Source organism: Dactylosporangium sp. NPDC000521, from assembly GCF_042898305.1.
In the GTDB taxonomy this organism is placed as follows: domain Bacteria; phylum Actinomycetota; class Actinomycetes; order Mycobacteriales; family Micromonosporaceae; genus Dactylosporangium.
This window is the reverse complement of the sequence record NZ_JBIAYW010000002.1, coordinates 698,562-755,638: the sequence shown is the minus strand read 5'-3', so window position 1 is coordinate 755,638 and position 57,077 is coordinate 698,562. Positions and strand designations below refer to the sequence as shown.

Annotated in this window: 47 protein-coding genes (1 of these 47 only partly in view); 23 read left to right on the top strand and 24 right to left on the bottom strand. The window is 72.0% G+C overall.

Translation table 11 applies throughout. The features are described 5' to 3' along the window. Positions 1–731 carry the 5' portion of an NAD(P)-dependent oxidoreductase gene (locus ACFY3L_RS09170; protein ID WP_389320527.1) on the bottom strand. 115 nt of this gene lie to the left of the window's left edge, so only the first 731 of its 846 coding nucleotides appear in the window; its start codon is at positions 729–731; its stop codon lies off the left edge, out of view. Between the two features lie 31 nt (positions 732–762). Between ACFY3L_RS09170 and ACFY3L_RS09165 the strand changes: the two genes are divergently transcribed. Beyond that, complete coding sequence (locus ACFY3L_RS09165; protein WP_389321157.1) at positions 763–1,764, top strand: LysR family transcriptional regulator; 1,002 nt, start codon at positions 763–765, stop codon at positions 1,762–1,764. A 213-nt stretch (positions 1,765–1,977) separates the two neighbouring features. On the opposite strand, the gene ACFY3L_RS09160 is transcribed toward ACFY3L_RS09165, so the two are convergent. From ACFY3L_RS09160 to ACFY3L_RS09150, 3 genes are all read right to left on the bottom strand, one after another. Next, positions 1,978–4,833: a vitamin B12-dependent ribonucleotide reductase gene (locus ACFY3L_RS09160; protein WP_389321154.1), complete on the bottom strand. Its 2,856-nt coding sequence runs from the start codon at positions 4,831–4,833 to the stop codon at positions 1,978–1,980. Positions 4,834–4,897: 64 nt separating this feature from the next. Next, positions 4,898–5,458: a transcriptional regulator NrdR gene (nrdR, locus tag ACFY3L_RS09155; protein ID WP_389320524.1), complete on the bottom strand. Its 561-nt coding sequence runs from the start codon at positions 5,456–5,458 to the stop codon at positions 4,898–4,900. A 266-nt stretch (positions 5,459–5,724) separates the two neighbouring features. Then, positions 5,725–6,033, bottom strand: a complete 309-nt coding sequence (locus tag ACFY3L_RS09150) for a LysM peptidoglycan-binding domain-containing protein (protein WP_389320521.1) — start codon at positions 6,031–6,033, stop codon at positions 5,725–5,727. 403 nt (positions 6,034–6,436) lie between these two features. Here ACFY3L_RS09150 and lexA point away from each other — a divergent pair, with 403 nt between their 5' ends. Further along, a complete protein-coding gene (gene lexA / locus ACFY3L_RS09145; protein ID WP_389321151.1) occupies positions 6,437–7,117 on the top strand; it encodes a transcriptional repressor LexA in 681 nt (226 codons plus the stop codon). Between the two features lie 418 nt (positions 7,118–7,535). On the opposite strand, the gene ACFY3L_RS09140 is transcribed toward lexA, so the two are convergent. Continuing rightward, the gene (locus tag ACFY3L_RS09140; protein WP_389320519.1) at positions 7,536–8,744 is read right to left on the bottom strand and encodes a DUF349 domain-containing protein; all 1,209 of its coding nucleotides are present in this window, start codon (positions 8,742–8,744) and stop codon (positions 7,536–7,538) included. A 233-nt stretch (positions 8,745–8,977) separates the two neighbouring features. On the opposite strand from ACFY3L_RS09140, the gene ACFY3L_RS09135 reads away from it, so the two are divergent. From ACFY3L_RS09135 to dapF, 3 genes are read left to right on the top strand one after another with little or no spacing between them, the layout of a single operon-like run. Next, positions 8,978–9,616: a class III extradiol dioxygenase subunit B-like domain-containing protein gene (locus tag ACFY3L_RS09135; RefSeq protein ID WP_389321148.1), complete on the top strand. Its 639-nt coding sequence runs from the start codon at positions 8,978–8,980 to the stop codon at positions 9,614–9,616. Continuing rightward, the gene (gene miaA, locus ACFY3L_RS09130) at positions 9,607–10,518 is read left to right on the top strand and encodes a tRNA (adenosine(37)-N6)-dimethylallyltransferase MiaA (protein WP_389321147.1); all 912 of its coding nucleotides are present in this window, start codon (positions 9,607–9,609) and stop codon (positions 10,516–10,518) included. The genes ACFY3L_RS09135 and miaA overlap by 10 nt, the downstream gene beginning before the upstream one ends. A gap of 4 nt (positions 10,519–10,522) precedes the next feature. Beyond that, positions 10,523–11,374, top strand: coding sequence for a diaminopimelate epimerase (gene dapF, locus ACFY3L_RS09125; RefSeq protein ID WP_389320516.1), 852 nt, complete (start codon positions 10,523–10,525; stop codon positions 11,372–11,374). A 220-nt stretch (positions 11,375–11,594) separates the two neighbouring features. On the opposite strand, the gene ACFY3L_RS09120 is transcribed toward dapF, so the two are convergent. Then, positions 11,595–13,064 (bottom strand): NAD-dependent malic enzyme, encoded by a 1,470-nt coding sequence (locus ACFY3L_RS09120; protein ID WP_389320513.1) that lies wholly within the window; start codon positions 13,062–13,064, stop codon positions 11,595–11,597. Positions 13,065–13,177: 113 nt separating this feature from the next. Between ACFY3L_RS09120 and hflX the strand changes: the two genes are divergently transcribed. Beyond that, a complete protein-coding gene (hflX, locus tag ACFY3L_RS09115) occupies positions 13,178–14,578 on the top strand; it encodes a GTPase HflX (protein ID WP_389320510.1) in 1,401 nt (466 codons plus the stop codon). Positions 14,579–14,697: 119 nt separating this feature from the next. Continuing rightward, positions 14,698–16,350, top strand: a complete 1,653-nt coding sequence (locus ACFY3L_RS09110; RefSeq protein ID WP_389320508.1) for a hypothetical protein — start codon at positions 14,698–14,700, stop codon at positions 16,348–16,350. A 694-nt stretch (positions 16,351–17,044) separates the two neighbouring features. On the opposite strand, the gene miaB is transcribed toward ACFY3L_RS09110, so the two are convergent. After that, the gene (gene miaB / locus ACFY3L_RS09105; RefSeq protein WP_389320505.1) at positions 17,045–18,517 is read right to left on the bottom strand and encodes a tRNA (N6-isopentenyl adenosine(37)-C2)-methylthiotransferase MiaB; all 1,473 of its coding nucleotides are present in this window, start codon (positions 18,515–18,517) and stop codon (positions 17,045–17,047) included. A gap of 13 nt (positions 18,518–18,530) precedes the next feature. Further along, entirely contained in the window at positions 18,531–19,313 is a 783-nt protein-coding gene (gene surE, locus ACFY3L_RS09100) for a 5'/3'-nucleotidase SurE (protein ID WP_389320502.1), read from the bottom strand. Positions 19,314–19,431: 118 nt separating this feature from the next. On the opposite strand from surE, the gene ACFY3L_RS09095 reads away from it, so the two are divergent. The 5 genes from ACFY3L_RS09095 to ACFY3L_RS09075 all read left to right on the top strand — a co-directional run bounded on the left by ACFY3L_RS09095 (position 19,432) and on the right by ACFY3L_RS09075 (position 25,960). Next, on the top strand, positions 19,432–20,178 hold the full coding sequence (locus ACFY3L_RS09095) for an amino acid ABC transporter ATP-binding protein (protein WP_389320500.1): 747 nt from the start codon (positions 19,432–19,434) through the stop codon (positions 20,176–20,178). 28 nt (positions 20,179–20,206) lie between these two features. Then, positions 20,207–21,166, top strand: a complete 960-nt coding sequence (locus ACFY3L_RS09090) for a glutamate ABC transporter substrate-binding protein (protein ID WP_389320497.1) — start codon at positions 20,207–20,209, stop codon at positions 21,164–21,166. A 123-nt stretch (positions 21,167–21,289) separates the two neighbouring features. Beyond that, on the top strand, positions 21,290–21,946 hold the full coding sequence (locus ACFY3L_RS09085; RefSeq protein WP_389320495.1) for an amino acid ABC transporter permease: 657 nt from the start codon (positions 21,290–21,292) through the stop codon (positions 21,944–21,946). Beyond that, positions 21,943–22,806, top strand: a complete 864-nt coding sequence (locus ACFY3L_RS09080) for an amino acid ABC transporter permease (protein WP_389320492.1) — start codon at positions 21,943–21,945, stop codon at positions 22,804–22,806. Before ACFY3L_RS09085 ends, ACFY3L_RS09080 begins: the two co-directional genes overlap by 4 nt. 52 nt (positions 22,807–22,858) lie before the next feature. Next, complete coding sequence (locus tag ACFY3L_RS09075) at positions 22,859–25,960, top strand: ABC transporter substrate-binding protein (RefSeq protein WP_389320489.1); 3,102 nt, start codon at positions 22,859–22,861, stop codon at positions 25,958–25,960. Positions 25,961–26,297: 337 nt separating this feature from the next. Here the strand turns inward: ACFY3L_RS09075 and rny are convergent, their stop codons facing one another. Then, a complete protein-coding gene (gene rny / locus ACFY3L_RS09070) occupies positions 26,298–28,082 on the bottom strand; it encodes a ribonuclease Y (protein WP_389320486.1) in 1,785 nt (594 codons plus the stop codon). Positions 28,083–29,755: 1,673 nt separating this feature from the next. Further along, positions 29,756–30,421, bottom strand: a complete 666-nt coding sequence (locus tag ACFY3L_RS09065) for a regulatory protein RecX (RefSeq protein WP_389321145.1) — start codon at positions 30,419–30,421, stop codon at positions 29,756–29,758. 442 nt (positions 30,422–30,863) lie between these two features. Between ACFY3L_RS09065 and ACFY3L_RS09060 the strand changes: the two genes are divergently transcribed. After that, positions 30,864–31,085 carry a hypothetical protein gene (locus ACFY3L_RS09060; protein WP_389320483.1) on the top strand — a complete coding sequence of 74 codons (222 nt, stop codon included), beginning with the start codon at positions 30,864–30,866 and terminating at the stop codon, positions 31,083–31,085. 241 nt (positions 31,086–31,326) lie between these two features. Here the strand turns inward: ACFY3L_RS09060 and recA are convergent, their stop codons facing one another. The 5 genes from recA to dhaM form a co-directional block, all read right to left on the bottom strand. Then, the gene (gene recA, locus ACFY3L_RS09055) at positions 31,327–32,376 is read right to left on the bottom strand and encodes a recombinase RecA (RefSeq protein ID WP_389320480.1); all 1,050 of its coding nucleotides are present in this window, start codon (positions 32,374–32,376) and stop codon (positions 31,327–31,329) included. Between the two features lie 147 nt (positions 32,377–32,523). Then, positions 32,524–32,724 carry a DUF3046 domain-containing protein gene (locus ACFY3L_RS09050; RefSeq protein WP_389320477.1) on the bottom strand — a complete coding sequence of 67 codons (201 nt, stop codon included), beginning with the start codon at positions 32,722–32,724 and terminating at the stop codon, positions 32,524–32,526. Positions 32,725–32,734: 10 nt separating this feature from the next. Beyond that, positions 32,735–33,955 carry an MFS transporter gene (locus ACFY3L_RS09045; RefSeq protein WP_389321143.1) on the bottom strand — a complete coding sequence of 407 codons (1,221 nt, stop codon included), beginning with the start codon at positions 33,953–33,955 and terminating at the stop codon, positions 32,735–32,737. Positions 33,956–34,020: 65 nt separating this feature from the next. Then, on the bottom strand, positions 34,021–34,281 hold the full coding sequence (locus ACFY3L_RS09040; protein WP_389320474.1) for an HPr family phosphocarrier protein: 261 nt from the start codon (positions 34,279–34,281) through the stop codon (positions 34,021–34,023). Beyond that, the gene (gene dhaM / locus ACFY3L_RS09035; protein WP_389320471.1) at positions 34,265–34,714 is read right to left on the bottom strand and encodes a dihydroxyacetone kinase phosphoryl donor subunit DhaM; all 450 of its coding nucleotides are present in this window, start codon (positions 34,712–34,714) and stop codon (positions 34,265–34,267) included. Before dhaM ends, ACFY3L_RS09040 begins: the two co-directional genes overlap by 17 nt. Between dhaM and dhaK the strand changes: the two genes are divergently transcribed. Both dhaK and dhaL read left to right on the top strand, forming a co-directional pair. Next, the gene (gene dhaK / locus ACFY3L_RS09030; RefSeq protein ID WP_389320468.1) at positions 34,701–35,690 is read left to right on the top strand and encodes a dihydroxyacetone kinase subunit DhaK; all 990 of its coding nucleotides are present in this window, start codon (positions 34,701–34,703) and stop codon (positions 35,688–35,690) included. The genes dhaM and dhaK overlap by 14 nt on opposite strands. A gap of 1 nt (position 35,691) precedes the next feature. Then, positions 35,692–36,330 (top strand): dihydroxyacetone kinase subunit DhaL, encoded by a 639-nt coding sequence (dhaL, locus tag ACFY3L_RS09025; protein ID WP_389320465.1) that lies wholly within the window; start codon positions 35,692–35,694, stop codon positions 36,328–36,330. On the opposite strand, the gene ACFY3L_RS09020 is transcribed toward dhaL, so the two are convergent. From ACFY3L_RS09020 to ACFY3L_RS09005, 4 genes are all read right to left on the bottom strand, one after another. Continuing rightward, positions 36,327–37,469: an acyl-CoA dehydrogenase family protein gene (locus ACFY3L_RS09020; RefSeq protein ID WP_389320462.1), complete on the bottom strand. Its 1,143-nt coding sequence runs from the start codon at positions 37,467–37,469 to the stop codon at positions 36,327–36,329. The two genes, dhaL and ACFY3L_RS09020, sit on opposite strands and share 4 nt — an antisense overlap. Before the next feature lie 70 nt (positions 37,470–37,539). Further along, positions 37,540–38,355 carry a hypothetical protein gene (locus ACFY3L_RS09015; protein ID WP_389320459.1) on the bottom strand — a complete coding sequence of 272 codons (816 nt, stop codon included), beginning with the start codon at positions 38,353–38,355 and terminating at the stop codon, positions 37,540–37,542. A gap of 350 nt (positions 38,356–38,705) precedes the next feature. Further along, positions 38,706–39,494 carry a hypothetical protein gene (locus tag ACFY3L_RS09010; RefSeq protein WP_389320456.1) on the bottom strand — a complete coding sequence of 263 codons (789 nt, stop codon included), beginning with the start codon at positions 39,492–39,494 and terminating at the stop codon, positions 38,706–38,708. 145 nt (positions 39,495–39,639) lie between these two features. After that, entirely contained in the window at positions 39,640–40,962 is a 1,323-nt protein-coding gene (locus tag ACFY3L_RS09005) for an aminotransferase class I/II-fold pyridoxal phosphate-dependent enzyme (protein WP_389320454.1), read from the bottom strand. A 32-nt stretch (positions 40,963–40,994) separates the two neighbouring features. Between ACFY3L_RS09005 and ACFY3L_RS09000 the strand changes: the two genes are divergently transcribed. Beyond that, positions 40,995–42,230 carry a bifunctional pyridoxamine 5'-phosphate oxidase family protein/GNAT family N-acetyltransferase gene (locus ACFY3L_RS09000; protein WP_389320451.1) on the top strand — a complete coding sequence of 412 codons (1,236 nt, stop codon included), beginning with the start codon at positions 40,995–40,997 and terminating at the stop codon, positions 42,228–42,230. Further along, positions 42,230–42,868 (top strand): leucine efflux protein LeuE, encoded by a 639-nt coding sequence (gene leuE, locus ACFY3L_RS08995; RefSeq protein WP_389320448.1) that lies wholly within the window; start codon positions 42,230–42,232, stop codon positions 42,866–42,868. Before ACFY3L_RS09000 ends, leuE begins: the two co-directional genes overlap by 1 nt. An 82-nt stretch (positions 42,869–42,950) precedes the next feature. Here the strand turns inward: leuE and ACFY3L_RS08990 are convergent, their stop codons facing one another. Beyond that, positions 42,951–43,343: a hypothetical protein gene (locus tag ACFY3L_RS08990; protein WP_389320446.1), complete on the bottom strand. Its 393-nt coding sequence runs from the start codon at positions 43,341–43,343 to the stop codon at positions 42,951–42,953. 130 nt (positions 43,344–43,473) lie between these two features. On the opposite strand from ACFY3L_RS08990, the gene ACFY3L_RS08985 reads away from it, so the two are divergent. Both ACFY3L_RS08985 and ACFY3L_RS08980 read left to right on the top strand, forming a co-directional pair. Next, positions 43,474–48,654: a DEAD/DEAH box helicase gene (locus ACFY3L_RS08985; protein ID WP_389320443.1), complete on the top strand. Its 5,181-nt coding sequence runs from the start codon at positions 43,474–43,476 to the stop codon at positions 48,652–48,654. A gap of 256 nt (positions 48,655–48,910) precedes the next feature. Further along, a complete protein-coding gene (locus ACFY3L_RS08980; protein ID WP_389320440.1) occupies positions 48,911–49,381 on the top strand; it encodes an oxidoreductase in 471 nt (156 codons plus the stop codon). Positions 49,382–49,400: 19 nt separating this feature from the next. Here the strand turns inward: ACFY3L_RS08980 and ACFY3L_RS08975 are convergent, their stop codons facing one another. The 4 genes from ACFY3L_RS08975 to ACFY3L_RS08960 all read right to left on the bottom strand — a co-directional run bounded on the left by ACFY3L_RS08975 (position 49,401) and on the right by ACFY3L_RS08960 (position 53,504). Beyond that, positions 49,401–50,498, bottom strand: coding sequence for a GNAT family N-acetyltransferase (locus tag ACFY3L_RS08975; RefSeq protein ID WP_389320437.1), 1,098 nt, complete (start codon positions 50,496–50,498; stop codon positions 49,401–49,403). Beyond that, a complete protein-coding gene (locus ACFY3L_RS08970; RefSeq protein ID WP_389320434.1) occupies positions 50,486–51,691 on the bottom strand; it encodes a glycoside hydrolase family 5 protein in 1,206 nt (401 codons plus the stop codon). Before ACFY3L_RS08970 ends, ACFY3L_RS08975 begins: the two co-directional genes overlap by 13 nt. 89 nt (positions 51,692–51,780) lie before the next feature. Beyond that, positions 51,781–52,623 (bottom strand): SAM-dependent methyltransferase, encoded by an 843-nt coding sequence (locus ACFY3L_RS08965; RefSeq protein WP_389320431.1) that lies wholly within the window; start codon positions 52,621–52,623, stop codon positions 51,781–51,783. 107 nt (positions 52,624–52,730) lie between these two features. Next, the gene (locus ACFY3L_RS08960; RefSeq protein WP_389320428.1) at positions 52,731–53,504 is read right to left on the bottom strand and encodes an S-adenosyl-l-methionine hydroxide adenosyltransferase family protein; all 774 of its coding nucleotides are present in this window, start codon (positions 53,502–53,504) and stop codon (positions 52,731–52,733) included. An 18-nt stretch (positions 53,505–53,522) separates the two neighbouring features. On the opposite strand from ACFY3L_RS08960, the gene ACFY3L_RS08955 reads away from it, so the two are divergent. From ACFY3L_RS08955 to ACFY3L_RS08940, 4 genes are all read left to right on the top strand, one after another. Further along, a complete protein-coding gene (locus ACFY3L_RS08955) occupies positions 53,523–54,458 on the top strand; it encodes an LLM class F420-dependent oxidoreductase (RefSeq protein ID WP_389320425.1) in 936 nt (311 codons plus the stop codon). A gap of 9 nt (positions 54,459–54,467) precedes the next feature. Continuing rightward, on the top strand, positions 54,468–55,280 hold the full coding sequence (locus ACFY3L_RS08950; RefSeq protein ID WP_389320423.1) for a DNA-formamidopyrimidine glycosylase family protein: 813 nt from the start codon (positions 54,468–54,470) through the stop codon (positions 55,278–55,280). A gap of 28 nt (positions 55,281–55,308) precedes the next feature. Continuing rightward, positions 55,309–55,866: a carbohydrate-binding protein gene (locus ACFY3L_RS08945; RefSeq protein ID WP_389320420.1), complete on the top strand. Its 558-nt coding sequence runs from the start codon at positions 55,309–55,311 to the stop codon at positions 55,864–55,866. Positions 55,867–55,942: 76 nt separating this feature from the next. Further along, positions 55,943–56,731: a hypothetical protein gene (locus ACFY3L_RS08940; RefSeq protein WP_389320417.1), complete on the top strand. Its 789-nt coding sequence runs from the start codon at positions 55,943–55,945 to the stop codon at positions 56,729–56,731. Positions 56,732–57,077: the final 346 nt, after the last annotated feature.

The following is a 57,077-nucleotide window of genomic DNA, read 5'->3' as shown; positions in this document are numbered from 1 at the left end:
AGGGCGAGATCCTTGGCCGCCAGCCGGACCGGGAAGCTGGCCTTGGAGCCGGCACTGCCGGACAGTCGCGCGACGGCGTTGCCCAGCGGGCCGGCCGCCAGCGCGTCCAGGGCGTCGTCGCGGGGCACCCCCAGGTCGTCGGCGACCTGCAGCACCTCGGCCAGCGCGGCCAGCGCCGTCACGAGCGCGGTGTTGAGCACCACCTTCATCGCCGCGCCGCGGCCGGACGGGCCGCACCGGCGGACGTCCCCGAGCGTGGCCAGCACGGGTGCGACCCGGTCGACGGCGGCAGTCGTGCCGGCGGCGAAAATCCTCAACGTGCCACCCTCGGCGGCGCCGGTGCTGCCGGCCACGGGGGCGTCGACCAGGTCCACCCCGGCGGGCAGGGCGGCGGCGAGGTCGCGGACGGCGTCCGGGCCGATCGTGGACATCTCGACCAGCGTCGCCCCGGGCGGCAGCTCGGCGCCGGCGACGACCGACATGACGGCCGGGCCGTCGGTGAGCATCGTGATGACGATGCCGGCGTCCCGGACGGCCTCCCGCGCGGACGCGGCGACGGCGACGCCTTCGACGGGCCGCGGCGTGCGGCTCCACGCCGTGACGGGGAACCCGTGCGCGGCCAGCCGGCGGGCGATCGGCGCCCCCATGTTCCCCAGCCCGAGCACAGCGATCTTCTGCATGCGTCCGACCGTATTGCCACACGACCGATGCGACCAACGAATGTCTGGCATCGCCGCCATGCGATGTGAGAATGTCTTGAGCGTGCAGATGGAGATGCTGGAGGTCTTCCGGGAGGTCGCCCGGCAGCGCTCGATCACCGCCGCCGCCGCGTCACTGCGCTACACGCAGTCGGCGGTGTCCCGGCAGATCGCGGCCCTGGAGGTGGAGCTCGGGGCGCGCCTGTTCGACCGGCTGCCGCGCGGGGTCGCGCTCACCGAGGAGGGCCGCTGCCTGCTGGAGCACGCGACCGCAGTCCTCGACCGGCTCGCGCTGGCCCGGCGCGAGGTCACCGCCGTGCACGCGGGCACCGCCGGCCGGCTGCGGGTGGGCGCGTTCGCGACCGCCGACGCCGCGCTGGTCCCGCGCGCCCTGGCCCGCTTCCGCGCCGGCCACCCGGAGGTCCGGCTGTCGCTCATCGAGGGCGTCACCGGCCGCCTCCTGGCCGCGCTGCTCGCCGGCGACGCCGATGTGGCCCTGGTGACGACGAGCGCCGACCGCCCGTTCGACGACCCGCGCTTCACCACCCACCACATCCTGGACGAACCCGTCCTCCTCGCGGTGCCCCGGCACCACCCGTTGGCGTCAGCGGCGTCTGTACCGCCCATGCCCGGACCGACATCAGCGGCGCCGGACCCGCCATTGCCGGCGTCAGCGGCGCCGGTGCCGCCTTTGTCCGGGCCGACGTCAGCGGTGCCGGTGTCGCTGGCGGCGCTGGCGGACGAGGCGTGGATCGCGGGCTCGGCCGCCCCGGAGGAGACCCTGCTCGGCCCGAGCGTGCGGCTCGGCTTCCGCCCAAGGATCGACTTCGTCGCCGGCGAGTGGACCGCCAAGCTCGGCTTCGTCGCCGCCGGCCTCGGCGTGACCCTCGTGCCCGCCCTGGCCGCCCGCGCTGCCCCCGCCGACGTCCGCCTGCTCCCCCTCGACCCCGCCGAGGTCCCACCCCGCACCGTCCTGGCCGCCACCCTCGCCGGCCGCACCACGCCCGCGACGGTCACCGACTTCCTGACCGTCGTCCGGGAGCTGAGCGCAGCCTCGCTCCCATAGACCATCAGTACATCGGGCTCACTGACTGGGGCACGGTCACAGGCCCTGTAGACGGCGTGGGTGAGACCGGCCAGTCGCACGTGCGGGGCAGCACCGGCCACCGCGAGGCGCCGCGTCCTGGGCAACGGAAAGTCCCCCGGACAGTCGCGTCCGGGGGACTCTCCTCTCAGATCTCAGGTGCCCCTGGAGGGGACACCCCGAGCATGGTCAGTCTCAGCTGCAGCCGCTGGTGGAGCCGCAGCCCTCGCACACGTAGCAGCTGCCGGCGGGGCGCATCTTCGTGCCGCAGGTGAAGCACAGCGGCGCGTCGGCGGCCTTGCCCTGGACCAGTTCGAGCAGTTCGGTCGACGAGCCCACCTTGCGCGGCGCCGGCGACTCGACCTCGGCGGGCTTCGCCGCCGCGGACGGCTTCGCGGCCGCCTCGACCGGGGCGGAGTTGCGCATCTCGGTCAGGTCGACGTCGGGCTCGCCCGCCTCGGCACGCAGCTGGGCGGCGCGCTCCGCGGAGGTGAGGATGCCCAGCTCCGAGCGGGTGTCGAAGTCCAGGAAGTCCAGCGCCAGCCGCCGGAAGATGTAGTCCATCACCGACGAGGCCAGGCGGATGTCCGGGTCGTCGGTCATGCCCGCCGGCTCGAACCGCATGTTGACGAACTTGCTGACGTAGGTCTCCAGCGGGACGCCGTACTGCAGGCCGATGGAGATCGCCACCGAGAAGGCGTCCATGACGCCGGCCAGGGTCGAGCCCTGCTTCGACATCTTCAGGAAGACCTCGCCGAGGCCGTCGTCCGGGTACGACGACGCGGTCAGGTACCCCTCGGCGCCGGCGACGGAGAACGACACGGTCGAGCTGGGGCGCTTCTTCGGCAGCCGCTTGCGCACCGGGCGGTACTCGATGACCTTCTCGGTCTTCACGACCTCCTGCACGACGGGCGCTTCCGCGACCGGCTCTTCCTTCTTCGACTTGTTGACGGCCGACAGGGGCTGGCCGACCTTGCAGTTGTCGCGGTAGATCGCCAGGGCCTTGAGGCCGAGCTTCCAGCCCTGGAAGTAGATCTCCTCGACGTCCTCGACGGTCGCCGCCTCCGGCATGTTGACCGTCTTGGAGATGGCACCGGAGATGAACGGCTGGATCGCCGACATCATCCGGACGTGGCCCATCGGGGCGATGGTCCGCTCGCCCATGGCGCAGTCGAAGACCGGGTAGTGCTCGACCCGGAGGCCCGGCGCGTCGACGACGTGGCCGTGCTCGGAGATGTGCTCGACGATCGCCTCGACCTGCTCCTCCTGGTAGCCCAGGTTGCGCAGGGCGCGCGGGACGGTCTGGTTGACGATCTGCATCGAGCCGCCGCCGACGAGCTTCTTGAACTTGACCAGCGCCAGGTCCGGCTCGACGCCCGTGGTGTCGCAGTCCATCATCAGGCCGATGGTGCCGGTCGGGGCGAGGACGCTGGCCTGCGAGTTGCGCCAGCCGTTCTTGGCGCCGATCTCGTTGCCCCGCGCCCACTCCGCCGTCGCGGCGGCCTTGATGGCCACGTCGACCCCGCCGACGGTACCGATGGCGTCGTTGGCGGTGGCGTGCTGGCGCATGACCCGCTGGTGCGGCACGGCGTTGCGGGCGTAGCCGTCGTAGGCGCCCACGATCCCGGCCAGCTCGGCCGAGCGCCGGTACGCGGTGCCCGTCATGAGGCTGCTGATCGTCGCGGCGACCGCGCGGCCACCGTCGGAGTCGTACGCCAGGCCGCTGGCCATGAGCAGCGCGCCGAGGTTGGCGTAGCCGATGCCGAGCTGCCGGTACGCGCGGGTGGTCGCGCCGATCTTGTCGGTCGGGAAGTCGGCGAAGCAGATCGAGATGTCCATGGCGGTGATGACGAACTCGACCGACTTGACGAACTTCTCCACCGCGAACGTGCCGTCGGCGTTGAGGTACTTCATCAGGTTGAGCGAGGCGAGGTTGCAGCTGGAGTTGTCCAGGTGCATGTACTCGCTGCACGGGTTGGACGCGGTGATCCGCCCGGTCTCCGGGCAGGTGTGCCACTCGTTGATCGTGTCGTCGTACTGGATGCCGGGGTCGGCGCACTCCCACGCCGCCTGGGCGAGCTTGCGGAAGAGCTCACGGCCCTTGACCGTCGACACGACGCTGCCGTCGAGCCGGGAGCGGAGCGCGAACTCCGCGTCGTCCTCGATCGACTGCATGAACTCCGCGGAGACCCGGATGGAGTTGTTGGCGTTCTGGTACTGGACGCTGACGATGTCCTTGCCGCCGAGGTCCATGTCGAAGCCGGCGTCGCGCAGGGCGCGGATCTTGTCCTCTTCGCGCGCCTTGGTCTCGATGAACTCCTCGACGTCCGGGTGGTCGACGTCCAGGATGACCATCTTCGCGGCGCGGCGGGTCGCGCCGCCGCTCTTGATCGTCCCGGCGGACGCGTCGGCGCCGCGCATGAAGCTGACCGGGCCGCTGGCGGTGCCGCCGCTGCTGAGCAGCTCCTTCGAGGAGCGGATCCGGGACAGGTTGACGCCCGAGCCCGACCCGCCCTTGAAGATCAGCCCCTCTTCCTTGTACCAGTCGAGGATGCTGTCCATCGAGTCGTCGACGGCGAGGATGAAGCAGGCGCTCACCTGCTGCGGCGACTGGGTGCCGACGTTGAACCACACCGGCGAGTTGAAGCTGAACACCTGGTGCAGCAGCATCCAGGTCAGCTCGTGGGCGAACACCTCGGCGTCGGCGGCCGTCGCGAAGTACCCGTGGTCCTCGCCGGCCTTGCGGTACACCGTCACGACGCGGTCGATCAGCTGCTTCAGCGACCACTCGCGGGCGTCGGTGCCGACGGCGCCGCGGAAGTACTTGGTGGTGACGATGTTCGCCGCGTTCACGGACCAGAAGTCGGGGAACTCGACACCGCGCTGCTCGAAGTTGATCGAGCCGTCGCGCCAGTTGGTCATGACGATGTCGCGACGCTCCCACGTCACCTCGTCGTATGGGTGGACGCCCTCGGTCGTCCACACCCGCTCGACGCGCAGGCCCTGTGCCTCTTTGCGCGACGATGTCTTGGTCTTCGTCTCCCCCGCCATCCGCGGCCCCCTCATGTCTTCGGTGGTGTGCTGGTCCGTGTCTCGTCGCTTGTACTGGCGCCGCTCAGCCGACCGGTTCGGCGGCGCGCTCCCCCTGTGGCGGCGCCGCCTGGTGGTGCGCGGCGCCCTGTGCGGTGGTCTGTGTGGTGTCCTGGTGCTGCGTCGCGCTGGCCGGGCGGTTCGAGGCCGCGCGCAACGACGCGATCTCGCGCTCGAAGTCCTGCAGCGAGTCGAACGATCGGTAGACGCTGGCGAAGCGGAGGTACGCCACCTCGTCCAGCTCCCGCAGCGGCGCCAGGATGGCGAGGCCGACCTCGTGGCTCGGCAGCTCGGCGGCACCCCTGGCGCGCACGGTCTCCTCGACCTTCTGCGCGAGGACGGCGATCGCGTCCTCGTCGACGGGCCGGCCCTGGCACGCTTTCCGGACGCCGGCGATGATCTTGCTACGACTGAACGGCTCGGTGACCCCGCTGCGCTTGACGACCGCGAGGACGGCCTCCTCGACGGTGGTGAACCGCCTGCTGCACTCGGGGCAGGACCTCCGCCGGCGGATGATCTGGCCGTCCTCGGCCTCCCGGGAGTCGACCACCCGGGAGTCGGCGTGGCGGCAGTACGGGCAGCGCATGCGATGGCCTTCCAGTCTACGTCGGATTTGTCCTGACAAAACGCACGCGAATGCCCAACGGTCGGCCTTGGACACTGGCCTCCGCTGGTTCTTCACCGTAAGTAAGGGTGATTGTCGAATCCACAACCTGTGGACGACTTACAGCCCTGTAACTACTACATCTAGGGGTAGACGCTATGCCTGACCCCTACGCGGGCGCAAGTTGAACGGGGATTTCCGCCCCCTGCGTGTCGCGGCTCTCAACGGCCGCCGCACATTTGTCCTGATCAGCGCTGCCGGGGCAGGGTAAGTCGCTGCCCGGCGTCGACACTGTAGCCGTCCAAGTTGTTGAGACGGCGGATCTCCTCCATGGTCGCGTCGCGTCCACGCCCCCCCGAGTGCCGGGTCGCGATGTCCCACAGCGTGTCGCCCGGCTGCACGATCATCACGGGCGCCGGCCCGGGCTGGTCGGCCGCCTGCCCCGGCACCGCCACGAGCGTGAGCAGCCCGCCGGCGACCGCCAGCAGCAGACAGAAGAGCACGACACGGCCGCGCCGGGTGAGCCGGATGGGTGGGTTTCGCGGGTGCTGTCGCATCTCAGCCCTCGATTCCGTACAGCCGTTCGATCGAACGGACGTACGATGGTCTACCAGAGCGAGAAGACCCGAGTCCAGCAACACGCCGAAAAATCAGCGCGCCACGTAGTACAGATGTTTGAAACTGTCACACCTCGGCGATACGGTGATCCACACACGATCGAGACGTTTGATCGGGATACCCGAAATTTGCGACAGCCGGCGCCGTCACACCCGGTGGCGGTCAGGTGGCGGGCCCCCTCAAAGGCCCGTCCGCACCCGCGGCCTTCCCACCGCGGGTGCCAACAAGAGGGAGGACGACGTGTCAGCCGACGACCGCACCGACGAATCCGCCGAGGTCACCGCGATCGGCAGCGGCAGCAGCCGCCGGGCCGGCACCCGACGGCGCGGAGGCGAGCCGGAGATGCGCGCGGTCACCGCGGTGGTCAGCGCCTTCCCCGACCTGTTCGCCGCCGACCTGACCGTCCGCCAGCGGCGCATCCTGGAGTTCATCCGCAGCGCCGTCGACCGTAACGGCTATCCCCCGAGCGTCCGCGAGATCGGCGAGGCCGTCGGCCTGGTCTCCCCCTCCAGCGTCGCTTACCAGCTGAAGGAGCTGGAGCGGAAGGGCTACCTGCGCCGCGACCCCAACCGTCCCCGCGCCGTCGACGTCCGCCCGCCGAGCGAGCTCGTCGCCGTCGACGAGGAGGCCGAGCGCGCCGCCCGCCCCGCTCCCGCGTACGTGCCGGTCCTGGGCCGTATCGCCGCCGGTGGCCCCATCCTGGCCGAGCAGGCCGTCGAGGACGTCTTCCCCCTGCCCCGCGAGCTCGTCGGCGAGGGCACCCTCTTCATGCTCCAGGTCAAGGGCTCCTCGATGATCGAGGCCGCCATCTGCGACGGCGACTGGGTCGTCGTCCGCCAGCAGCCCACCGCCAACAACGGCGACATCGTCGCCGCCATGATCGACGGCGAAGCCACCGTGAAGACCTACCGCAACCGCGACGGCCACGTCTGGCTCATGCCGCAGAACCCCGCCTTCGACCCGATCGCCGGCGACCACGCCACCATCCTCGGCCGCGTCGTCACCGTCGTCCGCCGCATCTGACCCTCCCCGCACCACCCGCCCCAGGGCCCGCCCAGCCACCCGGCCGAGCGGGCCTTCGCCTTGCTGCCTTCGCCCGCGCCCGCCCTCCCTCCCTCATGATCCGGAAGACTTATTGCCGCTCCAGCGACCAAAACTCTTCCGGATCACGGAAGCCGCACCGCCCCGGTCAGCACCCCTCGGCACCGGAGCGGCTTTCTCATGATCCCGAAGACTTATTGCCGCTCCAGCGACCACAATCCTTCCGGATCACGGAAAGCGCGCCAGCCGGTCAGACCAGCGGACCGTCCCCGTGATCCGGAAGACTTGTTGCTGCACAGGGGGCACAAACGACGTTGACCACTACACGCCGCGGCGTGTAGTGGTCAACTTTTCTATGTCGGACGGGCTCGGGGACCCGTCACTGAAGGGGTCTCGAGGGTCAGCCGGTGTGCTCGGCCATCGCCAGGAACTTGCGCTTGCTCTCCAGGGCCTTCTCGGCCTCCTTGATGCGGCGCTGGTCGCCGGCGGCCTGGGCCGAGGCGAGCTGCTGCTCGGCGCGGGCCACCTGCTCCCGCATCTGGGCGAGCAGGGGGCTCGCCTCCGGCGGGGTCCGGCGCCAGGCGGCGTCCATCGCCGACTTCACCTTGTCCTCGACGACGCGGAGGCGGCGGTCCAGACCGGCCTGCGCCTCGCGGGGCACGCGGCCGACCTCGTGCCAGGCGGCCTGGATGTCGCGGAGCTTCGCCTGGGCGCCCTTCGGGTCGGCGTCGACGTCGAGCGCCTCCGCCTGCACGAGGAGCTCCTGCTTGCGGTCCAGGTTGCCCTTGAACTCGGCGTCGCGGGCGCTGAAGACCTCGCTGCGGCGCTTGAAGAACGAGTCCTGGGCGGCGCGGAACCGCTCCCAGAGCTTCTGCTCGGTCTCCTTGGCGGCGCGGGGCGCGGTCTTCCACTCGGTCATGAGCTCCTTGAGGCGGGCGGCCGTCGCGTTCCACTCGGTGGACTCGGCGATCCGCTCGGCCTCGACGACGAGCTCCTCCTTGCGGCCCTGGGCCTGCTTGCGGCTGGCGTCGAGGGTCGCGAAGTGGGCGCCGCGGCGGCGGGTGAAGGCGTCGCGGGCGGCGGCGTACCGCTTCCACAGCTCGCTCTCGGCCTTCTTCTCGACGCCGTGGATGGACTTCCACTCGTCGAGGATCTCCTTGAGGCGGTCGCCCGCGGTCTTCCAGCCGGTCGCCTCGGCCGCGATCTGCTCGGCCTCCTCGACCAGGGCGGTCTTGCGGGTGAGCGCCTCAGCGCGGGCGGCGTCGCGGGCCGCGCGGGCCGCGCCGGCCTTCTCCTCCGCGATCGCGGTCAGCTTGTCCAGGCGGGCGGCCAGCCCGTCGATGTCGCCGACCACGTGGGCCTCATCGAGGCCGCTGCGCAGCCGCTTGATGGTGGACAGCGACTGGCCCGCGTCGGCGGCGCCGCTGCCGAGCCGTGCCTCGATCAGGTCGACCTCGGTCACCAGGTCGGCGAACCGGCGGGCGAAGTGGGCAAGGCCCTCCTCCGGTGTGCCGGCCTGCCACGATCCGATGGCCCGCTCTCCGGCTGCCGTCTTCACGAAGACGTTGCCGTCAGCGTCGATCCGTCCAAACGTCGTAGGCTCGCTCATCTGCCATCCTCGCTCCCGGCGCCCGTGGGATCGGGTATCCCACTGTCACGCCGCCATCGCACAGCAAAGTTCCCCAGGGCATTCTCACAGGTGCGCCCCGGGGGCGGTCGAGGGCCTGCGGCCGAACCGTGACCATTCCGGTGCCGAACGGGCCGCAGGATGCCACAAAGACCATCCCCGATAACGTTAAGACTGTGCCACTCGTCGCCGCCGCCGTCTGCCCACATCCGCCGATGCTCGTCCCTGAGGTGGCCGCGGGTGCCGCCGGGGAGCTCGACGAGCTACGGGCCGCCTGCCGGCTGGCGGTGGCGCACCTGTCCGGCGCCGAGTCCCTGGTCGTGGTCGGTGCCGACACGATGACGGTACGCCGTGAGCCGCCGTTCGGGGGGACCCTGGCCCCGTGGGGCATCGACAAACAGGTCGGTGAAGCGACCGGCAACCCCCTGCCGCTCAGCCTCCTGATCGGCGCCTGGCTCATCCAGGACGTAAATTTCGGAAATGTCCAATTCCACAGTATCGCCGCCGACGCGACCCCGGACGAGTGCGCGGCGCTCGGCAGGAGCCTGACCGGAGCCGGTACAGACGCCGCGCTGTTGATCCTCGGAGACGGATCCGCGTGCCACGGCGAGAAGTCGCCCGGCTACGACGACCCGCGGGCCGAGGGCTTCGATGCGGCGGTCGCCGACGCCCTCGCCAAGGGTGACACCGCGGCCCTGCTCGACCTGGACCCGGCCCTCGCCGCGGAACTGCTCGCCGGCGGCCGGGCGCCGTGGCAGGTCCTGGCGGGCGCGACCGGAAAGCCCGCCACGACCGAGCTGCTGCACCACTCCGCCCCGTACGGCGTGGGCTACCTCGTCGCGAGCTGGCGGTGACCCGGGTCGTCGCGGTCGTCGGCCCGACCGCCGCCGGCAAGTCGGCGCTCAGCCTCCGGCTCGCCCATGAGCTCGGCGGCGAGGTGGTCAACGCCGACTCGATGCAGCTCTACCGGGGCATGGACATCGGCACCGCGAAACTTTCCATCACCGAGCGTGACGGCGTGCCGCACCACGTGCTGGACATCTGGGACGTGACGGAGCCGGCGAGCGTCGCGGTGTACCAGCGGCTCGCCCGCGCCGCGATCGACGACATCGCCGCCCGCGGACGGGTTCCGCTGCTGGTCGGCGGTTCGGGCCTCTACGTGCGGGCCGTCCTCGAGGACTTCGAGTTCCCCGGTACCGACGCGGAACTGCGGGCAGCGCTCGAACAGGAGCTCGCCGAGGTGGGCCCGGAGGCGCTGCACGCCCGGCTCAGGAGCACCGACCCGGAGGCCGCGGAGCGCATCCTGCCCGGCAACGGCCGCCGGATCGTCCGCGCGCTGGAGGTCAACGCGCTGACCGGCACCACGTTCACCGCGCGCCTGCCGTCACAACCGCGTCCCGTGTACGAGTCGGTGCAGCTCGGCGTGGACGTCGACACGGCGGTGCTCGACGAGCGCATCGAGGCACGGGTGGCGGCGATGTGGGCGGCCGGCCTGGTCGACGAGGTGCGCGCCCTGGAGCAGGTCGGCCTGCGTGACGGCCGGACCGCCGGCGCCGCGCTGGGCTACAAGCAGATATTGGACTACTTTTCCGGTTTGTCGGACGAGTCGGAAGCGAAGGCCGAGACGGTCCGGGCCACCAGGCGGTTCGTCCGGCGGCAGCGCTCATGGTTCCGGCGGGATGACCGGATCGTGTGGCTCGATGGTGGTGCTGGCGACATCGCTGCGGCGGCGATGGGGGTCGTGCGGCAAGATTGACGCCATGCGCTTCGCCAAGGGACATGGAACGGGCAACGACTTCGTCATCCTGCCCGACCCCGACGGCGTGCTGCCGTTGACGCCCACGTTCGTCGCCGCGCTCTGCGACCGCCGGCGGGGCATCGGCGCCGACGGCGTCCTGCGCGTGGTCCGCAGCGCCGCCCACCCCGACGCCGAGGCGTCCGCGGGGACGGCCGAATGGTTCATGGACTACTGGAACGCGGACGGCTCGCAGTCCGAGATGTGCGGCAACGGTGTGCGCGTCTACGCCCGCTACCTCGCCGAGGCCGGCCTGGTCGCGCCGGAGGGGACGTTCAACCTCGTCACCCGTGCGGGGGTGGTGCCGGTCACCATCGGCGAGGAGATCGCCGCCGGGATGCCGATGCCGCGGGTGTACGTGCGGAGCGAGGCCACCAGCGAAGGCCGCGTCTTCGAGGGCACGGCGGTGGACGTCGGCAACCCGCACCTGGTCTGCCCAGTCGACGAGCCGACCCTGGAGCGGCTCGACCTGACCCACGCCCCTGAGATCGATCCGCTGATCTTCCCCGCCGGCGTCAACGTCGAGTTCGCCGCGGCGGGGTCACCTCCGGCCGGCGCCGACCTGTACCGGCGGATGCGCGTCTACGAGCGCGGCTCCGGCGAGACCCAGTCGTGCGGCTCCGGCGCGTGCGCGGTGGCGGCGGTCGCCCTCGACCACGCCGGCCTGGAGACCGGCGTGGTCGTCGTGGACGTGCAGGGCGGCCGGCTGACGATCACGCAGACGGGCTCGGAGTTCCTGCTCGCCGGGCCGGCCGTGATCGTCGCGCACGGTGACGTCGACGCCCAGGCGATCCGGCAGCTGGCCCCGATCTTCTGAGCCGGCTTCGGGACGGCTCCGCCGGCTCGGCGGCTGTCCGACCGCCGGGCCGCCGGCTCCACGGCCGCTCGACGGGCAGCCGCTCGGTCGGCTTACAGCTGCGCTCGGCCGGCTTACGGCTGCGCTCGACGGCTGTCCGACCGGGCCGGCCAGGCGGCTGTCCGACCGGGGCCGGCCCGCCGGCTGCCGTGGCTGCTCGACGGGCACCGGCTCCGGCGGCTTACGCCTGCTCGACGGGCGCCGGCTCCGCCGGCGGGTCGCCGTCGACGGTGCTGTCCAGGTGGACGCCCTTCGCGGCGGCCCTGACGGCGGCGGCGACGGCCGGGGCGACCTTCGCGTCGAAGACGCTGGGCACGATGACGCTCGGGTTGAGCTTGTCCTCGCCGACGGAGTCCGCGATCGCCCGCGCCGCCGCGATCGCCATCGCCTCGGTGAACTCGCGCGCCTGCGCGTCGAGCATCCCGCGGAACACGCCCGGGAAGGCGAGCACGTTGTTGATCTGGTTCGGCTGGTCGGAGCGGCCGGTCGCGACGATCGCCGCGTGCTCGCGGGCCTCCCGCGGGTCGACCTCCGGGTCAGGGTTGGCCAGGGCGAACACGATCGAGTCGGGCGCCATGGTGGCGATGTCGTCGCCGGTGAGCAGGTTCGGGGCGCTGACCCCGATGAACACGTCGGCGCCCCGGAGCGCGCCCTTGAGGTCGCCCGCGTAGCCGGACTTGTTCGTGTTTTCGACGAGCCACTGCCACGAGCCGGACAGGCCGGACATGCCGCGGTGCAGGGCGCCCGGCCGGTCGGTGGCGATCACGTCGCCGACGCCCTGGTGCAGGAGCAGCTTGATGATGGCCGTGCCGGCCGCGCCGGCGCCGCTCACGACGACCCTGATGTTACCGATGGACTTGCCGACGACCCGCAGCGCGTTGGTGAGCGCGGCGAGGACGCAGATGGCGGTGCCGTGCTGGTCGTCGTGGAACACGGGGATGTCCAGCATCTCCCGCAGCCGCTCCTCGATCTCGAAGCAGCGGGGCGCGGCGATGTCTTCGAGGTTGATGCCACCGTACGCGGGGGCGATCGCCCGCACGATCGCGATGATCTCCTCGGTGTCCTGGGTGTCGAGAGCGACCGGCCAGGCATCGACGCCGCCGAACCGCTTGAACAGCGCAGCCTTGCCCTCCATGACGGGCATCGCGGCGGCCGGGCCGATGTTGCCGAGGCCGAGCACGGCGGAGCCGTCGGTGACGACCGCGACGGTGTTGCGCTTGATGGTGAGGCGGCGGGCGTCGTCCGGGTTCTCCGCGATCGCGAGGCAGACCCTGGCCACCCCCGGCGTGTACGCCCGCGACAGCTCGTCACGGTTACGCAGGGCAACCTTCGGGGTGACCTCGATCTTGCCACCGAGGTGCAGCAGGAACGTGCGGTCGGACACCTTGCGCACGTCGACGCCGTCGAGCTTCTCGAGGCACGCGACCACCTGCTCGGCGTGCGCGGAGTCCGCGGTGTCGCAGGTCAGGTCGACGACGACGGCGGTGCTGTCGGAGTCGACGACGTCGACCGCCGTGACGACACCCCCAGCCTCGCCGACGGCGGTGGTAAGGCGTCCGATCGCCGAGGCGTCGGCACGGACGGAGACACGGATCGTGATGGAGAACCCGGCGCTGGGTAAACGGTGCATTGCAGTCGACACGTACCCCATTCTCACTCTCCCCCTCACCCGGCGGCGCGGGGGGACATATCAAGTGCCGTGCAGGCGGCGAAGTGTCACGATTGCAGGGTTGTACTGATCGAAATTAGGAGAACATGTTGCGAGTGACTGCCGCAGAATCCTGGGATCTCGCCGAGGACGGCGACGGCCTGGAGCTCGAGGAGCGGCATGCGCTTCGCCGTGTCGCAGGTCTGTCGACCGAGCTCGCCGACGTCACCGAGGTCGAATACCGCCAGCTGCGCCTCGAGCGGGTCGTGCTCGTCGGGGTGTGGACCGAAGGCACCGCCACCGACGCGGAGAACTCCCTCGCGGAGCTCGCCGCCCTCGCCGAGACCGCCGGGTCGCAGGTCCTCGACGGGCTGATCCAGCGCCGCAGCCGGCCCGACTCGAGCACCTACATCGGCTCCGGCAAGGTCGACGAGCTGCGGGCCGTGGTGCAGAGCAGCGGCGCCGACACCGTCATCTGCGACGGGGAGCTGTCCCCCTCGCAGCTGCGGACCCTGGAGGCGAAGGTCAACGTCAAGGTCATCGACCGGACCGCGCTCATCCTGGACATCTTCGCCCAGCACGCGAAGAGCAAGGAGGGCAAGGCCCAGGTCGAGCTCGCGCAGCTGCAGTACTTCCTGCCGCGGCTGCGAGGCTGGGGTGAGGCGCTGAGCCGGCAGGCCGGTGGCTCCGCCAGCGGCAACGGCGGCGTGGGCCTCCGCGGGCCCGGTGAGACCAAGATCGAGACCGACCGGCGCCGGATTCGCACGAAGATCAGCCGGCTCAAGCGCGAGATCGCCGCGATGGCGACGATCCGCGACACCAAGCGCGCCACCCGGCGGCGCAACCGGGTGCCCAGCGTCGCGATCGCCGGATACACCAACGCCGGCAAGTCGAGCCTGCTCAACCGGCTCACCGGCGCCGGCGTGCTGGTGGAGGACGCGCTGTTCGCCACCCTGGACACGACGACCAGGCGGTCCCGCGCCGACGACGGCAGGCTCTACACGCTGTCGGACACGGTCGGGTTCGTCCGGCACCTGCCGCACCAGCTGATCGAGGCGTTCCGCTCCACGCTCGAGGAGGTCGCGGAGGCCGACCTGGTCCTGCACGTCGTGGACGGCTCGCACGCCGACCCCGAGGAGCAGGTCCGCGCGGTCCGCGAGGTGCTCGCCGAGGTCGGCGCCGACGCCGTGCCGGAGCTGCTCGTCGTCAACAAGATCGACGCCGCTGACGAGGAGACCCAGCTGCGGCTGAAGTCCCTCTGGCCGGACGCCGTGTTCGCCTCCGCGCGCACCGGCTCGGGCATCGACGCGGTCAAGGCCGCGCTGGAGCAGCGGCTGCCGTGGCCGGCGATCGAGCTGACGGCCGTCGTGCCGTACGAGCGGGGCGACCTGGTCGCCAGGGTTCACACCATCGGTGAGGTGCTGGAAACCGCCCACCTGGCCGAGGGCACGCGGATCCGGGCGCGGATCAACGACGCCCTGGCTGCGGAGTTGGCCCCATTTGCCGTGAAGTCGTAGGTTCATCCGATCACTGCGAGTGAGAGCCGGACCGGGCGCCCCCACTTCTGGTCCGGCTCTGCCAAACTTGTGCGATGCGACAGCGGGTGGGCCTGGCTTTGAGTGCTGCTTGTGGCGTGGTGACGAGTCTGTTCCTGGGGCTCGGGGCACCAGCCGCGGCGGCCCCGAGCCCATCCGCCACCACCGGCCAGGCCCCGGCCGCAGGCGCAGGTCAGACCGTCTGCACCCCCGACTCTTCGAAGATCAACGAGATCTCCGGCCTCGTCGCGACCGCCACCGGTTACTACGCGATCAACGACAGCGCGCCCGCGGGCGGCAAGGCGCGGATCTTCACCCTCGACGCGAGCTGCAAGGTCGTCGGCACCCCGATCAACTACGACCCGGTCGCCCGCGACCCCGAGGACCTCGCGATCGACAAGAACGAGACGCTGTGGATCGCCGACATCGGCGACAACACGGAAGCGTCCGGCGGCAGCTCCACGCCGCGCCCCACGGTCGCGGTCTGGACGCTGGCGAAGGGCGCGAAGGCCCCGGTCATCAACCGCCTCGCGTACCCCGACGGCAAGAAGCGCGACGCCGAGGCCCTGCTGCTCAACGGCGACGGCACGCCGATCATCATCACCAAGGATCCCGTCGGCGAGGTCTGGGTCCCCGAGGGCCCCCTGCAGCCCAACACCACCAAGGGCGTCAAGCTCAAGCAGGTCGGCACGTTCGCGCCCCAGGAGACGAAGACGCCCAACCCGCTCGCCTTCCTCGGCTGGAAGGCGATCACCGGCGCCGCCTCCTCCCCCGACGGCACCCGCGTCGTCATCCGCACCTACTCCGACGCCTACGAGTTCGACGTCCAGGGCGGCGACGTCATCAAGGCCATCACCACCGGCAAGCCCCGCATCACCCCGCTGCCCAACGAGGCTCGCGGCGAGGCGATCACCTACACGACCGACGGCAAGCAGTACATCACCGCCTCCGACGTCCCCGCCGACGTCAAGGCGCCGATGCTCAGGTACACCCCGCAGAACGTCACTCCCGGCAAGGGCGGCGGCGCGGTCCTGCCGACCCCGAAGCCCGACGACCGGTCGTTCCTGGAAGACCTGACGCTGCAGGACATCACGTACATGGTGGCCGCGGTCGGCATCCTCGGCCTCATCCTCGTCGTCGCCGGCATCGTCGGCATCCGCCGCTCCCGCGCCTCCCGCCGCCTCGCGGCCGCGACCTCCGGCCCGATCCGCGGCTCCGCCCCCCGCCCCACCGACGACGACCCCTCGCCCTCCGACGACAACAGCACCGGCACCGTCTACGGCGCCCGCCCCGCCGCCTCAGCCGCCCGCGGCACCTCCGCCCCCGGCGGCACGGTCTACGGCGGCGGCGCCTCCGCGGGCGGCTTCGCCAACGACGCCGGCCCGTTCAACGGCAACAGCGCCAACGGCAACAGCGGCTTCCCCGGCGGCGGCAACGCAGGCAACAGCGGCTTCGGCGGCGGCATGAGCGGCGGGCCGCATCAGCCGGACCCGCGCGACTTCGACCACCGGCCGGGCTACGCCCCGCCGTCCTACGACCAGCCCCGAGGCTTCCCGCCCCCCGGCGCCCCCCAAGGCGGCGGCATGTACGGCGCCGCCCCCCAGGCCAGCGGCGTGTACGGCGCCCCTCAGGCCAGCGGCGTGTACGGCGCCCCCCAGGCCAGCGGCGTGTATGGCGCCCCTCAGGCCGGCTACGACCAGCGCGGCCGCGGCGACCACGACGGCTACGAGCGCGGCTACGCCCCTCACCGCTGACCGCCCGCACCCCCGGGCCGGCCCAGCTCCCCACAATCCGGTGAACCCCGCGCACCCCCGCGGCCGCCCGAACTCTTCCAGATCACGCACAGCCCACAAGGCAGAACACAGCGCGGACCGCCAATCACCACCACCCGCCAACCGGCGCCGGACCGACTCTCATGATCCCGAACGGTTCCGGTAGCCCTGACTACCAGAACCGCACGGGATCACGGAAAGCCCACGCGGCAAGACACAACGCGAGCCGCCGAGCACCACCACCCGCCGACCACCCCGCCGGACCGGCGCCAGAGCAGCTCTCATGATCCCGAATGGTTTCAGTGGTTCTGGCTACCGGAACCGGACGGGATCACGGAAAGCCCACGCGGCAAGACACAACGCGGGCTGCGGAGCACCACCGCTCGCTTGGCCACCCCGCCCAACTAGCTCTCATGATCCCGAATTGTTTCGGTAGCTCTGCCCCCGCCAGACCAACCCCATGATCCCGAATGGTTGCGGTAGCCCTGACTACCAGAACCGCACGGGATCACGAAACGCGCCACGAGGCAGAACACAGCGCGGGCCGCCGAGCACCACCACCCGCTGGCCACCCCGCCGGGCCGGCACCAGAGCAGCTCCCATGATCCCGAATGGTTTCGGTGGTTCTGGCTACCGGAACCGGACGGGATCATGGAATGCGTGAAGGGGGTGGAGGTCAGCAGGAGCGGGCTGGGGAGGGGGACGGGGGTGGGGTGCCGATGGTGGGCATGCCGAGGGAGACGCCCGGGGTGCGGGTGATGCGGCCGGCTTCCCAGGCGTCGCCGGCACGGGTGCGGCGGTGGGACAGCAGGGGGCCGTCGGCGTTGAGGTGGTGCGGGGCGGCGTACGTGACGGTGGTGTGCACGATGTCGCCGGGGCGCAGCGTCACCGACGGGTCGGTGGCGAAGTGCACGAGGCGTCCGTCGCGCGCGCGGCCCGACATGCGGCCGGTGGCGCCGTCCTTGCGGCCCTCACCGACGGCGACCAGGACCTCGACCGGGGTGCCGACGAGCTTCTTGTTCTCGTCCCAGCTGATCTCCTCCAGGGTGGCGATCAGCCGGTCGTATCGCTCCTGCACGACCGCCTTCGGGACCTGCAGGTCCATGGTGGCGGCCGGGGTGCCGGGGCGCTTGGAGTACTGGAACGTGAAGGCGCTGGAGTAGCGGGCGGCGCGGACCACATCGAGGGTGCGCTCGAAGTCGGCGTCCGTCTCGCCGGGGAAGCCGACGATGATGTCGGTGGTGATGGCGGCGTCGGGCATCGCGGCGCGGACCTTCTCGATGATGCCGAGGTAGCGGTCCGCGCGGTACGAGCGGCGCATCGCCTTCAGAACGGTGTCGGAGCCGGACTGCAGGGGCATGTGCAGCGAGTGGCAGACGTTGGGCGTCTCCGCCATGGCGGCGATGACGTCGTCGGTGAAGTCCTTCGGGTGGGGGCTGGTGAAGCGGACCCGCTCCAGGCCCTCGACGTCGCCGCAGGCGCGCAGGAGCTTGCCGAAGGCGAGCCGGTCGCCGAACTCGACACCGTAGGAGTTCACGTTCTGGCCGAGGAGGGTGACCTCCAGGACTCCCTCAAGAGCCAGCGCGCGGACCTCGGCGAGGATGTCGCCGGGGCGGCGGTCCTTCTCCTTGCCGCGCAGGGCCGGGACGATGCAGAAGGTGCAGGTGTTGTTGCAGCCGACGGAGATGGAGACCCAGCCGGCATAGGTGGACTCGCGGCGGGTGGGCAGCGTGGAGGGGAAGACCTCCAGCGACTCGAGGATCTCCACCTCGGCGGCGGCGTTGTGGCGGGCGCGCTCCAGCAGCACCGGCAGGGAGCCGATGTTGTGGGTGCCGAAGACGACGTCGACCCAGGGGGCCTTCTTGACGATGTCGCCGCGGTCCTTCTGCGCCAGGCAGCCGCCGACGGCGATCTGCATGCCGGGCTGGGCGAGCTTCGTCGGGCGCAGGTGGCCGAGGTTGCCGTAGAGGCGGTTGTCGGCGTTCTCGCGGACGGCGCACGTGTTGAACACGACGACGTCGGGCTCGGCGTCGGCGGGCACCGGGACGTAGCCGGCGTCCTCGAGCAGGCCGGAGATGCGCTCGGAGTCGTGCGCGTTCATCTGGCAGCCGTAGGTGATGACCTTGAAGCTGCGAGGGGTCTCAGTCATAGCAGCGAGAAGTCTAGCCGCCGACATGCTCGCCGGCGGTATCCACCAGCCCCGGCAGGAACACGTCGCGGGCCTCGTGGGGCGGGCGGATCGGGGTGACCGAGACGTAGCCGTCCAGCAGCCACGCGTCGTCGCTGCCGGGCTCCGCGCCGTGATCGCTCTGTTCGAGGGACATCCGCACGTACCCGTGGCCCTGCTCCATCAGGACCATCTGCACCGTGCCGAACTGGGCGAGGGTGGCCCGGCGGATGCCGCGCAGGTCGCCGGCGTCCAGGTTGGGCACGTTGACGTTGAGGACGAACCCCGGCGACAGCAGCGGCAGCAGGTCGCCGGCGACCTCGGCGGCGGTGTCCCAGCGCTCCTCGGGCTCGCCCGTGCCGGCGCGGAACGGCACGTCCAGCGAGACCGCCATGGCGCAGCAGCCGTTCGCGACGGCCGTGAACGCGGCGCCGACCGTGCCGGAGTGCAGGACCGCGGCGCCGGTGTTGGGGCCGCGGTTGATCCCGGAGAGCACCACGTCCGGCTCCGGACCGTACGCGCCACGCGTCGCCATCAGCGCGATGAACGCCGGCGACGCGGAGACGGCGTACGTCGGTACATCGGCCATCAACGCGGCACGGATCTCGGTCGCGATGCGGCCGTCCGCCTCCACGCCGGTGAGCGAGCTGCCCGCGCCGCTCGCCTCGCGGGCCGGCGCCGCGATCACCACGTCGTGGCCTTGGCGGACGGCCATCGCGGCGAGCGCGTGCAGGCCAGGGCTGTCGATGCCGTCGTCGTTGGTCACCAGGATGCGCATGGTCATCATTGTGACAACCCCGGCCGTTATCCGTCCGTGACCGCTACGCGGCTGTTCGTGGGTATCTCCACCGCTAACGTCGAGCGCACCGACGGAGCCAAGCACTGCGATGGGGCGGATGATGACGAACGAGCCTTTGATCGTGCTCAGCGGCGTCAACAAGTGGTTCGGCGAGTTGCACGTCCTCAAGGATGTCAACCTGTCGATCGCTCGGGGCGAGGTCGTGGTCGTGATCGGCCCGTCCGGCTCCGGCAAGTCGACGCTGTGCCGGGCGATCAACCGCTTGGAGCCGATCAACAACGGCGACATCGTCTTCGACGGCACCCGCCTGCCGGAGGAGGGCAAGCCGCTGGCGCGGCTGCGCAGCGAGGTCGGCATGGTGTTCCAGTCGTTCAATCTGTTCGCGCACAAGACCATCCTCGAGAACGTGATGCTCGGCCCGGTGAAGGTCCGCAAGGAGAAGCCGGCGGTCGTGCGGGAGCGCGCGCTGGGCCTGCTCGACCGGGTGGGGATCGCCGCGCAGGCGGAGAAGTACCCGGCGCAGCTGTCCGGCGGTCAGCAGCAGCGCGCCGCGATCGCCCGGGCCCTGGCCATGCAGCCGAAGGCGATGCTGTTCGACGAGCCGACGAGCGCCCTGGACCCGGAGATGGTCGGCGAGGTGCTCGAGGTGATGACAGGTCTCGCGAGCGAGGGCATGACGATGGTCGTCGTCACGCACGAGATGGGCTTCGCGCGGCACGCCGCCAACCGGGTCGTGTTCATGGCCGACGGCCAGCTGGTCGAGGAGGCGGACCCGAAGACGTTCTTCGCCAACCCGCGCACCGACCGCGCCAAAGACTTCCTGTCAAAGATCCTGACGCACTAGAAGCCCACGAAAGGGGATAGCGACCATCATGCGCATCACGCGGATCGCAGCGGCAACCGCCGCCGTCACGCTCGCGCTCGGCCTGGCCGCCTGCGGCAAGGAGGGCACGCCCACGGCGCCCGCCGAGGGCGGCAGCTCCGGCGCGGCGGCACCGGCCAGTGACACCTGCACCTCGTCCGGCACCACGTTCACGCCGGCCACCGGTGTGGCGATCACGGGCAGCCCGACGTTCGACCGCATCAAGGCGGCCGGCAAGGTCGTCATCGGTGTCAAGTTCGACCAGCCCAACCTGGGCTACAAGGACGCCGCCGGCAAGCGCTGCGGCTTCGACATCGAGATCGCCCAGCTGATCGCGTCGAAGCTCGGCATCGACCCGGCGAAGATCGAGTACAAGGAGATCGCCTCCGCCAACCGCGAGACGGCGATCAAGGGTGGCGAGGTCGACTACTACGTCGGCACCTACTCGATCACCGACAAGCGCAAGGCGGACGTGTCGTTCGCCGGCCCGTACTTCGTCGCCGCGCAGGACCTGCTGGTCCGCAAGGACGACTCCTCGATCACGGGCTCCGACACCATCAAGGACAAGACGGTCTGCTCCGCGACCGGCTCCACGCCGATCCAGCGGGTCCGTGACCAGAAGCTGACCGACAAGATCGTGGAGTTCAAGACCTACTCCGAGTGCGTGTCGCAGCTGCTGGACAAGAAGGTCGACGCGGTCACCACCGACGACGCGATCCTGAAGGGCTTCGCGGCGCAGGCCCCGTCGCAGCTGAAGGTCGTCGGCAAGCCGTTCCTCGACCCGGCGACCGGCAAGGCCTACCCGGAGAAGTACGGCATCGGCCTCGCGCACGACGACAAGGCCCTGCGCGACTACGTCAACGCCTCGCTGGAGGCCGCGTTCGGCGACGGCACCTGGCAGAAGATCTACGACGGCACGCTCGGCAAGTCCGGCTCGGCGGGCAGCCCGCCCACCCTCGAGAAGTACTGATCAACCCGCAGACGGGGCGCCGCCTATCCGAACGGCGGCGCCCCGTCCCGTGAACGAACCACTGTACGAACCACTGAACGAACCACTGAACGAACAACGGGCGGAAGTGGAGGTCACCCCGGCGTGAGCGACTTTTTTCATGTCCTGACGGACAACTGGGACGTCATCGGCTCCCACTTCTGGGAGACGGTGAAGCTCTTCCTGATCTCCGCCGTCGGGTCGCTCGTCCTCGGCACGCTGCTGGTGGCGATGCGGGTCTCCCCCGTCCCGGCACTGCGCGCGTTCGGCAGCTCCTATGTGCTGCTGCTGCGCAACACGCCACTCACCCTGATCTTCGCGCTGCAGGTCTTCGCGCTGCCGAAGCTCGGCGTCAACTTCGAGTTCTTCACCGGCGCGTGCGTCGCGCTGACCGCGTACACGAGCGCGTTCGTGTGTGAGGCGCTGCGCTCCGGCATCAACACGGTGCCCGTCGGGCAGGCCGAGGCGGCCCGCGCGCTGGGCATGACGTTCCTGCAGGTGCTCACCAACGTGGTGCTGCCGCAGGCGTTCCGCACCGTCGTGCCGCCGCTGGTCAGCGTGCTCAACGCGATGCTGAAGAACACCACCGTCGCGGCCGGCTTCTCCGTCGCCGAGGCCGGCGCGATCACGTTCTACCTCTCGGAGCGCGGCGAGAACCAGATCTACGGCCTGCTGTGGATCACGATCGGGTTCCTGATCCTCGTGGTGCCGCTGGTGACCCTGCAAAGGATGCTCGAACGACGCTGGAAGGCCGCGCGATGAGCAATGTCCTCTACGACCTGCCCGGCCCGAAGGCCCGCCTGCGGTACCGCCTCATCGGCGTCGTCAGCGCACTGGGCATCGTCGCGCTGCTCGCGTACGTCGTCTGGCGCTTCTACGACACCGGCCAGTTCGAGGGGCTGCGCTGGGAGCAGTTCCAGTACGTGAAGATCCAGCAGGACCTCCTCAACGGCTACCTCACCACGCTGCGCGCCGCCGGCGCCGCGGCCGTGCTCGCGCTGCTCCTCGGCGCGCTGCTGGCGACCGCGCGCCTGAGCGACCACGCGTTCTTCCGCGCGCCGGCGTCGGGCTTCGTCGAGCTGTTCCGCGCCATCCCGCTGCTGATCCTGATCTTCTTCGCGTACTACGGCCCGATCCAGCTCGGTTACAAGGTCGGCCCGTTCTGGCCGCTCGTGATCGGCCTGACCCTCTACAACGGCGCGGTCCTGTCCGAGATCTTCCGGGCCGGCATCCTCGCCGTGCACCGTGGGCAGTCCGAGGCCGCGTACGCGCTGGGCATGCGCAAGTTCCAGGTCATGACGTCGATCCTGCTGCCGCAGGCGGTCCGGGCCATGCTCCCGGCGATCGTCAGCCAGCTGGTCGTGCTGCTGAAGGACACCGCGCTCGGGTTCATCATCCAGCTGCCGGAGCTGCTGTACTACGGCAAGCAGTACGGCGGCCGGCTGCTCTTCGGCTTCCCGTACGTCCCCGGGTACCTCGTCGTCGCCGCCGTCTACATCGGCACCTGCGGCCTGCTGTCGTGGTTCGCCTTCTGGCTGCAGAAGCGGCTCATGGGCGGCCCGAAGCGGGCGAAGACGGCCGCGCGCCCCGTCAAACTGGCCGACGTCGGCCAGGCAGTGTGAGCCTGGCCGAAGGTTGATTGGCAACGTTGCGCGTAGTACGTACGCTGCGCGGGTGGCGGACACCGGCTTTCGTTTGGGCATCGACTTCGGCACCTCGAACACCGTCGCCGTCCTCCGCTGGCCGGACGGTCGCACGAAGCCGCTGCTGTTCGACGGATCGCCGCTGCTGCCCTCCGCCGTGTACGTCAACGCCGACGGCACCATTCTCACGGGGCGGGACGCGGTGCACTCGGCGCGTCTGCAGCCGCACCGGTTCGAGCCGTACCCGAAGCGCCGCGTCGAGGAAGGCACCGTCTGGCTCGGCGAGCAGGACGTCCCGGTCCTCGACCTCGTCACGACCGTCCTGCGCCGGGTCGCCGCCGAGACGTACCGGGTGGCCGGCGCGTACCCCAGCGAGGTCAACCTGACCCACCCGGCGACCTGGCCGCCGCAGCGCCGCCAGACGCTGTCGCAGGCGGCCCTCGCCGCGGGCTTCCCGAGTCCCTTCCTCACGCCGGAGCCGGTCGCCGCCGCGTCCTATTTCGTCGGTACCGTCGGCACCCACGTCCCCGTCGGGGGCATCGCCGTCGTGTACGACTTCGGCGCCGGCACCTTCGACGCGAGCGTGGTCCGCCGCAACGCCGGCGGTGGCTTCGACGTCCTCGCCAGCGAGGGCCTTCCCGACGCGGGCGGTCTGGACGTCGACGCGGCGGTCGTGGCGTACCTGGGCCGCGCGTTCACCGGCCGCGAGGGCGACCAGTGGCGCCGCCTCACCAACCCGGAGAGCGAGTCCGACCGGCGCGCCGCCTGGCAGCTGTGGGAGGACGCCCGGCTCGCCAAGGAGATGCTCAGCCGCGCCGCGACCACCTATGTCCATGTGCCGCTGTACGACGAGAGCGTGCCGATCGGGCGCGAGCAGCTCGAGCAGCTCGCGCGGCCGATCCTCGACCGGACCGTCACGGCGACGCAGCTCGCGGTGTCGTCGGCGGGCGTCGCCGGGCAGCCCTTGGCGGCGGTGTTCCTGGTCGGCGGCTCGTCGCGCATCCCGCTCGCCGCAACGCTGCTGCACCGGGCGTTCGGGCTGGCGCCGACGGCGATCGAGCAGCCTGAGCTGGTGGTGGCGGAGGGCTCGCTGCACCTCGCACCGCCGACGGGACGGGCGCACGTCGGGGGCGCGCCGACGCCGGGCGCGTCGGGGCCGTTCGGTCCCGTTCCGACGTCGGGGGCTCCTTCCTCCGGCGGCCCGTCCTCGGGTGGTCCCTCGTCCGGGGGACCGTCGTCCGCTGGGCCGTCGTCTGGTGGGCCGTCGTCCGGTGGGCCGTCGTCTGGTGGGCCGGCGCACGAGGTCAGCGGGGACGTCTCGCCGCAGCCCGTGTCGGCGACGCCGGTGTCACCGGGGTTCAGCATGCCGTCGATGGACCCCGGGTTGCCGCCGCTGTTGCAGACCGCCTCGATGCCGGTGGTGCCGAGCCGTCAGCAGCCGCCGCAGGTGTACCAGCAGCCGCCCGCACCGCAGCAGCCGCCCGCACCGCAGCAGCCGCCCGTTTCGCAGCGGCCGCCGGTCCCGCAGCAGCCTCCGGTCCAGCGGCCGCCGGTCGGTCAGCCTGGCCCGCAGCAGCCTGTGCAGTACCAGCCGCCTGCCCAGCAGCCCGTACCGCCGGTCGTCCCGCAGCGACCCGCTCCGCCGGTCGTTCCGCAGCAGCCTGTTCCGCCGGTCGTTCCGCAGCAGGCGCCCCCGCAGTACCAGCATCCGGCGCAGCAGCCTGTCCAGCCGCAGGTGCAGCAGCGGCCGCCGGTGCAGCAGGGCTTCCCGGGGCAGTTCCAGCAGGCGCCATCCGCACAGCGGCCGCCGGTGAGCGCCCCGCCGGCCGCCGGGCCTCCGATCAACGCCGTGCAGGGCTGGGCGCCCACGTCGGGCCCTCCGGCGTCCGGGCCGCCCGCCTACCCGTCGTCCGCACCTCCCTCCGCGAACGGCCGGCGCGGCAAGACGCTCGCCGCCGCGGTCGGCGGCGGGGTGCTCGCGCTGCTGCTGCTCGTCGCGGGCATCGTCTGGGCCGCCAACCGCAACGGTGACGGAGGCGAGCCGGGCGGCGGCGGCAGCCCGACCAACCAGGCGGGGCCCGCGGTGTCGCCGGCCTGCGGGCACAAGGTCGCGTTCCTCGGCATCCTGGCCGGGACCGGCTCCAAGGACAGCAACGGCATGCGCAACGCGACCAAGCTGGCCGTCGACGACTACAACGCCAAGCACGCCGGCTGCAACGTCGGGTTCGCCGAGTTCGACACGAAGGGGACCGAGGAGGGCGGCAAGGCCGCCGCCGAGAGCCTGGTCGCCGACAGCGAGGTGATCGGCGTCGTCGGGCCGTCGTACCGCGCGGAGGTCCTCGGCGCCGCCCCCGTCCTGGACAAGGCCGGCGTCCCGTTCTTCACGACGTACGCGCCCGACGTCGACCTCGCCGCGAAGGGCTGGTCCACGTTCCACCGCCTCATCGCCAACGACAAGGACCAGGCGGCGGCCGGCGCCCGCTACATCAAGAACACGCTGCGCGCCTCGAAGGTCGTCCTGGTCTACGACGACTCCGACTTCGGCGGCGTCGCCCGGCAGTCGGTCACCGCCACGCTCGGCAGCAGCGTCACGACGAGCGTCTCGATCCGCCGCACCGACACCGACTTCTCCTCCGCCGTCACCCAGGTCTCGAACGCCGCCCCCGAGGCCGTGTACTACGCGGGCGAGTCCGACGACGGCACCGCGTTCCTGAAGGCCCTGCGCGCCGCGAAGCCGGCCATCGCGGTCGTCGTCAGCGACCGGCTCTTCACCCAGCTGTTCGTCGACACGCTCGGCAAGGCCGCCGACGGCATCGTCGTCACCTGCCCCTGCATCCCGAGCGACCACGCCGGCAACGACTACGCGTCGCGCTACCAGGCCGCGTACAAGACCAGCGCCGGCTACTACGGCCCCGAGTCCTACGACGGCGCGAGCATCATCCTGGCCGGCTTCACCGCCGGCAAGGCCACCCGCGCGGACATGCTCGCCTTCGTCAGCGAGTACGACGCGAAGGGCATCGCCCGCTCGTACAAGTTCGCCTCGAACGGCGACCTCTCGGTCCCCGACCCACTGATCTGGTCCTACAAGATCGGCGGCGGCTACGCGTCGTCGGAGAGCACCATCGCCCCATGAGCGGCGGGCTGGGGGTGTCCGCGGCCTCGACCGTTCACACCCCCGCCAGCCGGCGCGTGGCACGCGCATCCGGTCCACGCTGTTCCCGATGCGTCGGCCGAACTGCGGCGGTCCCAGATGCCTCGTCCAGACCGCCTGGCGCCCTCGGCGCACACCTAGGACGACCCTTGGACCTCGCTTGGCCTCGCCCCTCTCCAGGCTGCAACGGATGGCGGCGATCTGACGGCCCAAGTGCTACCCGACCCACCAAGAGCCGGGCAGCAGCCATCGTTCCCCCAATGAGCAACGGTCGTGGCCACGACGGGCCGGAGCCATGCTCTTCCGCTTCGGGATCTTCCTAGCGGGCGATCTCGGTGACGCGCGATTCGCGGACGACGGTGACGCGGATCTGGCCGGGGTAGGTCAGCTCCTCCTCGATCTGCTTCGCGACGTCGCGGGCGAGGACGGCGGCGCCGATGTCGTCGACGTCGTCGGGGCGGACCATGACCCGGATCTCGCGGCCGGCCTGCATCGCGAAGACCTTCTCGACGCCCGACTTGCCGGCGGCGATCTCCTCGATGCGTTCGAGGCGCTTGACGTACGCCTCCAGGCTCTCGCGGCGGGCGCCGGGGCGGCCACCGGAGCAGGCGTCGGAGGCCTGGGTGAGGACGGCCTCGATCGTCTGCGGCAGGACCTCGTTGTGGTGGGCTTCGATGGCGTGCACGACATCCTCGGACTCGCCGTACTTGCGGGCGACGTCGGCCCCGATCAGCGCGTGGCTGCCCTCGACCTCGTGCGTGAGCGCCTTGCCGATGTCGTGCAGGAACGCGCTGCGCTTGATGAGCTTCGGGTCGAGGCGCAGCTCGCTGGCCATGATGCCGGCGATGTGGGCGGTCTCGACGAGGTGCTTGAGGACGTTCTGGCCGTAGGAGGTGCGGTAGCGCAGCCGTCCCAGCAGCGTCATCAGCTCCGGGTGCAGGTCGGTGATCCCCACCTCGACCAGGGCGTCCTCGGCGGCGCGCAGGCAGAGGCGCTCGACCTCGTGCTTCGCCTGCTCGAAGACCTCCTCGATCCGGTGCGGGTGGATCCGGCCGTCGAGGACGAGCTTCTCGAGCGTGAGCCGGCCGATCTCGCGCCGGACCGGGTCGAAGCACGACAGCAGGACCGCCTCGGGCGTGTCGTCGATGATCAGGTTGACCCCGGTCGTCGACTCGAACGCGCGGATGTTGCGCCCCTCGCGGCCGATGATCCGGCCCTTCATCTCGTCGCTGGGCAGGTGCAGGACGCTGACGACGCTCTCGGCGGTCTGCTCGCTGGCGACCCGCTGGATGGCGTCGACGACGATGTGCCGCGCCCGCTGGTCGGCGGTGTTGCGGGCGTCGTTCTCGATGTCGCGGACGAGGAGGGCGGCCTCCCGCTTCGCCTGCGCCTCGATCGTCTCGATGACCTCGACCCGGGCGGCCTCGGTCGTCAGGCCGGCGACCCGCTCCAGCTCCTCGCGGTGGCGCTCCTCACCGGCGGCGATCTCGGCCTCGCGCCGGGTGAGGGCTGCCTCGCGTTCGAGCAGGTCGGCCTCGGTGCTGGTGATGCGCCGGTCGCGTTCGGCGAGCCGCTCGGCCTCCTCCGCCAGCAGTCGCTCCCGCTCGTCGAGCCGGCGCTGGCGCCGCTCCGCGTCCTGCGACTGCTCCTTCGCGACCGTGGTCAGCTGGTTGACCTCCCGCTCCCCTGCCCGGCGCGCGGCGGCCCTGGCCTGCTCCGCGTCGACCTCGGCCTGCCGGTGCGCCCGCTCCAGCAACGAGTCGGCCTCGGCCCGCGCCGCGTCGAGAATGCGGCGCGCCTCCGACCTGGCGGAGCTGGCCTCCGCTTTTGCGGCAGCCGCTTCGGTACGCGCAGCGGCCGCCACGGCCCTCGCCTCGTCCACGGCGGCGGTGGCGTCCTCGGCGGCGGTGCGCAGGGATGCGAGCGAGTGCTCCTGCCTGTCCTTCTCGGCGAGGAACGCGGGGTCTTCGGCGACAGGCTGAGCGGGCACGGCGGCCGCGGTGTGCAACCGGCGCATGACCTTCAACGAGACCAGCAGCGCGGCGAGGACGCCGATGCCGATGACGACGACCACGACGAGGAGCACGACCTGCAGGCCGGTCACGCGGTCACCCCGGCGGCACTGGTCGCGTGCTGACGGCCTGCGAGTCGTTCGCGGAGGATGACAGGGGCGCACTCCGTCACGACGTCACCTCGCTCCGCTCGGCGCTGCGCAGAGTTGCGCAACGCGGGATGTTGTGGAGGAGACGCCCGACCACACCTGTCATCAAGATGTATCAATATCGGGACACAGGGTGCCCCGACAACCGGCCGGCACCACACCTCCCGCAAGGCGTGGCGCTTATATGTCGTGCATAAACGTTGCTGATCTGTGACGCGATCTATGTTGTGCGGTAAACCCGCGGTGGTTGGGCGGTCTCCATCTGGTAACGCCGAGGCTAGGTCGTGAAGGGCGCTTCGGTCAAGGACTCATGATCGGGCACCATACGGGACGTAAGTCCGTCAAGACCCCCGCCAGGCGAAACACCCTACCAGTGACATTTGACCAGAACTTTCCGGCATGTCGGTCGCACTCACCCCAAAAATGTCGACTGCCAGTAGTCACCCGTACGCACGGCGCTCAACCTCGGCATCAGTCCTGCTGCAATCATTCCACCACAGACCGTGCTCCCACCAACCGCACCATCGAAGTTCGTCGCACTCCACCCTCCCGCTGGACCGGTTCCGCCAGGTGTCTCTCTGCTAGCTGGCTCCGTCCTGCCATGGCCCCCGGACCACACGCTGCCGGTTGGGGCACCCTGGCGCTGGTTCCGGCACGGTGACGCCGCTGTCGGGTGGCGATCGGGCCGGGGTACGCATGATCAACGGACGAATCCGGTCGCGACCGCGGCCAGATCCGTCCTTCGATCAATCCCGGTGCGAGTGGCGCGCCCGGCCAAGCCGACCGAGTGGGTGACGCTTCCCGCCTGGCTGCCGGCTGAGGTAGGGGTGGCTATCAGCATTGCTGCCGTTCGGGACCCAGCGGCGTCTTCCCCTTGGGCGGCTCGGCGCCGGTCGAGGCCAGCCGGACCTTCGCCGTCGCTGCCGTCAGCGCTCTCCCCTCAGCCAGCCTCAGCATCGGCCCGCCTCGAGAAGCGCGCCGGCGTCCAACCGCCGGCGAACTCAGCATCGCGTCCCCGCCGAGGGCCAGCGCAGGCCGGGACCAGGGACGGCGCCGACACCGATACCGACCGCGAACTCAGCGGCGCCGTCCCCGGCAGGCGCAGCACTGGTCGGTCGAGGGCAACGCCGGCCAGGGCATCGGCAAACTCGGCGGCATCGCCCTCCAGCAGACTCAGCACGGACGTGTCCAACACGGCACCAACGCCGACACCGGCCGCGAACTCAGCAGCGGTCTCCCCCGGCCGGGGGGTCAGCGCTGGTCGGCGGACTCAGCGGCGTCCTCCCCTGCGGGGGTCAGCGCTGGCCGGCGGCGATGCGTCGACGGACTCAGCGGCGCCCTCCCCTCCGGGGGTCAGCGCTGGTCGGCGGCGATGCGTCGACGGACTCAGCGGCGTCCTCCCCCACACATCAGCCCGGACGGCCGAGGCAGCATCAACCAGACGCCGGCCGTGAACTCAGCGGCCCCTCCCCGGCAGGCTCGGCGCGGACGAGGCCGACGCGGCACCAACGCCGATGCCGGCCGCGGACCCGGCAGTGTCCTCCCCGGCAGCCTCAACACGGACAAGGGCAACACGGCGCCAAACTGGAAGGCCAACGGTGTCCCCCCGGCGGGGCTCAGCGCTGGTCGGGGTCGAGAGCGGCGTCAGCCAGGGCGTCGGCGTCGATGCCGTCGGCGAACTCGGCGGCGTCGTCCCGGGCTGCCAGGCCCTCCTTGACCAGGCGGATGGCCATGCCCGGTGGGTACCCCTTCCTCGCCAGCATCCCGACCAGCCGCCGGAACACCGCCTCGGGTGGGGCGTTGGACTCGACGCGGAGGCGCCTGGCGACCAGGGCCCTCGCGGTCTGCTCCTCGACGTCGGGGTCGAGCTCGTCGAGTGCCTCGCCGACCTCGTCGGACGAGACGCCCTTGCGGCGCAGCTCCCCCGCCAGCGCCCTGCGGGCCAGTCCCTTGCCGTGGTGCCGGCTGGCCACCCAGGCCCGGGCGAACGCGGCGTCGTCGATGATGCCGACCTCGTCATACCGGTCGAGGATCTCGTCGGCGATCTCGTCCTCGACGCCCCGTTTGCGCATGGCGGTGGCGAGCTCGAGCCTGGTCCTCGGCCGGACGGCGAGCTGCCGCAGGCAGATCTCCCGGGCCGCCTCCCTCGGATCGAGCGGCGCCGCCGGCTGTCCACCGCGGCGGGAACCGCCCCGCCGGCCCGCCGAACTGTCGCCTCGCTGCTCGGACGGGGGCTCCGCGGGGTCTGCCCACAGCCCGGACTCGCCCTGCCGCTCCGGGATGGAGCTGGAGCCGTGCCCGGGAGCGTCCTGGAGCTGCCTGCGCGCCCCACCCTTCTGGCCTGAGCGGCGACCGCGGCGGGAGCCGCCACCGGTGTCGCGGTCCGTCACCGGCGCGGAGGCAGCCGGCGCGGAGGCAGCCGGCGCGGAGGCAGCCGGCGCGGAGGCAGCCGGCGCGGAGGCAGCCGGCGCGGCGTTGGCCGACAGGTCCTCGGCGAGACTGCTGCCGTCGCGGGACCAGGGATCGCCGACAGCGCCGTGCTGAGATGTGGACGTCCGCTCGCCGGCGGCAAGGGATCTGCCGCGCCCGGAACGGGAAGAGCCGCCCGGAGCCGCAGGCCAGCCCGGCGGGATCTCGCCGGCAGGAACTCCACGACCCGGAGCGGTTGGCCAGCCGGGTGGGAGCTCACGGCTGGTCGTCGGCCACGGCGGCAGCGTGCTGTCCGTGACCGCTTCCGGCACGGCGGGGGTCGAGGCGTCGCCCGGCGTGGACCGCCAACCGGGTGGGGCCCCGGCGGACGGGTCTCTCGCGATCGGCGCCGGGGGCGCGGTCGTGGCGCCGCCCGGCTGGGCCTCGGCGGACAGCCACGGATTGTCGTCGCTCATGTCGGCGAGAATCCAAGGCGTGCCGCTCGCCGACGGGTCGGGACCCGTGGAGGAGGGCTGAGCGTCCTCGGGTTCGGTTGACTGCTGGCTGGGATCGTCGGATCGCCGCCTGCCCGGCACGAGCACACCTCCGAAAACCATGAACAGCGCGGGCGGGGCCGGCCGCGGGACGGACCTCCAAACCAGGAGACCCTCCCACGAACCGGCACCGATCGCCGCGTGAGCCGCGTAAAGACCTGAAGCAGAACCCAGCCCCAGGACCCGCGCGTGGAAGGAACGCTGGGCAACAGCGCCCGGAACGGTCAGAAGTCGACCGGAGCCGCCTCGGGACCGCCGGCGGCGTCCGTGGCCTGGCCGACGCCCACGCCCAGCTTCTCCTTGATCTTCTTCTCGATCTCGGCGGCGACGTCGGGGTTCTCCCGCAGGAACTTGCGGGAGTTCTCCTTGCCCTGACCGAGCTGGTCGCCGTCGTAGGTGTACCAGGCGCCGGCCTTGCGGATGATCGTCTGCTCGACGCCCACGTCGATGAGGGAGCCCTCGCGGGAGATGCCCTTGCCGTACATGATGTCGAACTCGGCCTGCTTGAACGGCGAGGCCACCTTGTTCTTGACGACCTTGACGCGGGTCCGGTTGCCGACGACGTCGGTGCCGTCCTTGAGGCTCTCGATGCGCCGCACGTCGAGGCGGACCGACGAGTAGAACTTCAGCGCGCGGCCACCCGTGGTGGTCTCCGGGCTGCCGAACATGACGCCGATCTTCTCGCGGAGCTGGTTGATGAAGATCGCCGTGGTGCCGGCCGTGTTGAGGGCACCGGTGATCTTCCGCAGGGCCTGGCTCATGAGGCGGGCCTGCAGACCGACGTGGCTGTCGCCCATCTCGCCCTCGATCTCGGCGCGGGGCACGAGGGCCGCGACGGAGTCGATGACGATGATGTCGAGCGCGCCGGAGCGGACCAGCATGTCGACGATCTCGAGGGCCTGCTCACCGGTGTCCGGCTGGGAGACGAGCAGCGCGTCGGTGTCGACGCCGAGGGCCTTGGCGTAGTCGGGGTCGAGGGCGTGCTCGGCGTCGATGAACGCCGCGATGCCGCCCTGGGCCTGCGCATTGGCGATCGCGTGGAGCGCGACGGTCGTCTTACCGCTGGACTCAGGCCCGAAGACCTCGATGACCCGGCCGCGGGGCAGCCCGCCGATGCCGAGCGCCACGTCGAGGGCGATGGATCCGGTCGGGATCACGGACATCGGCGCGATGACCCGCTCACCGAGCCGCATGACCGAGCCCTTGCCGAACTGCTTGTCGATCTGCGAGAGGGCGAGCCCGAGCGCCTTCTCCCGGTCAGGTTGTACTGCCATGTCCGTCACCCCTGAGTTCGCGGTCTTCGTCGGCGTTCGTTTATTCACGCTGACAAGGTAAGCGCCGGGTATGACAAAAAATCGGCGCCGACGCCTGAGGAGAGTACCCGTACATCTGTTCGATCAACGAGCCGACACGCTAAAAAGTCACCTTAACCTGCTAGGAACACGCTCCGGGTACGCGGCGACTACGGCGCGCCACACCACGGCGGTCTCCTCACCACGTGCGAGGGCTTCCTTGATCGTCCTGCCGCCGAGCTGGGTCAGCACCTGGTCGTTGGCGATGCTGCCGGCGTACGCCGCGCCGAACGTCTCTTCCAACCGCTGCCAGAAATCTGTCAGTCGCACGCGGCCAAGACTAAGACCTTCGCAGCGCCAGTGCGGCCAGCGGCACCACGGCGATCCCCGCCAGGACCGACAGCGTGGCGAACCCGAACAGGTCGACCACGATCCCCGCGAGCGCGCCCGCGCTGGCCGCCGACACGCCCATGATGACGTCGGACAGGCCCTGCACGCCGGCGCGCTCCACGACGGGCACGGACTCCGACAGCAGCGTGGATCCGGCCACCATCGTGCAGCCCCAACCCACTCCGAGCAGGCCCATCCCGGTCGCCAGCCGGACCGTGTCGTTGCCGGCCGTGCCGCTCAGCGCGCACGCCGACGCCAGGAGCACCACGCCCGTCAGGATCACCGGGCGGCGGCCGAACCGGTCGGCGGCCCATCCGATGACCGGCGACAGCGCGTACATGCCGGTGATGTGGATGCTGATCACCAGCCCGACGATGCGCAGCAGGTCACCGTGCGCGTGCACGTACCCACCGATGTGCACCGGGGTCATCGACATCACGCCGACCATCACCACGTGCCCGACCGCGACGGCGGAGACGCCGAGCCGCGCTCCGGCACCGGCCCGGATCGCCGCGAACGCCGACGACCAGGAAGACGACTTATCCGATGAATCCGACAAGGCCAGCGAACGCGCCGTCAGCAGCGGATCGGGCCGCAGCAGCACGAACAGCGCGACAGCGCCGAGCAGGAACGCCAGCGCACTGAACAGGTACGGCCCCGCGTACTCGGGCGCACCCCACGGCATCGTCACCCGGTCCGCGAACGGTGCGAGATTCGGGCCGATCACCGCACCCAGCGTCGTCGCCCACACGACCAGCGACAGGTGCCGCGCCCGGCGGTCACTGTCGGCGAGGTCGACCGCCGCGTACCGTGACTGCAGGTTGGCCGCCGAGGCCCCGCCGAACAGGAACGTGCCCACGAACAGCAGCGGCACGAGCCGCCACGCCACCGCGGCCACCACCAGGAGCGAGCCGAGCACGCCCACGCCGTACGCGAACACCAGGCCGGGCCGCCGCCCGCCGGTGCGCATCAGCCGCGTCGCCGGGATCGCGACCAGCGCCGCTCCGATGACCGCGGCGCTGCCGGAGAACCCCGCGGCGCTCGGCCCGGCCATGTCGGCGGCGAGCAGCGCACCGATCGACACCCCGCTGGCGACGCCGAGCCCGCCGATCACTTGCGTGGACACGAGCAGGCCCAGCGTGCGCCGCTGCAGAACGGCAGGTGCGTCGATCACGCCGCCATCCTCGCGTAGGCACCGCGACCCGCACCACTCCTTACCGGAGCCGAGGCGGAGGGCTACTCGTACGCCGCCAGCAGCGCCGCCAGCGCGGACACCGCGTCGACCGCGTCGTCGCCTGTGGCGGACACCACCACCGAGGAGCCCGCGCGGGCGTTCAGCCCCATCACACCGAGCACGCTCCGGGCGCTGACCCGCCGCTCGCCCGCGGTGATCTCGACGGTACTGGTGAACCCCGCCGCCGCCCGGACCAGCGCGCCGGCGGGGCGTGCGTGCAGGTCCGCCGGCAACACCACCGTCGCCTCAGAGCTTGCGGACATCGCGGGCCTCCGTCGCCGCCCGGATGCATTCCGCGAGGTCGGCGCCGGCGCCGGCCAGTACCGCTGAAGCCACCGCCCCTTCGACGAACGGGGCGTCCACCAGGGTGGCCGTGTTGGCGACCCGGTCCTCGAGCACGGTCTGCGCGGTGAGGACGGCGCTGCCCAGGTCGGTCAGGACCAGCACGCCGGCGCCCCGGTCGGCCCGGTCGATCGCGACCAGGATCCGGTCGTAGCTCGTGCCGAGCCCGCCGTCGTCAGTGCCACCCGCCGCCTCGATCGGCACCTCCTCCCCCGCAACCTGGACGAGCATGTCCCGCAGTCCGTGCGCGAGCCGTTCGCTGTGCGAAACCAGCACGATTCCCACCATGTGTGCCACGAGGGCAATGCTATGCAGCGGCCGTACCGCCAAAATGGCAGGCATGAAGAAGTTCATCAACGATCCGGACGACGTGGTCCGGGAGGCGCTCGCCGGGATGGCCGCCGCGCACCCTGAGCTGCGCGTGGACCTCGACGAGCAGATCATCGTCCGGGCCGACGCGCCCCGGCCCGGCAAGGTCGGCCTCGTCTCGGGCGGCGGCTCCGGCCACGAGCCGCTGCACGGAGGGTTCGTCGGGCTCGGGATGCTCGACGCCGCCTGCCCCGGCGAGATCTTCACCTCCCCCGTCCCCGATCAGATCCTGGCCGCCACCAGGGCCGTCGACGGCGGTGCGGGGGTCCTGCACATCGTCAAGAACTACACCGGCGACGTCATGAACTTCGAGATGGCCGCGGAGGACTCCGAGATCCCGATCGAGAGCGTCCTCGTCGACGACGACGTCGCGGTCGACGGCTCCACCTGGACCGCGGGCCGCCGCGGTACGGGTGCCACCCTGCTGGTCGAGAAGGTCGCCGGCGCCCTCGCGGAACAGGGCGCGTCACTCGCCGAGGTCGCCGCCGTGGCGCGGGACGTCAACGAGCGGTCGGCCTCCTTCGCGATCGCCCTCACCGCCGGCACGACCCCGGCCGCCGGCAAGCCCGGGTTCGACCTGCCGGAGGACGAGATCGAGGTCGGCGTCGGCATCCACGGCGAGCCCGGCCGCGCCCGTGAGAAGCTGCGACCTGCCCGCGACCTCGCCGCCCGCATCGTCGAGCCGATCCTCACCGCCAAGCCGCTCGCGCCCGGAAGCGAGGTGATCGTGCTGGTCAACGGGCTGGGCGGGACGCCGCTGCTGGAGCTGTACCTGATGTTCGACGAGGTCGCCCGGCTGCTCGCCGACGCCGGTGTGCAGGTGGCCCGCAGTCTCGTCGGCAACTACGTGACCAGCCTGGACATGGCCGGGATGTCACTCACCGTGTGCCGCGCCGACGAGCGGATCCTGCAGCTCTGGGACGCGCCCGTCCGCACCCCCGGCCTGCGGTGGGGTGCCTGACATGGATGCGTTTTCCGGCTCTGGTACGCCGTCCGCCCTGGACGCCGCGCTGGCCCGCGCGTGGGTCGCCGCCATCGCTGCCGCCGTGACCACGCGTGCCGCCGAGCTGACCGATCTCGACGCCGCGATCGGCGACGGTGACCATGGGGTCAACCTGCGCCGCGGGTTCGACGCGGCGGTCGCCGCCCTGGCCGGCTTCGAGGCCGACACGGCCGGCGCGGTCCTGACGAAGACCGGCACGACCCTGGTGTCGAAGGTCGGCGGCGCGTCCGGGCCGCTGTACGGCAGCCTCTTCCGCGCACTGGGCAAGGCCCTGGCCGACGATCCCGCCGCTTTGGGTGCCGGCCTGCAGGCGGGCCTGGACGCGGTCGTGCGGCTCGGCAAGGCCTCCCCCGGCGACAAGACCATGGTCGACGCGCTCACCCCGGCCGTCGACGCGTATGTCGCCGCGGCCCCGTCCGGTCTCGCGGCCGCTGCCGCCGCGGCGGCCACGGCGGCAGCGGACGGTGCGGCCGCGACGACGCCGCTGCAGGCCCGCAAGGGCAGGGCGTCCTACCTCGGCGAACGCAGCGTCGGCCACCAGGACCCGGGCGCCACGTCCACCGCGCTGATCTTCGCCGCGCTCGCCGACGTGACCTAGACCCCGAGGCTGCGCCCGATGATCTCCTTCATGATCTCGGTCGTGCCGCCGTAGATCGTCTGGACGCGGCTGTTCAGCCAGGCCTTCGCGACCGGGTACTCCATCATGAAGCCGTATCCGCCGTGCAGCTGGACGCAGCGGTCCGCCACCTTGTTCTGCAGCTCCGTGGTCCACCACTTCGCCTTGGCCGCGTCGGCGACCGTGAGCCGCCCCGCGTTCTGCTCGGCGATGCACTGGTTCAGGAACGTCCTGGCGATCGTCACCTCCGTGTCGAGCTCGGCGAGCACGAACCGGTTGTGCTGGAACGACCCGATCGGCTTGCCGAACGCCTGCCGTGTCTTCGCGTAGTCGAGCGTGATCGCCAGCACCTGCTCGGCCGACGCCACGGCGGCGACGGCGATGCCGAGCCGCTCCCGCGGCAGGTTCGCCATCAGGTGGTAGAAGCCCGAGTTCTCCTGCCCGAGCAGGTGATCGGCGGGGATGCGGCAGTTGTCGAAGAACAGCTCGGCGGTGTCGTTGGCCTTGAGGCCCACCTTCTCCAGGCGGCGCCCCCGGGTGAACCCGGGCGTCCCGGACTCGACCACGAACAGGCTGATGCCGTGCGCCCCGAGCGAGGGATCGGTCTTCGCCACCACGATGACGAGGTCCGCCAGCTCACCGTTCGTGATGAACGTCTTCTGCCCGTTGAGGACCCACTCGTCCCCGTCCCGCACCGCCGACGTGCGCACCCCGGCGAGGTCGCTCCCGGCGCCCGGCTCGCTCATCGCGATGGCGGTCACGATGTCCCCGGAGCAGAACCCGGGCAGCCACCGCTTCTGCTGCTCCTCCGTCGCCAGGTCCGTCAGGTACGGCGCCACCACGTCGTTGTGCAGCCCGAACCCGAGCCCGGACGCCCCCGCCGCGACGATCTCCTCGACGAGCACGGCGTTGAAGCGGAAGTCCTTCTGCCCGCCGCCGCCATGCTTCTCGTCGACGTCCATGCCGAGCAACCCGGCCGCGCCCGCCTTGCGCCAGATCTCCCGGTCGACGATGCCGGCCTTGTCCCACTCGTCGTTGTGCGGCACCGCCTCGCGGGCCAGGAACGCCTTGCACAGTTCCCGGAAGGCTTCGTGCTCGGCTTCGTACAGGTGCTGTTCCATGACGTGCAGTGTTCTCCGTGAGACGCGGTCTCGACCACCCCCACCGCACCTTGCCCCGGGCGGGCGGGAGTCAGAGGCCGAGCATGCCGTACAGGTGGTCAGGTAAGGGTTCGGCGCCGGCGGGAGCGGTGGTGGTCAGGGTTGTGCCGAAGTCGGAGTAGGTGGCGGTGACGGGGTTGCCGGGGATCTCGACCTTCATCGCGACGAGGCGGTCGTGGTCGTCGACCGTCGCCTCGAACGGGATCCTGGTGGCCACCTCGCCCAGCTGCATCACCTGCGGGATGTTGACGGGGCCCCAGGTCGTCACGCGGGTCATGTCCACCGTGCCGTTGTAGGAGCGGCCTTCGCGGCGTACGTCGTGCGCGGCGGCGATCAGGGCCTGGACGCCGGTCGGGTCCTTGACGGCGCTGAGGCCGAGCGAGCCGGGCCGCGTGATGCGGGCGGGGTCGACGCGGAACCAGGTGGCGCCGTCGAAGCCCGGCAGGGGCAGGCCGGTGAGCCGGGTGTACGCGGTGCCGCGCACGGCCACGGTGTCGATCTTCAGGGTGGCGCCGTCGGAGGTGACGCTGACCGTGGCGTCAAGCAGGTCCGCGATGGGGTCGATGCCGCCGGTGTAGCTGCCCTCCTTGGCCACCACCTTGAACCTGTAGCCGCCGTTGATCAGCGCGCCGAGGCTCTTCGCCAGCTCGCTCTGTGAGGGCGCGACCGACGGCCCGGCGGCAGCCGGCTTCGGCGGCTCGCTCTTGCCGAACGAGCACCCGGACAGCACAACCGCCGCGACCAGTCCGAGCGCCGCCGCCAGCACGGCCGTCGACCGGCGGGGCCGCGCGGCGACCGGCGGCTCCACCGCCCGCACCGGCCGCGCGACGACCGACCCGGCAACCACCCGGCCCACCGGCCTCGCGACGACCGACCCGGCAACCACCCTGCCGATCGGCCGCTGCGCCAACCCGGCAACCAGCGGAACCACCGACCACGCAGACCGCGCGACGACAGTCCTGGCGACCGTCCGACGCGGCACCCCGGCAACCAGCGGCACCACCGACCGCACAGACCGCGCGACGACAGTCCGGGCGACCGTCCGACCCGGCGGCCCGGCAACCGGTGAAACCACCGGCGGGGCAGGCGGCGCAGCGATTGGCCGCGTGCCCGCCCGGTCCGGCACGGTCGGCCGCCCCGGCGAGAGCGCCCGGCCCAGCGCGGGCCGTCGAAGTGGCTGGTGTCGTGGCATGGGGGTCAGCCGTTGAGCAGGCCGTAGACGGCGGCGGGGGCGGCGACGACATCGGCGGCCTTGGGCGCGGCGACGGTGACCGGCTGGCCGTGGCCGGTGTAGTCGACAGTCAAGGCCTGCTCGGCGACCGTGCCATAGGCCGGGACCGTGATCTTCAAGGAGACCAGGTGCTTGCCGTCGAGGGTGGCCGTGAACGGGGCGGACTTGGCCTTGTCGCCGAGGGCCTGCAGCACCGCGGCGTCGTCGATGCCGAGGTCGCCGCCGCCGCTGAGGTCATAGGTGCCGGTGATGGTGGTCGGGTCGGTCTGCGTGGCGGTGGCGACGCGGGACACGAGGCCCTGGCTGACGGTCGGGTCCTTCGCCTCGATCAGCCCGATGATCGCGTCCTTCTTGACCTTCGACCGATCCAGCTTGTACCACTTCTTGGCGTTGATGCCGGTGGTCGGGATGCTGGTCTTGAAGTAGTAGTCGGTGCCGAGGTCGATGCCCTCGATCGTGTACTTGACGCCGCCGGCGGCGACCCCGTCGACCTTCACCTGCTGCTTGCCGGCGGGGTCGATCGAGCCCGTGAACGTGCCTTCGGGAATCTTCATCGTGTAGCTGTACGTGCCCGCGTTGAGGTCCTTGACGGCCGCGGCGAGCGTGTCCTTCGCGGACGGTGCCTGCGACGCGCTGGCGCCGGAGCCCTTCGAGGCGCTGCTGGTCGCCTTGTCGTCGCCCCCGCAGGCGGTCACCAGTGCCAGTGCGACCGTCGCGACGGCGATGCCGAACGTCCTGAACGTGCTACTGCGCATGCCATTCCCTTCTTGATGACGCACCCTGAGAAACGCTGCTCCCTGCCCAACAGCGCGCGGACGACTTCGGGTGCGTCGGTGGCTGCGGAACCCCGCGACCACCCACGGAGACTAACCGCCGGGTCCGACAATTCCGCCCCGCGGGTCACGCCTGCAGCCGGGAGGTGCCGGCCAGACGGCGCAGCACCGCGGCGGCCACCCGTCCGGCGTCACGGGGGTCGAGACAGGCCGTCGTGATGCGAATACCAGGGGGCGTGAGCAGCCGATACATGGATCCTGGCGCCACGGCGATGCCGTCCTCGCGCAGCCCCGCCACCATCGACGTCTCGTCCGGCACGGGGAGCCAGACATTGATGCCGCTGACGCCATGGGCCGGCAGATCGCCGAGCGCGGCGCGCATCGCCTCCCGGCGGGTCGCGTAGATGTCGCGGGCACGGTCGACCGCCGCGGTGGCGGCCGGGTCCTTCCACAGCTCGACGACCAGGCGTTGCAGGACGGTGGAGACCCAGCCCGTGCCGAGTCGCATGCGCCCTTCGATCCTTGCGATGGTCACCTCGTCGCCGACGACCGCCGCGACGCGCAGATCCGGCCCGTACGGCTTGGACAGCGACCGGACGTAGGCCCACGCACCGGTCGAGCCGGCCAGCGGGTGCGCCCTGTCGTGCGCGAGCTCCGCCGCGTGGTCGTCCTCCAGGACCAGGAGCTGCCGGTACGTGCTGAGCTGACGCCGCAACGCAGCGGACCGCCGCCCGGAGATCACCGCTCCGGTGGGATTCTGGGCGCGGGACGTCACGACCAGCCCGGCCACCCCCGCGCTCAGCGCCGCCCGCAGTCCCTCCTCGGTGGGCCCCTCGTCGTCGACGGGCACGGGCACGGGCGTGTAGCCGAGCGCCGCGACCAGGTCCAGCAGGTTCGCCCAGCCCGGGTCCTCGACCGCGATCTTGTCGCCGGGGCGCAGGTGCGCGACGAGGGCGCGCTCGATCGCGTCGAGCGCACCGCCCGTGACGGTGAGGCGTCCGGACGGGATGCCGTCGGCGGCGAACCGCTCGCCGGCCAGGTCGAGCAGCTCAGGCAGCGGGCCTCCCCCCGAGTAGCCGACCACGGGCATGGTCTCGGCCAATCGGATCAGGTGCGGCGCGTACACCGGCAGCAGCGCGCGATCGGGCGCGCCGCTGGCCAGGTCGAGGGTGCCGGCGGGCACCGCCAACCCGTGCTGGCCGCGCCTGGCCACGGGTGGGCGCGGCCGGACCCGCGTGCCGCCGCGGCCCGCCGTCTCGACCAGGCCCCGCTCGCGTAACGACCGATAGGCGGCCGCGACGGTGGCGGGACTCACACCCAGATCTGCCGCGAGCGCGCGGACGGACGGCAACGCCGTGCCCGGGTCGAGCCCGCCGGTGCGGATGCCGCTCTCGACGCTGGCCGAAATCTGGGCTGCCGTCGCACCCGTCGGCTGATACTGTACTGCCACAGTTTCAAGATTGTACTAGAACAAACGAGGTCATGGTGGAAACGTACCAGCGAACGCCGAGAACGACGCCGAGACGGTTGGCGGAGCGCGCGTCGTACGACGCCGATCTGGTGCACTCGGTTCTCGATGAGGGATACGTCTGCCACGTCGGATTCGTCGTCGACGGCGAGCCGCGGGTCCTGCCGAACCTGCACGCGCGCATCGGCGACACGGTCTACCTGCACGGCTCGACCGGGAGCAGCGCGACGCTCGCGGCCCGCCCCGGCGGCCTGCCGATCTGCGTGACGGTGACGCTGATCGACGGGCTGGTCCTCGCGCGTTCGCAGTTCCACCACAGTGCCAACTACCGCTCCGTGGTCGCGCACGGCGCCGCGCGGCTGGTCACCGACCCCGCCGAGCGCGACCGGGCGTTCGCGGCGCTGGTCGACAAGATCATGCCCGGCCGCACCGCCGACAGCCGCCCGCCGAATGCGAAGGAGCTGGCCAAGACGGCCGTGCTGGCCCTGACGCTGCAGGAGGTCTCGGCGAAGGTCCGCACCGGCGGCGTCGGCGACGAGGAGGAAGACCTGCTCTTGCCGCATTGGGCGGGAGTTGTACCGCTCAAGCTCGTCGCCGGGCGGCCCGAGCCGGCGCCGGGCGTGCTCGTGCCGCTGCCCGGCTATCTCCGGCCTTCCGAGGCCGGCTGGCTGGGCGCGCCGACGCTGCGGGGGCGGCACGTCGTGCTGGAGCCGCTCGACCACGTGCACACGGAGGGCCTGTTCGCCGCGCTCGACAATGCCGAGGTCTGGACGCATCTCACCGTCGCCCGCCCCGCCACGGCCGCCGAGATGGCCGCGATCGTGGACGTGGCGATCAAGGATCCGACGCGGATTCCCTTCGTACAGCGGGATCCGTCGACAGGAGAGATCCTCGGCAGCACCTCCTACTACGCGATCGACGAGGCGCGCCGCTCGATCGCGATCGGGCACACGATGCTCGGCCGCCCGCACTGGCGCACGGCGATCAACACCGAGTCGAAGCTGCTGCTCATGGCGCACGCGTTCGAAACGTTGGGCGCGATCCGGCTCGAATGGCACACCGACATCCGCAACGAGCGCTCGCAGCAGGCGATCGTGCGGCTCGGCGCCGAGCGCGAGGGTGTGCTGCGCGCGCACCGGCAGCGTCCCGACGGCAGCTGGCGCGACACGGCCTGCTTCGCGATGCTCGCCGACGAGTGGCCTGCGGCGCGGGAGCGGCTGACGGCGGCGCTGCAAGCGGGCGGGCGCTGATGCTCGGCGTGACCAACCCCTGGACGTATGTGCTGGGCACGGCCGCAATCGTGCTCCTGCCCGGCCCCAACTCGCTGTACGTGCTGTCGGTCGCCGCCCGTCGCGGCGTGCGGGACGGGTATCGGGGCGCGGCCGGGGTCTGGCTCGGCGACGCGCTGCTCATGGTCCTGTCCGCCGGTGGCGTCGCCTCGTTGCTGCACACCTATCCCTGGCTGTTTCTCCTGGTGAAGTACGCGGGTGCGGGCTACCTGGCCTATCTCGGCATCCGCCTGGTGGTCGACACCGTCCGGCGGTTACGGGCACCCGCTTCGGCGCCGCGGCCCGAGCCGCCGGCCGACCGCCCGTTCCGGCGCGCGCTGGTGATCAGCCTGCTCAACCCGAAGGCGATCCTGTTCTTCGTGTCGTTCTTCATCCAGTTCGTGGACCCCGACTACGCCCATCCGGCGGTGAGCTTCCTGCTGCTCGGGATCGTCGCCGAGGTCCTGAGCGCGATCTACCTGACCGTGCTCATCTTCGCCGGCCGGTATCTGGCCGAGCAGTTCCGCTCCCGGCGGAAGCTCGCCGCCGGGTTGAGCACCACGGTCGGCGGCCTGTTCCTGGCGTTCAGCATCAAGCTGGCGACGGCCAGCATCTCCTAGCCTCGCGACTGGGCGGGTAACGCATGGGAGGGTCCCCCACTGGTGATGGGGGACCCTCTTCGCTGCCCGGCCAGGCAAGTCATCAGTGCTCGACTATCAGGTCGGCGCGACCGAGGTCGCGGAGCAGGTCGTTGACGACGCGGTCGTCGTCACCCTGACGGCGGCGGTCGGCCGGGGCCCGGCCGCCGGTCAGCAGCGCCAGCCTGGCACCGCCGCCGGCCCGGGCCGGGCCGTCGCCGGCGCCGCGGTAGACGAAGTAGTGCACGGCGGCGCGGACGCGGGCCCGGTCGACCGCGCTCGACCTGGCGGTGTCGGCGATCAGGCGGCGCAGGGCCTCGGCCATCCGCTCGGCGTGCCCGACCTCCGCGGTGCCGCGTCCGGCGCGCAGGGCGGCCAGGTAGGCGTCGAGCTGGCGCAGCAGCACTTCCGATTCCTGGCGGATCGCCCGCTGGACGATCGTGCGCTGTCCTGCCACCGGCTGCTCCTGTGTTCTGGGGATTGGTACATCCTAGCCAAACTCCCCCTTTCGTACAAATCGGACTAATCCTATCGGCGGTGTCGGCCGGTCGGGGGAAAGTGTCATACCCCGGGGGCAGGATGGAGGCATGGATGAGCTGGGTCGGTTCGGTGCGGCGACGCGGGAGTGGTTCGGTGCGGCGTTCGCGGCGCCCACCGCCGCGCAGGCCGGCGCGTGGCAGGCGATCAGTGCCGGCCGGCACGCCCTCGTGGTCGCGCCGACCGGCTCCGGCAAGACCCTGGCCGCGTTCCTGTGGTCCCTGGATCAGCTGGCCGCTCGACCAGACGTGGAAGCGGCGAAGCGCTGCCGGGTGCTGTATGTCAGCCCGCTGAAGGCCCTGGCGGTCGACGTCGAGCGCAACCTGCGGGCCCCCCTCGCGGGCATCAGGCAGGCGGCGGCGCGACTCGGGCAGGAGCCGCCCGACATCAGGGTCGGCATGCGCACCGGCGACACCCCGGCCGACGAGCGGCGGGCGTTCACCAAGACCCCGCCCGACATCCTGATCACCACGCCCGAGTCGCTCTTCCTGCTGCTCACCTCGCAGGCCAGGGAGTCGCTGCGCAGCGTCGAGACGGTGATCGTCGACGAGGTCCACGCGGTCTGCGCGACGAAACGCGGCGCGCACCTGGCGCTGTCGCTGGAGCGGCTCGACGCCCTGCTGGAGCGGCCCGCACAGCGGATCGGCCTGTCAGCGACCGTCCGCCCGATCGAGGAGACCGGCAGGTTCCTCGGCGGGTCCGCGCCCGTCGAGGTCGTGCAGCCGCCCAGCGCCAAGACCATCCAGGTCGAGGTGCAGGTGCCAGTCGAGGACATGACCGCCCTCGGCGAGACCGACCCCTCGCAGGACGACGACGGGGCGCCCAGGCAGGCGTCGATCTGGCCCGCCGTAGAAGAACGGGTCCTCGACCTGATCGAGGGCCACCGCTCCACGATCGTGTTCACCAACTCGCGACGTGGCGCGGAGCGCCTCTGCGCCAGGATCAACGAGCTGTCCGCGGCCCGTGCCGGTGTCCCCGCACCCACCCCGCCACGGACGCCGGCGGAGATGATGGCGCAGGCCGGCACCGCCAACGGTGCGGCGCCCGTCGTGGCGCGCGCCCACCACGGCAGCGTCTCCCGCGAGGAGCGCAAGCACATCGAGGAAGCGCTCAAGTCCGGCCAGCTGCCGGCCGTCGTCGCCACCTCCAGCCTGGAGCTCGGCATCGACATGGGCTCCGTCGACCTGGTCGTGCAGATCGAGGCGCCGCCGAGCGTCGCCGCCGGCCTGCAGCGGGTCGGACGCGCCGGGCACCAGGTCGGCGCCGTGTCCCGCGGTGTGGTGTTCCCGAAGCACCGCGGCGACCTCGTCTCGTGCGCCGTCGTCGCCGAGCGGATGGTCGAGGGCGGCATCGAGGAGCTGCGCTATCCGCGCAACCCGCTGGACGTGCTCGCCCAGCAGATCATCGCGATGGTCGCCATGGAGCCGTGGCACGTCGACGAGCTGGCGGCCCTGGTGCGCCGCACCGCCGTGTTCGCCGACCTGCCCGAGTCGGCGCTGTCCGCGGTGCTGGACATGCTCGCCGGCCGCTATCCGTCGACCGCGTTCGCCGAGCTGCGCCCCCGCATCGTGTGGGACCGCACCGACGGGGTGCTCACCGCCCGCCCCGGCGCCCAGCGCCTCGCGGTCACCAGCGGCGGCACCATCCCCGACCGCGGGCTCTTCGGCGTGTTCCTGGCCGGCGCGGAGAAGGCCGCCCGCGTCGGCGAGCTCGACGAGGAGATGGTCTACGAGTCCCGCGTCGGCGACGTGTTCCTGCTCGGCTCGACCTCGTGGCGCATCGAGGACATCACTCCCGACCGGGTGCTGGTCTCCCCCGCGCCGGGCGCCGCCGCGAAGATGCCGTTCTGGAAGGGGGACTCTCCTGGCCGCCCCGTCGAGCTCGGCCGCGCGATCGGCGCCCGGCTGCGCGGCTTCGTCAAGGCCGGCGACGAGGCCGCCCACAAGCAGCTGCGCAGCGGCGGGCTCGACGAGTGGGCCGCCGACAACCTCCTGGCCTACCTGCGCGAGCAGCGCGAAGCGACGCGTCACCTGCCCGACGACCGCACCGTGCTGGTCGAGCGGTTCCGCGACGAGCTCGGTGACTGGCGGATGACCGTCCACTGTGTCCTCGGCGCCCGGGTCAACGCGCCGTGGGCCCTGGCGATCGCCCGCCGGCTCAACGAGCGCTATGGCGTCGACGCGCAGGTCATGCCCAGCGACGACGGCATCGTGGTCCGCCTGCCCGACGTCGCCGACGAGCCGCCCGGCGCCGACCTGGTCGCGTTCGACCCCGACGAGATCGCCGGCATCGTCGAGGAGACCGTCGGCACGTCGGCGATGTTCGCCGCCCGGTTCCGCGAGTGCGCGGCCCGCGCCCTGCTCCTGCCCCGCCGCGACCCGCGCCGCCGCCAGCCGCTGTGGCAGCAGCGGCAGCGCTCCGCCCAGCTGCTCGACGTCGCCCGCGACTATGCCGACTTCCCGATCACCCTCGAGGCCGCGCGCGAGTGCCTGCAGGACGTGTTCGACGTCGCCGGGCTCGTCGGCGTCATGCGCGACATCGCCGGCCGCAAGCTGCGCCTCGTCGAGGTGGAGACGCCGCGGCCGTCACCGTTCGCCCGGTCGCTGCTCTTCGGCTATGTCGGCGCCTTCCTGTATGAGGGTGACGCGCCGCTCGCCGAGCGCCGGGCCGCCGCGCTCGCCCTCGACCCGACGCTGCTCGCCGAGCTCCTCGGCCGGGTCGAGCTGCGCGAGCTCCTCGACCCCGAGGTCGTCTCCGCAACCGAGCGCACCCTGCAGTGGCTCGGTGACCAGCGGACCCCGCGCGACGCCGAGGACGTCGCCGAGATGCTCCGCGTCCTGGGCGACCTGTCCGACGCCGAGCTCACCGCCCGCGGTGCCGACCCCGCGTGGGCGGCGGAGCTGGGCGAGCGGCGCCGCGCCATCCAGGTCCGCGTCGCCGGGGAGCCCCGCTGGGTCGCGGTCGAGGACGCGGCCCGGTTCCGCGACGCCCTCGGCGTGGCGCTGCCCGTCGGCCTGCCCACCGCCCACCTGGAGCCGGTCGCGGACCCGCTCGGTGACCTCGTCACCCGCTATGGCCGCACACACGCGCCGTTCAGCGCGGCGACCTGCGCGGCCCGCTTCGGGCTCGGCGTCTTCGTCGTCGAACAGGCGCTGCGCCGGCTGCCGGCGATGGTCTCCGGCGAGTTCACGCCCGGCGGCGCGGGCACCGAGTGGTGTGACGCGGAGATCCTGCGGCTGCTGCGCCGCCGGTCCCTGGCCGCGCTGCGCCGCGAGATCGAGCCCGTGCCGCCCCGCGCGCTGGCCCGCTTCCTGCCGCAGTGGCACCAGGTCGGCTCGTCCCGGGCCAGGGGCATCGACGCCGTCGCCGCCGCGGTCGAGCAGCTCCAGGGCATCGCCATGCCGGCATCCGCCCTGGAGCGGCTGATCCTGCCCGCCCGCGTCGCCGACTACACGCCCGCCTACCTCGACGAGCTGTGCGCGTCCGGCGACCTGCTCTGGTCCGGGGGTGGCGCCATCGGCGAGCACGACGGGTGGATCAGTCTCGCGTTCGCCGACACCGCGTCGCTGCTCCTCCCGCCGCCCACCGACGTCGGCGGCCCCGTCCACGCCGCGATCCTCACCGCGCTCGCGGGTGGGCAGGCCCTGTTCCTGCGGACGCTGGCGGAGCGGGTCAACGAGATCCTTGCCTCCGCTCCGCCACCTGCGACTCCGCATTCCGCGGTGGGCGCGGAGCCGTCGTCTGCGCCTGGGTCGCCGTCCAGGGGCGGCGCGAGCTCGTCGTCCGCGGCCGGATCCTCCGCGAGTGAAGGCAGGTCGCGTCCGGGCGGGAAGGGCGTCAGGTCATCGGCGTCCGGTGGCGAGTCGATGCCCTGGCCGGTGTCCGGCGGGGACTCCGTCGCGTTGCCGGCATCCGACGGCGATTCCGTCGCGTTGCCGGCATCCGACGGCGATTCCGTCGCGTTGCCGGCATCCGACGGCGATTCCGGGGCATTGCCGGCATCCGGCGGCGAGGCTGGGGTGTTGCGGGCGTCGGGTGACGGGTCCGTGGTCTCATCGGCGCCCGGTGAGCCGGTGGCTTTGCCTGCGCCTGACGACGGATCCGGGGTCTTGCCTGCGACGGGCGACGAGGCCGCCGCGCGGGGGCATGGGGGTGCGGGCCGTTCCGCCGGTGACGCGGAGGCTGAAGCGGCCGTGCCGCCACCGGTTCCCGTCGCCCGGCTGCGGCGGACGAAGGCGGCACCTGGCTCGATCAGCGAGACGCTGCGCGGCGTCGAAGCGTCGCTCCACGCAGGCTCGGCGGGCGCACGCGACGCCGGCGCTCCGGGTCGGGACTCGGACGGTTGGGGTGCGCCGGGGTTCGTCAGCGAGGCGGAGGTCCTCGACGCTGTCTGGGATCTGGTGTGGGCCGGGCAGCTGTCCAATGACACGCTCGGTCCGCTGCGGGCGAAGCTCGGTGGCGGCGGAGCGCACAAGGCGAAGCCGGCCGCACCTCGGTCGCGGTACCGGCGCGCGGGCATCGCGGCGGCGCGGGCATCGCTCGCCAGCGGGCGGTCCGGTCCGCCGACCGGGGCCGGGCGGTGGCACCGGCTGCCCGACCGGGACCTCGACCCGACCCGCCGGGCGACCGCCAACGCCGAGCTGCTCCTGGACCGGCACGGGGTCGTCACCCGCGGGGCGGTGATGGCCGAGGACCTGCCGGGGGCGTTCGCCGGCGTGTACCCGGTCCTCGCGGCGATGGAGGAGCGGGGCGCCGCCCGGCGTGGCTACTTCGTCGAAGGCCTGGGCGCGGCGCAGTTCGCGCTGCCGGGGGCCGTCGACCGGTTGCGGGGCGGCACCGACACCCGCGACGCGTTGGTCCTCGCCGCGACCGATCCAGCCAACCCGTATGGTGCCGCGCTGCCCTGGCCCGAGCGGGTCATCGACGCCGGTGACGGTGAGCGCTCCGGGCACCGGCCGGGGCGCAAGGCGGGCGCGCTCGTCGTCACGGTCGGCGGTGACCTCGTCATCTATGTGGAGCGCGGAGGGCGGACGCTGCTGTCGTACGTCGAGGACACCGAACTGCTCGCGCTCGCCGCGAAGGCCCTCGCCGATGCCGTCCACGGCGGTGCGCTCGGCGCGATGTCGGTCGAGCGCGCCGACGGGGAGTCCATTCACACGTCGGCCCTCGGCGACGCGCTGTCGGCGGCCGGGTTCCGGACCACCCCGAAGGGACTGCGCCTGCGGAACTGATCCCCATCCCGGTCAAGCGCTCCGCCCACTGACCCATACCCCGGTCAAGCGCTCCGCCCACTGATCCACACCCAGGTCAAGCGCTCTGCCCACTGATCCACATCCCGGTCAAGCGCTCCTCCCGGGGGAGCCGGACCGCCCAGCCGACCCGAACGCTTCACCCGCGGAGACGGACCGCACACCCGACCAGACGCTCCGCCTGCGGAGCCGGCGACCGGCACGCGACCATCGTGTGACCACGGAAGGAGACAGCGCGATGAGCGAACTCGCGGGCGAGCGACGGGTCTCGCTGTTCGAGCACGCCGGTGGCGCCCCGGCGTTCCAGGCGCTGGCGGCGGCGCTGCATGAGCGGTGTCTTGCGGATCCGGTGCTCAACCATCCGTTCGGGCATCCGGGGCAGCACCCTGAGCATGTGCAGCGGCTCGGGACGTACCTGGCCGAGGTGTTCGGCGGTCCGCCCGCGTACTCGCAGACGTGCGGCACCCACTTCGGCATGCTCGACCTGCACGCGCGGTCGGGTGCCGACGACGACCTCGGGGAGCGGTTCGTGCGCTGCTTCGTGCTCGCGTGCGACGACGCCGGCCTGCCCGCGGAGCCGGAGTTCCGGGCGGCGTTGCGTGAGTACATGACCTGGGCGGCGGCGGACGTCATGCGGTACTCGCAGCCGGGCTCCCAGGTGCCCGCCGGCGTCACGATGCCGCACTGGACCTGGGACGGACCGCGGTGAGCCGGCCCGGCGGTAAAGGTCAGACCGGCTCGGCGCGGTGCTCCAACTGGATGATCTCGTCGCCGTCGAGGAGGTGGGCGGTGCGGCCGGTCGGGGCGTAGCCGGCGGCGGCGTAGAGGCGTTGGGCGCGTTCGTTGGATCGGCGGGTCCACAGCGTCGTGCGCGTGTAGCCGAGGGCATGGACCGCGCGGAGGAGGTGCTGTCCGTAGCCGTTCGACCAGTGGGAGGGGTGGACGAAGACCATCGACACGTGACCGTACCCGGGGATCGGTGCACCCGCGCCGTCGTCGGCACGCCCCGGCTCGACCAGCGCCATGCCGACCACCGTTCCAGCCTCGGCAGGCGCTGCCCCGGGTCCGCTCGTCGCTGTGCCGGCCGAAGCCACCGGGGACCTGCCCTGTCCGGCCGTCGAACCAGCGGGTGCCGACGCGGCACCGGTGAGCGCGCCGGCCGGAGCCGCAGGTCCCGTCGCGGGAAGCACAGCGCCGGCCGTCGAACCAGCGAGCGCGCCCGCCGGAGCCGCAGGTCCCGTCGCGGGACACACAGCACCGGCCGTCGAACCAGCGAGCGCGCCCGCCGGAGCCGCAGGTCCCGCCGCGGAACGCACAGCGCCGGCCGTCGAACCAGCGAGCGCGCCCACCGGAGCCGCAGGTCCCGCCGCGGGACACACAGCACCGGCCGTCGAACCAGCGAGCGCGCCCACCGGAGCCGCAGGTCCCGTCGGGGAACGCACAGCGCCGGCCGTCGAACCAGCGAGCGCGCCCGCCGGAGCCGCAGGTCCCGTCGGGGAACAGGCAAGACCGGTCGTCTCGGCGAGTGGCGGTGTGGGGCCGGTGGGTGCCGGCCAGGACGGAGCTGGAACAGCCGCCGGACCGGTTGGCGCGGCTGCGGAGACGGCAGGCGCCGGTGCGGGGACGGCGGACGGGGTAGTGGGGGTGAGCGGGGGCAAGACGGCGATCAGGACCTGGGCGTCCGGGGCGGCCAGCTTCGCGCGGATGCGGGCGAGGCGTTGCGGGGTCGGAGGGAGGCCGCGGGCGACGTTCGCCGCGTGCCAGACGTCGGCGGCGGCGGGCAGGTCGGCGGGGCGGGCAGGGCGGACGGTGGTCACCCGGGCCATTGAAGCACCTGGCGGGTCAGAGGGGTCAGTTGCTGGCAGAGGGTGGGGTGGGGCCAGGTGACGTCGCGGAGCTCGTCTGTGTAGGAGCTCCAGTAGTGGCCGCTGCCGTCGTGGTCGAAGTAGGCGTGGGACTCGTACGCGACGCGGTGCAGCGGGTCGCGGATCCAGGCTCGCGGGTGCATGAGGCCCCACGACGGCGGCCCCATCGGCATGTAGCCGCTGATGAGCAGGGCGCGACGGTCGTCGATGGCGCGGATGGCGTCGACGGTCTGCTGGGCGGCGCGTTCCCAGATCAGGGCGCCGGCGCGGCCGTCGGCGGCGAGGCGGGTGGGTTCGTTGAGGAGGCCCAGGCCGATGACGGCGGGGTTGTCGGCGGCCGGGGCCATGCGGCGCCAGAAGTCGGCCAGCGCGGTGGTCGGCAGGTCGGGGGCGCCGAGGCGCAGCAGGGTCTGCTGGTGGCGGCCGCCGCCGAGGGCGAAGTCGCCATACCCGTGCAGGTCCAGCACGACGAGGAGACCGGCGGCGCGGGCGTGGTCCAGCGCGGATCGGACCCGCGCGACCTCCGTGGAGGACAAGGGTCCGAAGGGGACAGGCTGGAGGCGTTCCCAGTTGACGGCGAGACGGACGAGGCGGACGCCGCGGGAGGCGAGGAACTCGTAGCTGGAGGGCGTCTCGTACGTGTAGTCGGCGCCGTACCGGCCGGGGTTGGCACCGCCGAAGCCGCCGTTGACCTCGGAGGTGGCGAAGGAGCCGGCGGCCAGGTTCACGCCGCGGAGGTAGCCGGCGGCGGTGCCGTGGCGCTCGACGATGTGGGCCTGCGGGCCGACGACGTCGACGTCCATGCCCTGCGCGACCGGGCGGTAGACGGCCATCGGGTAGTTGGCGGGCCAGGTGCCGGCCGCCCAGGCGGTGACGGGCAGGCCGACGGCGTCGGCGGCGGTGTACCAGGCCTCGGCGACCTCGGACCACTGCGCCGCGTCGCGGTCGGCGGGCCAGCCGATCTCCCCGATGAACCCGGTCGCGTTGTTGCGGCGCAGCCAGGCGGAGAAGTTGGCCAGCCCGGCGACGGCCCTGGCCTGGACGATGTCCGTGGTGCACACCGTCCGCAGGGCACGCGGCCACGCCACCGGCACCACCAGCGTCACGAGCAGCAGGAGCAGCACCATCGCCAGCGCCGGAGCTTTGCGAGCCACGGCACGGCACTGCCCGACGGCCCGCCGGTCACACCCCCGAAGCAGTCCGAAGCAGTCCGAAGCAGCCCGGTGCGGCCCGAAGGCAGGGGCTAGGCCTTCCTGGCCACGCCTCCGTAGACCGAGACCTGGGTGTCGGTGATGTCGGGCGAGACCTCGGCGTCGGGGCGCCACTTCGTGACGAGGGGCAGGCCGGGGTCGACGAGCTCCAGGCCGGTGAAGAACCGGGCGATGTCGGCGTGCGGGCGGACCTGCATCGTCACGCCCTGGCGGGCGTAGATGGCGGCGACGTGCTCCCAGGCGACGGGGTCGAAGTCGCCGGTGAGGTGCGACAGCGCGAGGTAGCTGCCGGACGGCAGGGCGTCGACCAGCTCCTGCACGATCCGGTACGGCTCGTCAGCGTCGCCCACGAAGTGCAGGATCGCGATCAGCAACAGGCCCACCGGCTGGTCGAAGTCGATGACCTCGCGCAGCTGCGGCGAGTCGAGGATCCGCCGGGTGTCGCGCAGGTCGGCGTCGATGTACTCGGTGCGCCCCTCGGGCTTGCTGGTCAGCAGCGCGCGGGCATGGGCGAGGACGATCGGGTCGTTGTCGACGTAGACGATCCGCGAGTCGGGCGCGATCGCCTGGGCGACCTCGTGCACGTTGGGTGACGTCGGGATGCCGGTGCCGATGTCGAGGAACTGCCGGATGCCCGCCTCGCGGGCCAGGTACTCGACCGTGCGGCGCAGGAACGCCCGGTTCTCGCGCGGGGGGATGCGGCTGTTGGGGTTGGCCCGCAGGCCGGCCTCGGCGGCGCCCCGGTCGGCGGGGAAGTTGTCCTTGCCGCCCAACAGAAAGTCGTACACCCGGGCCGGGTGTGGCCGGTCCGTCTGCAGGTCGACCGGCTCGCGGGTCTCGTCGGGCTTGGGCTTCATCCAGTCGGCGCCTGACATGTCCCACTCTCCGCTATATGCGATGCCGTTGTGATCGATCGAACGCCTGGATCATATGCCGAGGCATCACCCTCCGTCACTACCGAACACATCGGGCAACGAGCTCGTCACGCGTCGTGCAGGACGGTCACGCGGTCGCCGGCCCGGACGCCGAGCAGCGTGGCGGCGCTGCCGCCGTTGACCGCGACGGCCAGGTAGCCGGCGGAGTCGGTGAACACGACGAGCCCGCCGGCGGGCGCGTCGCCGAAGGTGCCGCCGGCGGTCGCAGGGTGCCCGTTGACCGTGAGACGACCGCTGAACGTGACGCCGGAGGAGCAGGCCAGCTGCAGGTTGCCGAAGCGGTCAACCGTCAGCACCGGGGCGGCCACGCCGGACGGCAGCCGATCGAGCTCCAGAGGCGGCAGTCGTACAAGAGCCGCAGTCGCACTTCCCGCGGACGACAGGTCGGCGCCCGTGGCGAGGCGGGCGGCCACCGGGGCGAACAGGTCGCGGCCGTGGAAGGTGCGCGACACGTCCGGCGCGAACCATGCCGCGTTGGTGAGGTGGACGGCGCGACGGATGCCGCCGAGAGCCTCCGCTGCCGGGATCAGCAGGCCGTTGTCCGGCCCGACGAGGAACCCGCCGTCCGCGGCCTCGATCGCGATCGGCCGGCGGGCGGTGCCGACCCCGGGATCGACGACGGCGAGGTGTACGCCACGCGGCAGCGACGGCACGGTCTGTGCCAGCACGTGTGCCCCTCGGCTGACGTCGCCGGGCGGCACGAGGTGCGTCACGTCGATGACCCGCGCGGCGGGCGCCAGGTGGGCGATCACCCCGTGGCAGGCGGCGACGAAGCCGTCCTCGAGGCCGTAGTCGGTGGTGAACGAGATCCAGGACTCCATCAGGATAGTGTCGGACGCATGCGGCTCTGCGTGTTCATCGAACCCCAGCTCGGCGCCACGTACGAGGACCAGCTCGCCTTCGCGCGGCATGCCGAGCGGCTCGGCTTCGAGGGCTTCTTCCGCTCGGACCATTACATGGCGACCGGCGGCGGGGCACCCGGCCCTACCGACTCGTGGGTGACGCTCGGCGCGCTCGCCCGCGAGACGTCCACGATCCGCCTCGGCACGCTGGTGTCCTCGGCGACGTTCCGGCTGCCGGGGCCGCTCGCGGTGGCGGTGGCGCAGGTCGACGCGATGAGCGGTGGCCGGGTCGAGCTGGGGCTCGGCACCGGATGGTTCGAGCGGGAGCACCTGGCATACGGGGTCCCGTTCCCCCCGGTCGGCGAACGGTTCGACCGGCTGGAGGAGCAGCTGGAGATCGTGACCGGGCTGTGGGCGACGCCGGACGGCGCCACGTTCAGCTACCAGGGCCGCCACTACGACCTCACCGACTCGCCCGCGCTGCCGAAGCCCGCGCAGCGACCCGGCCCGCCGATCATCGTGGGCGGCAAGGGGCTCAAGCGAACCCCTCGGCTGGCGGCACGGTTCGCCGACGAGTTCAACGTGCCGTTCTCGAGCCTGGCGGAGACCACCGCGTCCTACGACCGGGTCGTCGCCGCGATCGAGGCCGAGGGGCGCGACGGACGGGCGCCGATCGTGTTCTCGTTCGCGCAGACGATCGTGTGCGGTGCGACCGAGGCGGAGGTCCGGCGTCGGGCGGAGGCGGTCGGGCTCGACCCGAAGGGGCCGACGGCGTCGGGCGGGCAGCTCTACGGCACGCCGTCGCGGGTGGCGGAGCAGCTGGCCGACTTCGTGAAGGCCGGCGCGTCCCGGGCGTTCCTGCAGGTGCTCGACCTGCACGACCTGGAGCACCTCGACCTGCTCGCCACGGAAGTGGCGCCGCTGCTCCCATAAGCTAGGACCGTGCCCGAAGGCGACACCGTCTGGAACACCGCCCGCGTGCTCGCCGACGCCCTGGAGGGTCACGAGCTGACCCGCAGCGACTTCCGGGTGCCGAAGCTCGCGACCACGGACCTGGCCGGCTGGCGGGTGCGGGAGTCCGCCAGCTACGGCAAGCACCTGCTGCTCCGCCTGACCCGCGAGCCGGACCGCGCCTACACGCTGCACTCGCATCTGCGGATGGACGGGGCCTGGCGCACGTACCGGCCGGGCGAGCGCTGGACCGGCCGACCGGCACACCTGATCCGGGTCGCGTTGCACACGGCGCAGGCCGTCGCCGTCGGCTTCCACCTGCACGAGCTGGCGCTGGTGCCGACCAGGGACGAGCGCCAGCTGATCGGGCACCTCGGGCCGGATCTGATGGGTGACGGCTGGGATCCGGCGGAGGCGGTCGCGCGGCTCGCCGCCCGGCCCGACCGGCACATCGCCGACGCCCTGCTCGACCAGCGCAATCTCGCCGGCATCGGCAACCTGTACAAGGCGGAGGTCCTGTTCCTCAGGGGTGTCAACCCGTGGACCGAGGTCGGCGCGGTGCCGGACCTGCCCGCCATGGTGGACCTGGCGCACCGGCTGCTGAACTCCAACCGGGGCCGCTGGACGCAGACGACGACCGGCTCGCTGCGCCGCGGCGAGACCAACTGGGTGTTCGAGCGCGCCGGCAGGGACTGCCGTCGATGCGGTGCCCGAATCGAGCGCTGGACCGGCGGCGATCACGACCGGATCACGTACTGGTGCCCGCGCTGCCAGCCGGTTGTCCCCGCGCCACCTGGCCCGTAGGCTGCGAACTCGCTGACCAGGCGAGGGAGTGCTGGGCGTGCACGGAGTTCACCGGCTGGGTCCCACGGACCGGACGCTGCTGTGGGGCACGGCTGCGCTGATCGTGTTCACGCTGGGCGCCATCACGGTCGCGCGTTCGAACGGCGGCCCGGTCGTGGGCGCCGACGACAGCCAACTCTGCTACAACTCCGCGGGCGTCGGGGCAGCCTGCCTGCCGCCGGCTCCCACCGGTTTCGATGATGCCGCGGTACCGTCCGCGCCGGCACCGTCACCCGTCGTCACGGCTCCTTCAGAGGTGGCACCACCGGCAGTGCCACCGGTGGTGCCATCGGTGGTGCCGTCGCCCACCCTCGTGCCGCCGCCCTCTTCGAAACCGCCCTCATCGTCGAAGCCGCCCGCGTCCACCACCGCCTCGCGGTCACCTGCGGCGAAACCGGTCGTCCCGGCCTGGGCCGCGGGCGTCGCCTACCAGGTCGGGGCGCGGGTGTCGTACCAGGGCGGCGTCTACGCCTGCAGGCAGGCACACACGTCACAGTCGGACTGGTCACCGCCCGTCACGCCCGCGCTCTGGAGTCGGGTGTCGTGAGGTTTACGCCCGCGCACTGATCGTTGCGGGCACGCGGTAGGGTCTTGGGCGTGACGCTGGGTGTGGTGTTGTACCGGTGCAGCACCGGCTGAGCCGGCGAGGGCTGTTCGCCGGATCGGCGGCCGCGCTCGTGGCTTCCACGCTCGGCGCCTGCGACAGCACCCCGCTCGCCTCCGCGACCCCGTCCCCGACCCTGCGGCCGCCCGACGGCACGCCGCTGGCCGTCTGGGAGCTGACCGGTGGCCTGGCCGGCACGGCGATGCTCGCCCTGCGCCCGCCCCGGCTCGTCGTCTTCGGCGACGGCGACGCGATCGCGGACGCCGCGTACCGGTCCCGCCTCGACCCGGACGAGCTGCAGAGCCTCGCCTCGGGCCTGCTCGCCGACCTGGGCTCCAGCGACGCGCAGAAGCCGCGGTCCGCGCCGCCGACGATCCTCAACGCGCCCGTGACGAGGGTGAGCACGTGGTCACCGTCGGGCCCGCTCGGGTTCACCGCCGAGGGGTTCGACGAGCTGAAGACCGACCACGTCTATGCCGACGTCCTCTACAACGCCCGCGACCGCCTCGCCGCCGTGCACAAGTCGGTGTCCGCGACGGCCCAGCCGTACCTGGCGGACCGGGTGCGCCTGGTCGCGATGCCCGTCGACGGCGAGCCCCCCACCGTGAACCCCTGGCCGGCCGACGTGAAGCTGCCAGCCCCCGACGCCGGCGGCCTCCGCAAGGCGGACCTGTCCGGCGAGGCCGCCCGGGCCGTGGTCCGCACCCTGACCCGCGACCTGGACCAGCGCGGCGCCTGGCCCGCGTACACGTCGACCTCCGGCGACACGGTCAGAGCCAGCTGGCGCTACCTGCTCCCCAACGAGTAGCCACCCTGCATGATCGAAAAACGGAATCGGCTGCCACAGCGACCGGATTCGCCATTCGATCTGTGAACCCCCGCCCGCAGCGGCGCGGCCCGGCGCGGAACCCGGCGCTCGGAGCAGCGCGGAACCCCAGCACGCGGGAAGCACGCAGCGGCGCGGAACCCCCACACGCGGAGCACGCCACGCGGAGCCGCGCGGAACCCCCACACGCGGAGCACGCCACGCGGAGCCGCGCGGAACCCCCACACGCGGAACACGCCACGCGGAGCCGCGCGGAACCCCCACACGCGGAACACGCCACGCGGAGCCGCGCGGAACCCCCACACGCGGAACACGCCACGCGGAGCCG

What these genes read in the sequence shown, in the direction of transcription:
- ACFY3L_RS08960 (WP_389320428.1), bottom strand. Translation starts at nt 53,504, where the DNA reads ATGGAGTCCTGGATCTCGTTCACCACCGACTACGGCCTCGAGGACGGC.
- ACFY3L_RS09120 (WP_389320513.1), bottom strand. Translation starts at nt 13,064, where the DNA reads ATGGGGTACGTGTCGACTGCAATGCACCGTTTACCCAGCGCCGGGTTC.
- surE (WP_389320502.1), bottom strand. Translation starts at nt 19,313, where the DNA reads ATGCGCATCCTGGTGACCAACGACGACGGCATCGACAGCCCTGGCCTG.
- miaB (WP_389320505.1), bottom strand. Translation starts at nt 18,517, where the DNA reads ATGACTGAGACCCCTCGCAGCTTCAAGGTCATCACCTACGGCTGCCAG.
- dhaL (WP_389320465.1), top strand. Translation starts at nt 35,692, where the DNA reads ATGGATGCGTTTTCCGGCTCTGGTACGCCGTCCGCCCTGGACGCCGCG.
- ACFY3L_RS09160 (WP_389321154.1), bottom strand. Translation starts at nt 4,833, where the DNA reads ATGGCGGGGGAGACGAAGACCAAGACATCGTCGCGCAAAGAGGCACAG.
- ACFY3L_RS08985 (WP_389320443.1), top strand. Translation starts at nt 43,474, where the DNA reads ATGGATGAGCTGGGTCGGTTCGGTGCGGCGACGCGGGAGTGGTTCGGT.
- ACFY3L_RS08980 (WP_389320440.1), top strand. Translation starts at nt 48,911, where the DNA reads ATGAGCGAACTCGCGGGCGAGCGACGGGTCTCGCTGTTCGAGCACGCC.
- nrdR (WP_389320524.1), bottom strand. Translation starts at nt 5,458, where the DNA reads ATGCGCTGCCCGTACTGCCGCCACGCCGACTCCCGGGTGGTCGACTCC.
- ACFY3L_RS08975 (WP_389320437.1), bottom strand. Translation starts at nt 50,498, where the DNA reads ATGGCCCGGGTGACCACCGTCCGCCCTGCCCGCCCCGCCGACCTGCCC.
- ACFY3L_RS09080 (WP_389320492.1), top strand. Translation starts at nt 21,943, where the DNA reads ATGAGCAATGTCCTCTACGACCTGCCCGGCCCGAAGGCCCGCCTGCGG.
- ACFY3L_RS09135 (WP_389321148.1), top strand. Translation starts at nt 8,978, where the DNA reads ATGCTCGTCCCTGAGGTGGCCGCGGGTGCCGCCGGGGAGCTCGACGAG.
- ACFY3L_RS09000 (WP_389320451.1), top strand. Translation starts at nt 40,995, where the DNA reads ATGGTGGAAACGTACCAGCGAACGCCGAGAACGACGCCGAGACGGTTG.
- dhaK (WP_389320468.1), top strand. Translation starts at nt 34,701, where the DNA reads ATGAAGAAGTTCATCAACGATCCGGACGACGTGGTCCGGGAGGCGCTC.
- ACFY3L_RS09095 (WP_389320500.1), top strand. Translation starts at nt 19,432, where the DNA reads ATGATGACGAACGAGCCTTTGATCGTGCTCAGCGGCGTCAACAAGTGG.
- ACFY3L_RS09140 (WP_389320519.1), bottom strand. Translation starts at nt 8,744, where the DNA reads ATGAGCGAGCCTACGACGTTTGGACGGATCGACGCTGACGGCAACGTC.
- ACFY3L_RS09020 (WP_389320462.1), bottom strand. Translation starts at nt 37,469, where the DNA reads ATGGAACAGCACCTGTACGAAGCCGAGCACGAAGCCTTCCGGGAACTG.
- ACFY3L_RS09150 (WP_389320521.1), bottom strand. Translation starts at nt 6,033, where the DNA reads ATGCGACAGCACCCGCGAAACCCACCCATCCGGCTCACCCGGCGCGGC.
- leuE (WP_389320448.1), top strand. Translation starts at nt 42,230, where the DNA reads ATGCTCGGCGTGACCAACCCCTGGACGTATGTGCTGGGCACGGCCGCA.
- recA (WP_389320480.1), bottom strand. Translation starts at nt 32,376, where the DNA reads ATGGCAGTACAACCTGACCGGGAGAAGGCGCTCGGGCTCGCCCTCTCG.
- dapF (WP_389320516.1), top strand. Translation starts at nt 10,523, where the DNA reads ATGCGCTTCGCCAAGGGACATGGAACGGGCAACGACTTCGTCATCCTG.
- ACFY3L_RS08955 (WP_389320425.1), top strand. Translation starts at nt 53,523, where the DNA reads ATGCGGCTCTGCGTGTTCATCGAACCCCAGCTCGGCGCCACGTACGAG.
- ACFY3L_RS09090 (WP_389320497.1), top strand. Translation starts at nt 20,207, where the DNA reads ATGCGCATCACGCGGATCGCAGCGGCAACCGCCGCCGTCACGCTCGCG.
- lexA (WP_389321151.1), top strand. Translation starts at nt 6,437, where the DNA reads ATGCGCGCGGTCACCGCGGTGGTCAGCGCCTTCCCCGACCTGTTCGCC.
- ACFY3L_RS09010 (WP_389320456.1), bottom strand. Translation starts at nt 39,494, where the DNA reads ATGCGCAGTAGCACGTTCAGGACGTTCGGCATCGCCGTCGCGACGGTC.
- dhaM (WP_389320471.1), bottom strand. Translation starts at nt 34,714, where the DNA reads ATGAACTTCTTCATGCCTGCCATTTTGGCGGTACGGCCGCTGCATAGC.
- ACFY3L_RS09040 (WP_389320474.1), bottom strand. Translation starts at nt 34,281, where the DNA reads ATGTCCGCAAGCTCTGAGGCGACGGTGGTGTTGCCGGCGGACCTGCAC.
- ACFY3L_RS08965 (WP_389320431.1), bottom strand. Translation starts at nt 52,623, where the DNA reads ATGTCAGGCGCCGACTGGATGAAGCCCAAGCCCGACGAGACCCGCGAG.